We start from the raw sequence: 56,342 nt of genomic DNA, 5'->3' as shown, positions 1-56,342 counted from the left end.
TCGGTCTCCACCGCGCGTACGGGACCGTCCGCGCCGTCGACGACGTGTCCTTCGCCCTCCCCGAGGGCGGCTCCCTGGGCATCGTCGGCGAGTCGGGCTCGGGAAAGACCACCACCGCCCGGATCGTCGTCGGTCTGGAGCAGGCCGACTCGGGCGACGTGCTCGTACGGGGAAAGGCCCGTGACGCACGACAGCGCGGCCGGGCCCGGCGCCTGGCCCGCGCACGCGAGGTGCAGATGGTCTTCCAGGACCCGTACCTCTCCCTCGACCCCCGGACCAGCGTCGAACAGGTCCTGCGCGAGACCCTGACCCTGCACTTCCCCGGAACCGACCACGACCGGCGCGTCCGGGAACTCCTCGACCAGGTCGGTCTCGGCACCCGCGCCGCGGACGCGCGCCCGCGGCAGCTCTCCGGCGGCCAGCGCCAGCGCGTCGCCATCGCCCGCGCGCTCGCCGTCGAACCCGCCGTCCTCGTCCTCGACGAGGCGGTCGCCGCCCTGGACGTCTCCGTGCAGGCGCAGATCCTCAACCTGCTCGCCGATATCCGGGAGGAGACCCGGATCGGCTACCTGTTCATCACCCACGACCTCGGCGTGGTCCGGTGCGTCACCGACGACGTCATCGTCATGCGCCGGGGCCGCGTCGTCGAGGCGGGCCCCACGGCCGAGGTCCTCGCGGCACCCCGGCACCCCTACACACGGCTCCTGCTGGAGTCCGTGCCCCGCCCCGGCTGGGACCCCGAGGCGATCGCCGCGGCCCGCCGGGCGCTCTGACCGCACCCCCCCCCACCGCGCAAGCAAGCACGTCGACACAGGAGGTCACACCATGAACGAACGCTCCGTCGCCCGCCACGCGGGCCCCGGACTCAACCGGCGCCGGTTCCTCGCGGCGGCCGGTCTGACCGCCGCGGGCGCCGCCCTCGCCACCACGGCCCTCCCCGACAAGGCCACCGCGGCGCCGGGCACCTTCCGGGTGCCCGTCGAGGACGTCCGGCACACCCGGACCTGGATGGCGTTCCCGGACAGCAGCGCGATCTGGGGAGGCAAGCTGAGCGGCGTCCAGGCGGACATCGCGCTGATCGCCCGTACGATCGCCAAGTACGAGCCCGTCGTGGTGTGCGCCAACTCCGCGAGCGCCGCCAAGGCCCGCACGATGTGCGGCCCCACCGTCACCGTCGTCAGCTCCATCCCCGTCGACGACTGCTGGATGCGCGACACCGGCCCCGTCTTCCGCACCGACGGCTACGGCGGCCTCGACACCGTGGGCCTCAACTTCAACGGCTGGGGCAACAAGCAGACCCACAACCGGGACGCCCTGGTCGCCGAACGGATCGCCGCCCACGTCGGCGTGCCGTTCACCTACGCCGACCTGGTCGGCGAGGGCGGCGCCATCGAGCAGGACGGCGCCGGCACCCTGATGGCGACCCGCAGCAGCCTGGTGAACCGCAACCGGAACCCCGGGATGTCGGAGCGGCAGATCGAGACGGCGATGTGCGACGCGTACGGCGCGTCCAAGGTCATCTGGTTCGACGGCGTCAAGGGCCAGGACATCACCGACGACCACGTCGACGCGACCTCCCGCTTCCTCGCCCACGGCGAGGCCCTGGTCCAGATGCCCGTCGCCGCGGACAACGACGCCTACGCCCGGGACGCCCGCCTGCAGTACAGCACCCTGTCCGCGTCGACGACCGCCAAGGGCCGGGCCATGGACGTGATGCGCCTCCAGGGCCCCGACTACAACAAGATCCGCTCCACCAACCGCGACTTCCTCGCCTCGTACGCCAACTTCTACCTCTGCAACGACGCGGTCATCTCGGCCCAGTTCGGCGACACGCGGGCGGACGAGGCGGCGCGTGCGACGCTGCAGCGCCTGTACCCCGACCGGTACATCGAGCAGCTGAACATCGACCGTCTGGGCACGGGCGGCGGCGGCATCCACTGCGTCACCCAGCAGCAGCCGGTCGCCTAGCCCGAGCGGCTGAAATTTCCGTCAGAGAGTTGTGTCCCAGTCATTGACTGAAATTTAAGTCAATCCCTAGGGTGAGCGCACCGTACAGCGCCGCGGGTCGCGCGGCGCTGTACGGCTTCATCGACGCACCCCCTGAACAGGAGCCCACATGGGGCCAGTTGACTCGCCGACGCAGGAATCCGCACCGCACGCGGGCATCGAGCAGCACTCGATCGACTGGGTGCCCCTCTCGGAACGGCACGGCAAACCGTCGAGCGTCGGAGCCATCTGGTTCGTCGGCAGCCTCAACCTCACCGGACTCGCGACCGGCGTCGTGACGCTGTCGATGGGGGCCTCGCTCGTGTGGACCGTGGTCGCCACCGTGCTCGGCTCGCTCTTCGGGACGTTCTTCATGGCGTTCCACTCGGCCCAGGGGCCCCAGCTGGGCCTGCCCCAACTCGTCCAGTCCCGGCCCCAGTTCGGCTATCTGGGCGCGGCGCTCACGGTGTGGGTGTTCGCCCTGGTCAACTACGTCGCCTTCAACACCTCCGACGCCCTGCTGTCGGGGCAGGCGATGAACCTGCTCACCGGGATGCCCAACACCCTCGGGTATCTGCTGGCCGCCGGAGTGGCCACCGTGATCGCCCTCTTCGGGTACGAGTGGATCCACCGGCTCAACAAGTGGCTGACCTGGCCCTTCGTCGTGATCACCGCGGCCGTCACCGTGTCCGCGCTGTTCGGCGGGGGGCTGCCCGACGGCGCCTGGGACGCCGGCCCGTTCGAACTCGCGCCGTTCATGCTCGTGTTCGTGTTCGTCGCCGGCTTCCAGCTGGGCTGGGCACCGTACGTCTCGGACTACTCCCGCTACCTGAGACCCGACGTCCCCGTGCGCAGCACCTTCTGGTGGACGTACCTGCCGAGCGCGGTCTCCGGGATCTGGGTCTTCGTCCTCGGCGCCGTGGTCTCGGCCGGCGCCCCCGAGGGAACGGATCCGGTCACCGCCCTGAAGCTCTCGGCCGACCGGCTGTTCGGCGGGTTCGGCACGGTCGCGGTCGTCGTCCTGCTGGTGGGACTGCTCTCCATCATGGCGATCAACCAGTACGGCGGCAGCCTCACGATGATCTCGATCGTGGACTCCTTCCGGCCGGTCAAGCCGACGCGGACCATCCGGATCGCCACGATCGGGATCATGCTGGCCGCCGTCGGGACGGTGTCCACCCTCGTCGGCATCGACCAGTTCAACTGGTTCTTCGCCAACGTCGTGGTGGTCCTGACGTACCTCTTCATCCCGTGGACGGCCATCAACCTCGTCGACTTCTTCTTCGTCCGGCGGGGCCAGTACGTCGTCAAGGAGATCTTCAACCCGCGCGGCATCTACGGCCGATGGGGCTGGCGCGGAAACCTCGCCTACGTGATCGGGCTGGCCTGCATGGCCCCGTTCATGGTCATCACGGGCCTCTTCGTCGGGCCCGTCGCGGAGCGCCTCGGCGGTGTCGACTGCTCGATCCTCGTCGGCCTGCCGGTGGCCGGAGGCCTCTACTGGGCCTTCGCCCGAAGTCTCGATCTGGCCACCGAGCGCCGGATGGTCCGGGAGGAGGGGCTGCTGGACCCACTGCACTGAGCGACCCCGCGCCTGCACGTACAGAACCTTTGAGAGAAGGAGCACCACGTGAAGTCAGAGCACGACGGCGAGCGCCCCGGCATCAGCCGCAGAACCCTCCTGGCCCGCACCGGAGCGGCCGCGGCCGCCCTGGCGGCCGGGCCCGTCCTCGGCGGCATCCAGCCGGCGATGGCCGCGTCCTGGCGCGTCCCCGGCGAGGACGCCCCGCACAAGCGGACCTGGATGGCCTGGCCCTCCAGCTCCACGATCTGGGGCAACCTGCTGTCCAAGATCCAGGCCGACATCGCCAAGCTGGCCAAGGAAGTCGCCAAGTACGAGCCGGTCATCATGTGCGCGGACGGCTCGTCGGCCGCCTCGCAGGCGAGGACCGCGTGCGGGTCCACCGTCACGGTCATCAGCTCCATCCCGGTCTCGGACTGCTGGATGCGGGACACCGGTCCGCTGTTCCGCGTCGACGGGGCGGGCGGCATGGACGCCTTCGGCCTGAACTTCAACGCCTGGGGGGAGAACGCCACGACCTTCTACGGCCTTCCCGCCTCCGCGTACGCCAAGGACCGCACGGTCGCCCCGAAGGTCGCCGCCTACAACGGCGTCTCCTTCGCGAACGCGTCCGTGGTCGGTGAGGGCGGCGGCATCGAGTACGACGGCGACGGCACCCTGATGGCCACCGAGAGCTGCTGGGTGAACAACAACCGCAACCGCGGCAAGACGCGCGCCCAGATCGAGGCGGAGCTCCTGTCCCGCTTCGGCGCCTCGAAGATGATCTGGCTGCCCGGGGTCAGGGGGCAGGACGTCACCGACGGGCACATCGACGGGACCGCGCGCTACATCAGGCCGGGCGTGGCGATGGTGCAGCTGGCCGGCGCCGTGCGTCCGGACGTCTGGACCGCCAACGCGCAGGCCATCCGTGACGTCCTGGTCAACGCCACGGACGCCAGGGGCCGCCGGCTCCAGGTCCTGACGATCGAGGGACCCGACACCCTGCCCCGCATCCCGTCGGGCCAGCGGGCGGACTTCCTCAGCTCCTACATGAACTGGACGGTCACCAACCAGGCGATCATCACCACCCAGTTCGGCGACACCGCCAAGGACGCGGCGGCCAAGTCGGCGATCGCCGCCGCGTACGGCCGCCCCGTCGTGCAGCTCAACCTGGACAACCTCTACGGCAACGGTGGCGGCGGCGCCCACTGCGTGACGATGCAGGAGCCCACCCGCTGACCGCGCACTGAACGGACGACGGGCCCGGGTCTCCTCCGAGACCCGGGCCCGTCACCTGCGCCGCCGTTCGATCGAGGCCGCGCGACGCCCGTGGACGGGGTCGACCGCGTGCCGGACCCCTATCGCGCCGGGGCCGCGCCGGCCTCCGCGGAGCCCGCCCCGGCGAAGTGGGCCGTCGCCAGGAGCGTGCCGTCCGCCGCCAGCAGGCGGGCACCGCGCAGTGTCGCGGGATCCACGGTGGTGGGGGCGCCCCAGTAGCCGTACCCGGCCCTGACGGAGAACGAGCCGAGGGGTACGGCCGAGCCGTCGGCCCGTACCAGGAGGCACCGCACCGGGCCGTCGGCGGTCCGTCCGCCACCGAGGTCGACGGACATGTAGACCCAGCCGTTCCCGCCCGTGGCGTCCGCCGGGTGCGCGTAGATCCGGCCCACCTCACGCCCGCCCCCGCCCCCGCTCCCGTCCGGGGCGACCAGTGCCGCCTCCAGGACGCGCGGCCCGGGGGCCACGACCGCCGGAGCGCCCTCCACCACCGTGCCCACCGCCCAGCCGCCGAACCCGAAGGCCAGGGCCGCCGCCACGCCGGCCGCCGCGATCCGGAACCGGCGCACCCGGACACGGCGCCGGGCCGCCGCAGGGGCCGCCGCGTGGCGGGCGGGCGGGGCGGGGGACACCGCGCCGGGCGCCATCGCCCGTACCACCCGGCTCTCGAACCCCACCGGTGGCTCCGCTCCCGGAAGCAGCCCGAGCAGCCCGTCCCCGACCGCCGTCAAGCGCTCCACGTACGACCGGCACTCCGGGCAGCCGTCCAGGTGGGCCACCGCCTCGGCCCGCTCCCGCGCGGGAAGGATCCCGAGCGCCAGCTCGGCACCCTCTTCACGCAGCCGCTCGCAGTCCATGCCGCTCACCGCGTCTCCTCGCTCTCCAGGAGCGCCCGCACCTTGATCGTCCCCGTCCGGATCCGGGTCTTGGCCGTGCCCAGCGGCACGCCCTCGAAGACGGCGACCTCCCGCGCCGTCATCCCGTAGATCCCGGCCATCACCAGCGCCCGCGCCTGCTCCCGGGGCAGTGAGGCCACCGCCCGCCGGACCCTCTCGGCGTCGTCGTCGGCGAGCGCGCGGCGCTCCGGCGTCTCCGACACGATCCCCACCAGCGCCTCCAGGTCCTCCGGCGCCACCGGGGTCGCGCGCCGCGCCCGTACCGCGTCGATCGCCAGGTTGTGCGCGATCGCGGTCAGCCACGTCCGTACGGAGCCACGGCGGCCGTCGTACACCTGGGCGTGCTTCCAGGCCCGCTCGAAGGTCTGCTGGGCCACGTCCTCCGCGAGCCGGGGATCACCGGCCACGGCGACGGCCACGCCGTACACCGGACGCTGGAAACGGCGCACGAACGCCACCGCGATCTCCGGATCGCCCGTGGCGAGACCGGAGAGCAGTGCCTCGTCGGAAACCCGCTCCAGCGGAAGGCCCATGCGTCCCACACCCGTGGATACGTCCGACGACCCCGAAAGGATCGCCCGGCCCCATTGTCCGCCCGGGTCCGCAATCCCCGCGCGGTCTCCCGCCGTACCCCCTGTGGGGGACGATCAGGAGGACCGAACGATGACGGAACCACGGACCCGCGCGCTGCTCGCCCTGTCGGCCACCGCGCTGGCCGGCCTCCTCGCCGCCTGCGGAGGCGGCGGCGGAGGCGGTTCGAGCAGCCCCGCGACCACACCGCCGCCCGCCCAGAAGAGCACGGCCCCCGCGGGCGCGACCCGGGTGACCGCGGACCTCGCCGACTTCAGGATCACGCTGTCCCGGCAGACCTACACCCCGGGCACGTACACCTTCGTCGCGACGAACACGGGGCATCACGAGCACGCCCTGGAAGTCGAGGGACAGGGAAGCGAGAACCGCTCCAGCACCGTGTCCCCGGGCCAGTCCACCACCCTCACGGTGACCCTGAAGGACGGGAAGTACGAGATCTACTGTCCGGTCGACGGGCACAAGGACCTCGGCATGAAGACCCAGATCACGGTGGCCGGCGCCCCCGTGAACACGTCCGGCACCACCCCGACGGCGCCTGCCTCTCCCGCCCCTGCGACCTCTCCCGGCCATGGCTACTGACCTGACCCGCCGCACCGCCGCCCTGGGGCTGCGGGTGGCCGCGGCGGGCCTCACGGCGACGATGGGCGCGATCCACCTCTACCTGTGGGCCGACGGCTACCGCGACCTGGCCACCATCGGCGGCCTGTTCCTGCTGAACGGGATCGTCGGCTGCCTCCTCGCCCTGGCCCTGCTGGTCGCTCCGTACCGCTGGCTCGGACTCGTCGCGACCGTCACCGCGCTGTTCACGGCGGGCACCCTCGGCGCGCTCTTCCTCAGCCTCACCACGGGTCTGTTCGGCTTCGAGGAGTCGTCCGACGCGGAGCTGGTCCGTCCCACCCTCGCGGTCGAGACGGCGGGCATCGTCGTCCTGACCACGCTCGCGGTGGCCGCTCTCAGCCACCGCCACCACCCCCGCGGGCAGGGGTCCGGCCCGACCGCCGCCGATCGGGGCACGGCGCGCACGAGCTCCGACTCGTAGGCGACGGGAACCAGTCGCGCACCGGGACCCGGTGGCCCGATTGAGCCTGCCGTGTGGACGTCGTGCGTGGCGGGGGAGCGGTACGGAGGGCGGGACGCGCGGGAGCCGTACGCTCTGGCCCCCTGACCTGGAGTGGACGCCCCGCAGCACACCGACCCGAGGACCCGCAGACATGACCGCACAGGACACCGCCCCGCCCCTCCTCACGCTCGACCGGCTCGACGAGGTCGAGGGCTGGTTCTTCGCCGCCGACCGGTTCCTCTTCGACTGGCTCCTCACCCACCAGCGCGACCACGGCCCCCGCGGCGACCTGCTGGAACTCGGCGTCTACAAGGGCAAGAGCGCCATCGTCCTCGGCCACCACGCCTCCGAGGGCGAACGGTTCACCGTCTGCGACCTCTTCGACGCCGGCGAGGCCCCCGACGACTCCACGGCCACCGAGATGCGGGTGTACTACCCGACCCTGACCCGTCAGGTGTTCGAGGCCAACTACCTGCGCTTCCACCGCCGGCTGCCCACCGTGGTCCAGGGCTCCACCTCCGGGATCACCGGACACGTCCCGGCCGGCAGTTGCCGCTTCGTCCACGTCGACGCCTCCCACCTGTACCACCACGTCCGCGCCGACATCGCCGCCGCCCGCGAGCTGCTGACCGAAGACGGGATGGTCGCCCTCGACGACTTCCGCAGCCCGCACACCCCGGGGGTCGCGGCCGCCACCTGGGAGGCGGTCCTCACCACCGGGCTCAAGCCGGTGGTGCTCACCGAGAGCAAGCTGTACGGCACCTGGGGCGCGGCCGACGCCCTGCGCGACGCCCTCGCCGCCCACCTGACCACCCATCCCGCCTTCTGGGGCGTGACCGAGGAGGTCGCCGGTCACACCCTGCTGCGGGTCCACCCCCGCTGACGCGGGCGGGTGGCCCCGGCCGTCAGGACGGCGTCGCGTAGCGCGCCGCGATCGCGGCGGCGCGGGCGTGCAGGGAGTCGCGCAGCCACTGCGGCGTCAGCGCCTCCGCGTCCGCGCCGAGCTGCCACACCGCCCACTCGGCGTGCCTCGCGTCCTGGAAGGTCACCTCAAGGCGGGACCGGCCCTCCCCCTCGGACTCCTCGAAGAGCACGGCCAGCGCCGTGCCCACCAGCTCCTCCCGCCGGGCGGTCCGCATCCGCACGCACACGGTGACCTGGTCGCCGCCGTTCCGGAACCGTGCGCCGCGTTCCCGCCAGGCCCGGCCCAGGTCGACCCGGTCCGGTCGTTGCGCCGGTTCGGAGAGCTCCTCGGCGGCGAGCACGCGCGACAGCCGGTAGGTGCGGTCGGCACCGGACCGCGCCGCCAGCAGGTAGCCCTGGCCGCGGACGGTGACCAGCCCGACGGGGTCGACGGTGCGCCATCGCGCGGGCTCGCCCCGGGCCGCGTAGTGGAGGCGCAGCCTGTGTCCGGAGAGCACCGCGCGCCGGACCTCCGCCACGACCGCGTCGGGCACCTCCTCGGTCTCCTGCCGCCGCGAGAGCAGGTCGGTCTCCGGGTCGATGAGCAGGCGCCGCACCGCGCCGGCCGCGGCGGCCCGATGGCTCTCGGGCAGGGCGTCGACCACCTTGCGCATGGCCGACGCGAGCGGTGCCCCGAGGCCGAACGCCTGCGCACCGCGCCGGGAACCGGCGACCAGCAGGGCGAGCGCCTCGTCGTGGTTGAGCCCGGTGAGCTCGGTGTGGAATCCCGGCAGCAACGCGAAACCGCCCTGCCGGCCACGCTCGGCGTAGACCGGCACCCCGGCCGCGGAGAGCGCCTCGACGTCGCGCAGCACGGTGCGGGTGGACACCTCCAGCTCGCGGGCCAGCGCGGTGGCGGACAGCCGACCGTGCTGCCGCAGCAGGAGCACCAGCGAGACCAGCCGATCGGCACGCATGCGGGAACTCTAGCGGGATACATGACACAGGGTGTCGTGTATGGGTTGCGAGGCTTCAGGACGACAACAGCCGCACCACGCACATGAGGTGACTCGCATGGCACACGCCTTCGTCCATCCGGAAGGCCTGCACGACCCGGTCCCGTTCGGTTACAGCCACACCGCCGCCGTCCCCGCCGGTTCGGACCTGGTGCTCGTCGCCGGGCAGTACGGATCGGGCCCGGACGGCGCGGTCGTCTCGGCCGACTTCGCCGAGCAGGTGAGGCAGGCGTTCCACAACGTCGGCGTCGCGCTCTCCGCCCATGGGCTCGGCCTCGGTCACGTCGTCCAGCTCAGGACGTACGTGGTGAACCACGACCTCGGCAAGCTGGCCCCGATCGCCGCCGCCGTGCAGGAGGCCTGGGGCAAGGAGCCGCCCACGCAGACCCTCATCGGTGTGGCGAGCCTGGCGGCGCCCGACGTGCTGTTCGAGGTCGAGGCCCTCGCCGTCCGGCCCTGAGGCCGTGAGCGCCGGCCCGGGCGAGGAGTCGACCCGGGCCGTGCGACAGTTTTAGCTGTCGAAAATGAGGATCGACAGTTATGGTTGTCTCATGAGTGAGACGCCGGGGATTCCGACCCCCGAGAAGAACGACGAGGACTTCTGGAGCTCCGTCGCGCAGCTGGTGGAGCCCCCCTGGAACGAGCCCACCGCGGACGACGCCTGCACGATGGACGAGAGGGTGCTCGACGCCGTCCGCGCCCTGGCCCGGCGGATCTCGACCCGCGCGCTGGCCTACGGTGCCGCGGGCAAGCCCTTCGATCCCGTGCTCATGGCGGCCCCCGACGTGCAGCTGGCCCTCCTGCGGGCGCTGTACGAGGCGAAGCTGGCCGTCGACCGGCTCGCGGAGAGCGCCGCCACCGTCGCCGGCCGCAGCGGGGCGAACTACGCCCAGCTCGGTGCCGCCTGGGGCGGGATCAAGCGCCAGTCCGCGCGTCTCAAGTGGCCCCACGCCGTGGTCAGGACGTCCGCGAAGGAGTCCATCCCGCTGCACTACGCCGGCGGCACCGCCGTCGTGCACCACGACGCCGACGCCGACGCCTGGTGGTACACCGCCACGGCCGCCGACGGGCAGGGCGCGGAGTCCGAGCCGGTGCACGGCACCTATGCCGAGGCGATCGCCGGGGCGACCGAGTTCCTCCTCGCCCACGCCCGGCCCGACGGGCGGCCGCCCGCGTGACGTGACGGCGGCCCCGGAACGGCGCCGTCGGGGCCGTCGTGGGGCACGCCCTCTGTCCAGTCCGTGGACACGCGTTTGAGACACCTTCCGCCCGGTGCTAGCCTGCCGTCCATGCAGCGCACCGCCACCCTTGCCATGATGCGAATGATGCCCCGACCTTCGGAGGCGCTTCGTTAGCGAAGCCGTGCGCGCACAGGATGCGACGGACCCTCCGGAAACGGAGGGTCCTTTTTTGTTGTCCTGGCAGCCGTGATCACCACCGGCGCCCGTCCCTCACCCCCCACTCCCACCCCCACTCGACAGAAGGCGAAGTACCCGCCATGACCCGTCCACCGGTCGTCTCCCTCACCGACTGTGCCGACCCCAACGCCCTCGCCCGGCAGTCCACCCGGATCGCCGCCCTCTTCGGCGCCACCCCGACCGTCCTGCCCCTGGGCGGTCCGGACCCGGAGGGCGCCGCCGCCCTCACCCTGCTCGACCTGCTGCGCTCCACGGACCTGATCGGCGGGCCGACGCAGCCGGTGGTGGTCCTCGTCAACATCGCCCCGCGTGACGGGCACTGGCCCAACGGTGTGCCGTTCTGCTACTTCCGCCACGGCGACCACCTGGTCATCAGCACCCTGAGCCACCGGGTCCTCGCGCCGCTGGTCACGTACCTGGGCCTGACCGAGGTGCACGTCACCGACGTCCGCGAGGTCCTGGAGGCCGCCTCCGCCGGATGGGCGGAGCTCACGCCGGCCGAGATCGAGGAGATGGCGCGGACCCAGTTCCGGAGCCTCTGGTACGTGCCCCTGCTGGCCCGCTGGCTGGCGGACGGCCGTGAGGTTCCGGCGGTGCCGACGGCGGTGGACCAGATCGTCGCCGAGGACGTGCGGGTCGCCGTCGTGGACAACTTCGGCAACTGCAAACTGGACCGGCCGGCCACCGAACTGCCGGGCTACGACACCGCGAAGGCGCTGCTCGTCCACAACCGGCACGAGGGCCGCGACATTCAGGTGCGCTGTTACGACCGTCTTCCCGACGTCCCCTACGGCGAACCCGGAATCACCGTCGGAAGCTCGGGCATCGGTTTCGCCGAACTGGTGGTCCGAGGCGGTTCCGCGGCCGAGGTATTCGGTCTGAACCAGGGTGACCAGGTATTCCGTCTCACCAGCTGACATGTTATCAACGCGTTACCCCGGCGGTGACGTTCGAGATTGACGCGGCTATCCGCGAACCGGAATGCTGAAACGTATGTCCGGAACTCAACCGCTGGTACGCCGCCGCCACGTGGACCACGTGCGCTGCGCCGCCGACCTGTGTCGCTGATCCGCCTCGCCGACCTTCCCGCCGAGCGCACAGCACCAGCTCATTCTTGATTCCTTTTCCCGGACTCCCTTTCGAAGGACCCCTGATGTCCCGTACCCGAACAGCCCTTTCGACTGCCGCCGCCGCTGCCGTCGTGCTGGCTGCGGCGGCCTGCGCCCCCCAGCCGCAGAGCACCACCCCCGATGCGGCCGGCTCCGCCGGCGCCGACTGCACCACCGGCAGCCCCAGCCTCCACAAGCGCGGCCAGTTGACCGTCGCGACCGATTCCCCGGCCTACGAGCCGTGGTTCGACAGCAATACCCCGTCCAACGGAAAGGGCTTCGAGAGCGCGGTGGCCTACGCGGTGGCCGAAAAGCTCGGCTTCGGCCGCGACCAGGTGAAATGGGTCGTCGAACCCTTCTCCCATTCGTACGCCCCCGGTGCGAAGGCTTTCGACTTCGACATCAACCAGATCTCCGCCACCCCGCAGCGCGCGAAGGCCGTCGATTTCTCCACGAGTTACTACACGGCCAACCAGGCCGTTCTGACCCTGGGCGACTCGAAATTCGCGAAGGCCACCTCCCTGAGCGAACTGAAGGACGCGAAGATCGGCGTGCAGGTCGCCACGACCAGCTACCAGGCCGTGCTCGAGCGGCTGAAGCCCTCGGGCAAGCCGAGCGTCTTCAACACCACCAAGGACGAGGTCACCGCGCTGACGAACGGTCAGATCGACGCGATCGTCACCGATCTGCCCACCGTCTTCTACCTGGCCGGCGCGGAACTGGACAACGCCAAGATCATCGGCCAGTTCGGCTACGACGGCGGCACCCCGGAGGAGTTCGGGCTCCTCCTGCCGAAGAACAGCGGGTACACCTCCTGCGTGAACCGGGCCCTGAACTCCCTCAAGGCCGACGGGACCATCGCGAAGCTCACCCAGAAGTGGCTGTCCGCCTCGGCGAACGTCCCCGAGCTGAAGCAGTAGCGAGCCGACCGTGGACCTCACCAAAACAGCCGTGTCGCCGCCGCCGGACGACACCTACAGGCCCAGCGAGCACGAGCGGGAGCGCCAGCGGTTCCGTCGCTCCCGCAAACGGCGCCACACCTGGATCTCCACCCTGTGCACCGTCGTCGTCCTGGTGGCACTGGGAGCGGCGGCGGTCGCCTCGCCGGGCTGGGAGCGCGTCGACAGCCTGTTCCTCGACGGCGCCGAGTTCCGTGCAGCGTTCCCCGAACTCCTGCGCGGCTTCTGGCTCAACATCCAGATGTTCCTCATCGCCGAGGTACTGATCCTCGTCCTGGGGCTGCTCATCGCCCTCGTCCGCGTGACCAAGGCACCGGGACTGCAGCCGCTCCGGCTCGCCGCGACCGTCTACGTGGACGTCTTCCGCGGCGTCCCCACCCTGCTCCTCGTCTTCCTGGTCGGGTTCGGGCTGCCGGCCCTGCAGCTCCAGGGCACCCCCTCCTCGCCCTGGGTGCTCGGCGTGATCGCCCTCGTCCTCTCCTACGCCGCCTACGTCGGGGAGGTGCTCAGGGCCGGACTGAACTCCGTGCACCCCGCGCAACGGAACGCCGCGCGGGCCCTGGGCCTCAACGAGCGGCAGACCCTGCGCCACGTCGTCCTGCCCCAGGCCGTGCGCAACGTGCTCCCGCCCCTGCTCAACGACTTCATCGCCCTGCAGAAGGACACCGCGCTCGTCGCCGTCCTCGGCCCGCTGGAGGTGCTGCGCGCGGCCCAGATCAAGGCGGACTACGACTTCAACTACACCCCGTACCTGGGAGCGGCTCTCTTGTTCATCGCGGTCACCATCCCGCTGACCCGGTTCGCCGACCGGCTCCAGCGGCGGGCGGCGCAGCGCACCTGGGCGGAGACGGGCCGATGAGCACACCACTGCTGCGCATCCGCGGCCTTCGCAAGCAGTACGGATCCCGTCTGGTCCTCCGGTCCATCGACCTGGACGTCGCGGAACACCAGGTCGTCTGCCTCATCGGCGGCTCGGGTTCGGGCAAGTCGACCCTGCTCCGGTGCGTGGACCTGCTGGAGGTCGTCGACGACGGCACCGTCCACCTGGGCGAGAGCGAACTGACCGACCCCCGCCTCGATCCGGACGTCGCCCGCAGGCGGATCGGCATCGTCTTCCAGGCGTACAACCTGTTCCCGCACCTGAGCGTGCTGGACAACATCACGCTCGCGCCGCGCCAGGTCCACGGTGTCCCGCGCAGGCAGGCCGAGGCGCACGCCCGGGAACTGCTCGCCCGGCTCGGACTCGCGGACAAGGAGCGGGAGCACCCCGACCGGCTGTCCGGCGGTCAGCAGCAGCGCGCCGCGATCGCCCGGGCCCTGGCCACCGAGCCGGAACTGCTGCTCTTCGACGAGATCACGTCGGCCCTCGACCCCGAACTCGTGGGCGAGGTCCTGGACGTCGTCGCGGACCTCAAGCAGCGCGGCCTCACCATCCTCATGGCCACGCACGAGATGGACTTCGCCCGGCAGGTCGCGGACCAGGTCTGCTTCCTGGAGAACGGCGTCATCGTGGAGCAGGGCACCGCGGAGCAGGTCCTCACCGCTCCGCGGGAGCAGGCGACGCAGCGCTTCCTCGCCCGGGCGCTCGACCGGTCCTAGGCCCGTCTCCCGGTACCTTCCGGTTCACCTCGCCCACCGGCGAACCGGCCGGCGGCGAGGAGGGCCGGGGCGATGGCGCCCCCTTGCGCGCCGGACGAACACTCAGCCGACGGGGACGCCGAACCACGTGGTGAGCCGGCCGTTCAGGTCCTGCTGTTCGTCACCGACCCAGGCCACGTGCCCGTCCGGCCGCAGCAGTACGGCGGGGGCTTCGAGGTCCGGGCCGCCGTCGACGACGTGGTCGACCCGGTCGGCCCAGCCCTCCACCGAGAGCCGGCCGGCCGGGTCGAGGAGCAGCCCGCGGCCCGCATGCGTCAGTTCGTACAGGCGCCCCCGGTCCAGCGGCAGGTCCCGCAGGCGCCGGCCGAGCAGGGGATGGCCCTCGCCGAGGCCGTAGCGGACGCCGATGCCGGTGACCTGCTCGATCAGGTACCGGTTCACGTCCTCGAAGTCCATCAGTTCCGAGAGGAGCCGGCGTACCGCCCGGGGGCCGGGTCCGTCGGACTGGAGCTCGACCTGCGCGCGGGTGAGGTCCAGTACGGCGGCGCCCACGGGGTGCCGCTCGTCGTGATAGCTGTCCAGCAGCCCCTCGGGCGCCCAGCCGGCGACCGTGCCGGCCAGCTTCCATCCCAGGTTGAACGCGTCCTGGATGCCCAGGTTCAGGCCCTGCCCGCCGTGCGGCGGATGGACGTGCGCCGCGTCACCGGCCAGGAACACCCTGCCGGCCCGGTAGCGCTCGGCCTGCCGGGTGGCGTCCCCGAAGCGGGACAGCCAGTGCGGCGTGCGCATCCCGAAGTCGGTGCCCGCGACCGCCCGGACCCGCCGCCTGAATTCCTCGAAGGTCGGCGGGACGGCACGGTCCTCCGCCACCTCCTCGGTGCGCACGACGAAGCCGTACGCACCGTCCGTGTCGGGGGAGGGGCCGAAGCGCAGGTCCGGCGTGTCGAGCGCGGCCGCCGCGGCGGTCATGGCCTCCGGCGGGACGGCCACCTCCGCCTCGCCCAGGAGCCACTCGCGCCGGGCGGGCTCGCCGGGGAAGCCGACGCCGAGCAGCCTGCGCACCGTACTGCGGCCGCCGTCGCACCCGACGAGGTAGCGCGACCGCAGCCGCGTCCCGTCCGCCAGTTCGGCGGTCACGCCCTCCCCGTCCTGGTCCAGTCCGACCAGGGCGCGTCCGCGCAGGACCTCGGTGCCGAGCTCGACGGCGTGCTCGGTCAGCAGCCGGTCGGTGGCGGTCTGCGGGATGCCGAGGATGTAGGGGTGGGCGGTGTCCAGCCGGTCCGGCCGGGGCTTGCGGACGCCGGCGAACGAACCGCCGAGCGGGTACTGCCGGCCGAGCGCGAGGAACCGGTCCAGGAGACCGCGCTGGTCCATCACCTCGATGCTGCGCGCGTGCAGGCCGCGCGAACGGACCACTGCGGTCGGCTCCGTGTCCTTCTCCAGGACGACCGTGTCCACGCCGTGCAGCCGCAACTCGGCGGCCAGCATCATGCCGGTCGGTCCGCCGCCGACCACGATCACGTCCGTCATCAAGGCGCCCGTTCCGAGGGTTCGCAGGGGAGACCGGGCACGCGCACGGTCCGGCACCACGTATACCCGGGGGACCGGGGCACGTACCCGCGCGCCTTTCCGGTCCCGCACGAGGCCGGTCTCCTCCCTGTGCGAGGGAGGAGACCGGCCGGTGGCGTCAGTGGTGCAGGGCGGGGGCGGGGGCGGGTGCGCCTTCGGCGGGGGTGCCGGTGGCGGAGGATCTCTGGCCGAGGTGGTTGAAGGCCAGGTTGAGCAGGACGGCGACGACGCAGCCGGTGCTGATGCCGGAGTCCAGCACGATGCGGGCACCCTCGGGGAAGGCGTGGTAGAAGTCGGGCGCGGCGATGGGAATGAGGCCGGCGCCGAGCGAGATGGCGACGATGAGGACGTTGTCGCCGCGTTCGAGGGCCGCGCCGGCGAGCGTCTGGATGCCGCTGGCCGCGACGGTGCCGAAGAGCGCGATGCCGACTCCGCCCAGGACGGGCTGGGGGATGAGGGCCACGACGGAGGCCAGCACCGGGCACAGGCCGAGCAGGATGAGGATGCCGCCGGCCGCGGCGACGACGTAGCGGCTGCGCACCTTGGTGATGGCGACCAGGCCGACGTTCTGGGCGAAGGCGCTGGCGGCGAATCCGTTGAAGAGGGGGCTGACGGCCGTGCCCAGGCCGTCGGCGCGCAGGGCGGCGGCGAGGGTCTTCTCGTCGGCGGGCCGCTCGACGATCTCACCGAGGGCCAGGACGTCGGCGGTCGACTCGGTCATCGACACGAGCATCACGATGCACATGGAGATGATCGCGGCGGCCGCGAACTGCGGAGCGCCGAAGTGGAACGGGGTGGGGATGCCCACGATGTCGGCCTCGGAGACGGCGCCGAAGTCCGCGACGCCGAGCGGAAGGGCGAGCAGGGTGCCGGCGACCAGGCCGAGCAGGATGGAGATCTGCTTGAGGAAGCCGCGCAGCAGCCGCCGCAGGGCCACGGTGATCAGGAGGGTGGCCGTGGCCAGGCCGATGTACCTGAGGCTGCCGTAGTCGGGGGCCTGACGGTTGCCGCCCTGGGACCAGTTGAAGGCGACGGGCAGCAGGGACACGCCGATCAGGGTGATGACGGTGCCGGTGACCACCGGCGGGAAGAAGCGGATGAGCTTGCAGAAGAAGGGGGCGAGCAGGAAGCCGAAGACTCCGGCGACGATCACGGCGCCGTAGATGACCGGGAGCGCGTCCTCGGGGGCCTCTGCCTTCGCGATCGCGAGCATCGGGGCGACACCCGCGAACGAGACACCGTTGACGAACGGCAGGCGTGCGCCGACCTTCCAGAAGCCGAGGGTCTGGAGGAGGGTGGCGATGCCGGAGGTGAACAGGCTCGCGCTCATCAGGAACGCGATCTCGGCGGTGGACAGGCCCACGCCGATCCCCACGACGAGCGGAGGTGCGACGACGCCGGCGTACATGGCGGCGACGTGCTGCAGACCGGCGCTGAGGAGTTTCAGCGGCGGGAGCATCTGGTCGACGGGGTGCGGGACGGCTGGCTGGGCGGTTTCGGTCATGGTGGCGTGCCTCCTGGCAGCAGCGGCGCCGGCAGCGGGTGGGTGACAAGGGCAGGGGCGGCCGGCGGGTCGCGGGCAGAAGGAGCGGGCGTGAAGGGCCCGCTCCGGAGTGGGACGGCTGAGGGGCGACACGGAGGAGCTGTGTCGGGAGGCGGCCGGTGGCAGTGTGTGCGGCTGCTGAGGGCCGGGCGTGGGGGTCCGCGGCCGCGGGCCGGGAGGGTGTCCGGAGGGTTACCGCGGCTGAGGACGGATACTTCATCTGGATCCACGATGCGGAAGTCACTGTCCGTATCGTGGAGTTGGCCTAGTTGCTCACGGCCTGACTCCGGGTGTCAAGAGGTGGGAGGGCCCGGGTCCTGGGCCGGGTGGTGGCTCGCGACGCGCAGCTGGTGCCACAGGTGCAGGTCGATGCGCTCGAGGAAGTCGGCCGCCTGTGCCTCGGCCGCGGCGGCGACCCGGGGCGAGGCGCCGAGGGCCCCCTCGAACTGCTGGTAGACGAGGTGGAGTTGCTCCAGGGCGCGGCTGACCGTCTCGTGCGGGAGGGGCACGATCCGGGTGACGGGGGAGACGTAGTTCGGCCACCAGCTGCTCACGGCCTCGCGCAGCAGGACCCGCAGTTGGGCGGTCCTTCCGCACGCGGCCACGAAGCAGGCCGGTGGTGGACGCAGGGTGTGGAGCAGGGCGCGGGTCTGTTCGGCCGTGCCGCGCCAGCGGTTGCGGCGTTCGGCCTCCTCCCACCGGGTGTGCGTCATGCCGAGTGCGGTCGCGGTCTGCGCGACCGAGAGTCCGGCGACCGTGCGGCACTGGGCCAGGGTCGTCGCCTCTCCGACCAGGTCGACGGGTGAACACCACAGCGCGGCGGCTAGCGCGTGGACGTGGGCGGCGTCCGGTGTGGTGGTACCGGCCTCCCAGGCCGTGAGGGTGGAGGGGTGCAGCGGTTCGCCGCGGTAGGCGGCGATGGCCCAGGCGACCTGGCCGAGCGTCAGTCCCAGCTGTCGCCGGACCGCGGCGGCGCGGGCGGGGTGGAACGGGGGGAGGGGTGAGGAGGTGTCCGGGGGCGGGCCGGACGGGGGTGGGCCGTCTGTCGAGGAGGTGTCCGAGGGAGGCATAGCGGCACACCGTAAGGAGCGCCCGGAGTTTCGCCAAGAGTTCACGACGGTCTACTGGAGCGTAGCCATGATCTTGTCGGATGAACGCATGGATCACCCCTTCCCTCGTTGTGTGATTCAACGAGTGGGAATTACCCCTTCCATGTGCGCGTTTGTCCTCCCGCGGCGTGCCGGTGGCGGTTCCCGGCGGAGCCGCTTCTGGTGGAATCTCCAAAGTTGATCGCGAACGGACGCGACCGCAGGGGCGGTTGACGGCAGCCCGGGCGGCTCCCTAGAGTCCCGTTCCGCCGCACTTCGGAAAATGTATTCCACGGTGCGAAAGTGCATGCAGTCGGCTGTCGCCCGTCCTCTTCAGCCCGCCGCCACCTGCTCCGTCCGGGATGAGCCGTTCCTCGTCCAGTCCGCCCCTGACCTCACGCACCCCCGGAAACCGCCTTCCGGCGGGTGGTGCCCAAGGACCCACTTTGTCGCCCCGCGCCTCTGCCCGGAGACCGGCCACGGCCCCGCACCCGGTCGATGAGATCCTTCCCGCCCGCCGTCTGGTACCCGCGGCGCTCCAACACGTGGCCAGCATGTACGCCGGCCTCACCGCACCGCCCCTGATCGTCGGCGGCGCCCTCGGCCTGACCGCCGCTCAGCTCTCCGCCCTGCTCGCGGCGGCCCTCGTGGTCGCCGGTCTGGGCACCATCGCCCAGACGCTCGACCTCTTCGGCATCGGCGCCCGACTGCCCATGACCAACGGCGTCTCCTTCGCCGTGGTCTCTCCGGCCCTGGCCACCACCGCGTCCCGGGGCGCCGACGGACTGGCCGAGATCTTCGGCGCCACCGTGATCGCGGGCCTCCTGTGCCTGCTGCTCGCCCCCGCCTTCCGCCGGCTCCTCCGGTTCTTCCCGCCCGTGGTCAGCGGCTGCGTGATCACCCTCGTGGGCATCTCCCTGCTGCCCGTGGCCAGCGTCTGGGCCCGCGGGGGCGACACCCGGGCCCCCGACTTCGGCTCCCCGTCCAACCTCGCCCTGGCCGGTACGACCCTCGTCATCACCCTGGTCATCCACCGGGCCCTGTCCGGACGCTTCCTCGGCCGCGTCGCGATCCTGCTGGGCATGCTCGCGGGCACGCTGATCGCCGTCCCCTTCGGCAAGGTCGACGTCGCCCCCCTCGCCCACGCGTCCCTGTTCGCGCTGCCCGAACCCTTCGCCTTCGGCACCCCACGGCTGGTGCCCACGGTGATCGCCACCACGGTGGTCGTCATGCTCGTGTCGATGATGGAGTCGACCGCCTCCCTCCTCGCCCTCGGCGCGGTGACCGGCCGCCCCACCCAGGACCGCACCATCACCGGAAGCCTCCGCGCGCTGGGCCTGACGACCGCTGTCGGCGGTGTGCTCGGGTCGTTCATCAGCACGTCGTACGCGCAGAACGTGGGCCTGGTGGCCCTCAGCCGGATCCGCAGCCGCTACGTGGTCACGCTCTGCGGAGCCCTCCTGGTCCTGATGGGCCTCGTCCCGATCCTCGGCTCCCTGGTCGCCCTCGTGCCGCTGCCCGTCCTCGGCGGCGCCGGTGTCGTCTTCTTCGGTTCGGTGGCCGTGGCGGGCATCCGCACCCTGGCCAAGGCGGCGCTCGGCACCGGTCACAACAGCCTGATCGTCTCCGTCACGCTCGCCTTCGGGCTCTTCCCCGTCGCCCACCCCGACTTCTACGACCGCCTGCCGGCCCCCGCCGCCACCGTGCTGGGCTCGGGCATCACCGCGGGCTGCCTGGTCGCGATCCTGCTCAACTACCTGCTGAACCACCTGGGCCGGGGCACCGAGGCCGACCCCGACGCCATCCCGACGGAGCAGGTCACCGCGCTGGACGGCGCCGCCGCCCCCGGTCCCGCCTGGTCGGCCTTCCACAGCACGACGACGCCGTACCCTCCGGCCGGCACACACGCCCCGCCGGCCGGAGCGTGGCCGGCCTACGACACCGACCTGATCACGGCCGGGTCCGAGGACGCGCCGGAGCCGGGCCCGCCCGCCCCGGGCGAGGGGGTCGGTTTCCCGGGCCCGCTCCACCCGTCGCGCCACCGCCCGCGGCGCACCGATCCCGAGGGATGGCGGTGACACCGCGACCCCTCGGGGCGGCGCGGCGGTGACACCCGGCCGGGGCGGCACCGCCCCGCCCCCGGCGACGATGCCTCCGGGGGCGGGCCGTTCCCCTCCTGCGCGGAGGTGTCAGAGCGCGGAGACCCAGTACCGGTCGAAGGTGAACCGGCCGTTGCCGCCGGCCCCGTCGCGGGTGCCGGTGGTCTCCCGGGCGAGGGTGTACCAGGCGTCCACGAAGTCGGCGTCGTCGGTCCAGAAGGAGGACGGGATCGCGTCGACGACCGGGTCGACCAGCGGGATGTACGCGCCCAGGTCGGCGATGGTCAGGAGGGCGGTGGCGATGGCCTTGGCCAGCGCCGCGTAGTTGGTGTCTCCGTCGTCCTCCATCATCACGACGTCGGCCAGGTCGTACTTGTACTGCGACCAGTTCACCAGGATCTGGTTCGGGTAGTACGTGGTCCCGTCGTCGTCGAGGTACGGGTGGGTCACCGTGTCGACGCGGACCTTGCCGTCGAGTCCGAAGCCGCTGACGATGCTGAAGATCTCGGCATCGCCCTTGATCCAGGGCTCCTTGTCGTCGTTGAGGCGCACCGAGGTGATGCGGGAGGTCCAGAAGCCGGTGCTCGCGGTCGCGGTCCGCGCCGCGGCCGGGGTCGCCGCGGTGGTGACGCCGGCGGCCGCGAGCTCGCGGTCCAGCACCCTCAGCCCGGCCTCGACCGCCCTGTCCCCGTCGATGCCGATCACGAACACCGGCACGCCAGGGGTTCGCGAAGGGTCGAGGGCGTGAGCCCGGCCGTGTGTGTCGTACGCGGTGACGGCGGTGGCCCCGTCGTCGGACGGGGCGACGGCGACCAGCGGCGCGCGCCGGGAGTCCACGGCTCCGGTCAGGGTCACCGTGAGCAGCCCGCCTGTGCCGTAGGGCAGCCCCTTGGCCGCGAGCACGGCACGGTCCGCCGCGGCGACCTCGGCGACGAGCGATGCCGCGGCCCTGGTCCGGGACGTGGCGGCCAGGGCCTTCAGTCCGTGCTCCTGGCCGCCCGCGACGGCCCGGCCGGCCTCGGCCCGCCAGGCGGAGTCGGCGAGCGAACGCGCCATCGAGCGGGCGACCGCGTCCTCGGCCGTGGCCACCGCCGACACCTCCGCCGCACCGTCGGCCACGGGCGCCGCAGCCGCCGGGCCCTGCGCGGTGGTGACCACGACAGCGGTGAGCGCGAGGCCGCACAGAGCCGCGCGGAACTGCTTTCTGACGGACAAGACATCCTCCAGCGGAAATCGGACGACAGCCCCGGTGTACCGAGGCATGCCGGAGACACCGGCCACGGGTGTGCGGTCGGCGTGATGGTGCCGGGGTGGAGCGCGACCATGATGGGGCATGGGGTGTCTACGCGTATAGACCACCTCAACCCCCCTTCCTCGTAGGGTTGTTGAATGACTCCACGGACGGATGTGGCTGCCTCGCGTCGGGCCGGCGTCTTCGCGCCGGTCCGGATGCGAGACCCGTGACGGCTGCCGCCGCGCGGGCCCGGCCGAGTCAGTCGGCCGGCTTCGCCGTCACGGTGCAGGTCGGGTCGTGGGCGGGGAGCCGCCCCGTCTTCAGATAGGCGGTGACGCGCGTGTCGACGCAGACGTTTCCGTACTCGCCGTACAGACCGTGCTGACGGGCGCCCTTCACCGTGAGCAGCCGGGAGCTCGGCCACTGTTCGCGCAGGGACTTGGCTCCGGCGTACAGCGTGCGGGGGTCGTCGGTGGCGTTGACGAGCAGGGCCGGGACGTCGTTGTCGAGCACGGTCGGCGCCTCGACGGGCCGGTCCCAGAACTCGCACGGAGTGATGTTGTTGGCGAGGGGGCCGACGAGGGGGGACCGCTCGCGGGACTCCTCGACCGCACGCCAGTAACTGTCCGTGCCGCGGCGCTCGGCCACGTCGCCGCAGATGATCGCGGTCATCTGACTGGAGGGTGCCGCACCGGCCCTGCCCAGCAGGAACTCCAGCTGCCCGGCCAGCGCCCCGGAGGGCTCGACCGGCTTCCGGTCCGCGGCGCGCGCCAGGAGCCGTACGGTCTCGGCCAGGCCGGCCCGCCGCTCGTCGAGGTCGCTGCCGAGGCCTCCTATGAACAGGGACGGGCGGACGTGCTCGTCCAGCTCGTACCTCTTCCCGATGCGCAGCGGCTGTTCCCCGGCGGCGTCGAGGATGTGTCGCACCGTCTCCAGGACCTGGGCACGCGTGGCGCCGAGCCCGTAGGTGCGGTGCCGGGCGGCGGCCCACGACGCCCACGCCCGCAGCGCGGCCTCGTTGGCCGACTCGGCGCCGCGCAGCAGGGTCTGGCTGTAGTGCTCGGGAGAGTTGACGCCGTCGAGCACCATGCGGTCGGTGCGGCCGGGGAAGAGCTGGGTGTAGGTCTCGCCGAGGTAGCTGCCGTAGGAGTAGCCGAGGTAGGAGAGGGTGGTCTCCCCGAGGGCGGCGCGGATGACGTCCATGTCCCGGGCGGTGTTGCGGGTGGTGACGTACGGCAGCACGTCGCCGTGGGTCCGCTCGCACTGCTCCGCCAGCCGGCGCGCCAGCGCGACCTCCCCGCGGTACGCCGCGCGGTCGGCGCCCGCGGAGCGGACGAGGGCGGAGCCGATGTGCCAGCCGCAGTCGAGCGGCGTGCTCCGGCCGACGAAGCGCGGGTCCATGCCGATGAGGTCGTAGCGGCCCGCGACCTCGCCCAGCACCTTCTTCTTGGTCATCGGCATGTGGAGGCTTTCCCCGGCCGGCCCGCCGTCGTTGAGCAGGAGCGCGCCGACGCGGTGGGAGGTGTCGGTGGCCTTGAGCCGGGACACGGCGACGGTGAGGGTGCGACCGCCGGGGTCGGCGTAGTCGAGGGGCACGGTGACGTCGGCGCAGTCGACGCCGGCGGCGTCCAGCGACCGGCCGAGCTCGTCGTCGGGGCCGGTCGCGCAGCCGTGCCAGTCGAGCGCCTGGCCGTGGAAGCGGGCCAACGGGTCCGCGGCGGTGGACGTGGCGATGGCGGGGGCGGCGGCGGTGCTCGTCGCCGTGGCGGCCAGCACCACCGCGCAGGCGGCTAAAGCCCTGATGAGTCGCGAAGTTGACATGCCTTCACGCTAGGACGGCGCGCGAAGCGGAGGCCTCGGGGAAAGCCCTGAAACCACCCGGGGTCGTCCCGGAGAGAACCCCGGCCCCACCCGCCGCCCTGTCTCCGGGGGACACGTCGCCCCGTTCCGGACGCGTCGCCGCGTGCGCGAACCCTGGCGACAGGAGTCCGCGTCCTGAGCCATACGCTGCTTCCCTCGGCCGAATCGGCTGCTGACCAGGGGACTCGGGGGACGGGTACGGATGGATGACGTGACCGAGGTGTTCCAGACGTTGGAGGCGGACGATCCGCTTCTCGTGGCGGGCTACCGTCTCGCCGCCCGGATCGGATCCGGCGGTATGGGCCGCGTCTATCTGTCGCACACACCCGGCGGCCGGCCGGTCGCGATCAAGGTCGTCCGGCCCGAGCTGGCCGACGCACCGGCCTTCATGCACCGGTTCCGCCGGGAGATCAAGGCGGCGCGGCGGGTCCGGGGCGCGTACACCGCGGAGCTGATCGACGCCGACGCCGACGGGGCGCCGCCCTGGCTGGCGACGCTCTACGTCCCCGGACCGTCCCTGGCCGAGGCGGTCGAGCGGAGCGGGCCGCTGCCGGTGCCGGCCGTGCTGTGGCTCGTGGCGGGCGTCGCGGAGGCGCTCCAGGCCATCCACGAAGCGGGAATCGTGCACCGGGACCTGAAGCCGTCCAACGTACTGCTGGCCTCCGACGGGCCGCGGGTGATCGACTTCGGGATCTCGCTCGCCTCCGGCGTCACCTCGCACACGGAGACCGGGGCCACGATCGGCACGCCCGCGTACATGGCTCCCGAGCAGGCGTCCGCGGGCGAACTCACGGCGGCGACCGACGTCTTCGCGCTCGGGCAGACGGCCGCCTTCGCGGCGCTCGGAGAGCCGCTGTACGGCGGGGGCCCGTCGGTCAGCGTGCTCTACCGCATCGTGCACTGCGCACCCGACCTGTCCCGCCTCCCGGCAGCGCTCCGCCCGCTGATCGCCCGCTGTCTGGCCGCCGACCCGCAGGACCGGGCCACCCCGGCGGAGGTCGTCGCGTGGTGCAGGCAGCGGCTCGGCCGGGACGCCGACGCGGGCGCGGGCCCGGCCGTCTGGCGTGAGGTCACGGGCCCGGAGCGCACCGTCCCGGGTCCGGTCCCCGACCCCACCCCGGTGCGCACGCTGCCGCTGGTCCGGCGCCGGCGGCCGACGGCGCCCGCCGAGCGGCGCCGGTCCGGGAGGCGGCGCACCGCGCTCGTCACGGCCGCCGCCGTCACGGCGGGGGCGCTCCTCCTGACGGGCCTGACCTGGACGGTCATGGATGCCGCCGACCGGATCCGCGACCGCGAGGCGGCCTCCTCCAGGACGCCCGGTCCGCAGGCGTCGTCGCCCTCCGCCTCCGCGGGCGGCGGCCGGACCGCGGGGAAGGTGCGCCGCTCCGCGACCCCGACCCCCTCGGCCACCCCGAGCAGGACACCTCAAGCCGTCGCGTACCCCTGGCAGATGCTGAGCGAGAAGAACTCACTGAGCATCAAGGAGCCGGTGGAGCGGAAGAACCGCACGGGGGACATCCGCTTCGTGTGCGGGCGGACCTGCAGCCTGGAGAGCACGACGAGCGTGATGAGCATGCACGTGGGCAAGCCCGGGGCCACCCTCGAAGCCTGCCGCACCGACCTCGACATCGCGCCGAGCCGCCGGCTGACGCTGACCTTGGTCGCGGCCGGCAGCGAGATCTGCGTCAAGCACCCCACCGGAGACATCGCCCTGTTCGTCGTCCAGGTGAAGTCGACGGCCCTGCCGGACAGCGGGGTCAGCTTCCTGGCCGGGGACCTGACGGTGTGGCGGGCGCCCTGAGGGCGCCGGTGTGCCCTGTGCCGACAGGGGATCCACACCCCTCCGAGGCCCACGGAATCGAACAACCCTCACGCGCCACGGTGCGACCGATGCGCTCGTGAAGACCGTCCCCGAAATGTGGAGGAGATCTGGAAACCCCGTGAGTCTTCCGTCGGTGAATCGCCTGCGGGCTCGGGCCGAAGAGGTCGACGGGACAGGGTGACTGCCGAGTAACACGGCTTTGACCTGCGGAAATTCGAGTTCCTTGGGCTTGTGGCGGTCCGGGCTGTGTGTTCGTTCAAGCGGGGTATGGTCGGCCCCGTTCACCTGACCGGGTGAATGAGGAGGGGGCGATTCAGCTCTTTCGGGTCCCGCGTGGCGGTCGGCCCGGGACGGAAGACCGACCGCACACGTTCGAGGCGAGGCAGACCGATGGAAGCTCCGGCCACCCCGTCGGGCGACAGCGACCGAACCGCCGGGGGAGCAGCCGGCGGAGGCTGGTTCGCGCGCCCCCCGGGCGGGACCGCCCCGGTACCCCCGCCCCGTAACGGACAGGGGTCCACGCCCCCTTCCGCCCCGCCCCGTAACGGACAGAGGTCCACGCCCCCTTCCGCCCCGCCCCAGCCCCGGCGTCAGGCGCCGCCCGCCCGGCACGAGGACACCTCGGACACGGCGCTGCTCCGCCGTACGATGGCCGAGATCGAGCCGATCGCGGACACCGTCACCTCGCACTTCTACGCGCTGCTCTTCCTCCGCCACCCCGCCCTGCGGGCCCTCTTCCCCGCGGCGATGGACACCCAGCGCGACCGGCTGTTCACGGCGCTGCTCACCGCCGCCACCCACGCGGACGACCCCGTCACCCTGACCGCGTACCTGACCAACCTCGGCCGCGGCCACCGCAAGTACGGCACCCGGCCCGAGCACTACCCCGCCGTCGGCGAGGCCCTCATCGGCGCCCTCAGCCGCTACGCCCCGTCGACCTGGGGGCCCAGGACCGAGGCCGCGTGGGTCGGCGCCTACACGACCATCTCCCAGATCATGATCGACGCGGCGACCGCGGACGAGATGCACGCGCCCGCGTGGTGGCAGGCGGAGGTGGTCGCCCACGACATGCGCACGAAGGACGTCGCGGTCGTCACCGTCCGCCCCGACCAGCCGTACCCCTTCCTCGCCGGGCAGTACACCGCCCTGGAGACCCCGTGGTGGCCGCGGGTGTGGCGGCACTACTCCTTCGCGTCGGCGCCGCGCTCCGACGGCCTGCTCTCCTTCCACGTCAAGGCGGTGCCGGCGGGGTGGGTCTCCAACGCCCTGGTCCACCGCGCGCGTCCCGGCGACGTCCTCCGGCTCGGTGCGCCCACCGGCTCCATGACCGTCGACCACACCACCGACAGCGGACTGCTCTGCCTCGGCGGCGGCACCGGGATCGCGCCCATCAAGGCCCTGGTGGAGGACGTGGTGCGGCACGGCCGGCGCCGCTCCGTCGACGTCTTCTACGGAGCCCGCCGCAACGACGACCTGTACGACTTCGACACCATGCTGCGGCTCCAGCAGACGCACTCCTGGCTCTCGGTCCGGCCGGTCGTCGACGACGGTCCGGCGGGTCTGTCCGGGGGACTTCCCGAGGCGGTGCGCGAGTACGGCTCGTGGCACACCCACGACGTCTACCTCTCCGGCCCGCCCGGCATGATCCGGCGCGGCGTCGACACCATGCTGGGCATGGGCGTCCCGTCCCATCGCATACGGCACGACTCCATCGAGGGACTGGTCGGGGCCACGACGTGAGCACTTTCGAACAGACGGAGCAGCGTGACGCCCTGACGGCACCGCTGCGCACCACCCGCCCCGGCAGCGGTGGCGAGCACCTGGTCCAGCAGCGCATGGGCACCGCGGAGCGCGCCGACCGCTTCTACGCCGAACAGGTCCTCGACCGGCTCAACCCGCGCATGCGGGAGTTCGTGGCCCGTCAGGAGATGTTCTTCCTCGCCACCGCAGACGGGCACGGCGAGTGCGACAACACCTTCCGTGCCGGGCCGCCGGGCTTCCTCCACGTCCTGGACGACACGACGCTCGCCTACCCCGAGTACCGGGGCAACGGCGTCCACGCCAGCCTGGGCAACATCGAGGAGAACCCGCACGTCGGGGTCCTCATGGTGGACTTCCTCCGCGACCGCATCGGACTCCACGTCAACGGCCGCGCCGGGATCGTGGCCGACGAGGACATGCGGCGTGGCCACCCCACGCTCGCCGTCGACCCCGTGCCCGGCCGGCGGGCCCTCGTCTGGGTGGTGATCACCGTCGAGGAGGCCTACATCCACTGCGCCAAGCACATCCCGCACCTGCAGAAGGTCCCACCGCGCGGCTCCGGCCGATCCTGGGGAACGGACGACGTGAAGCGCAAGGGCGGCGACTTCTTCGGAGCGGGCGCCGACGCGCCGGAACGGGGGCCGTTCCTGCCGCCGCCCCGTGCGAGCGCGGCGACCTGGCGGGCCGAGGCGGAGCGCGTCCTGGCGAGGGCGGCCCGGCGCGACTCCGGCACGGACACGGACGGGGGAGCCGGTACGGACAAGGGCGCGGGTGCCGGCACGGGCGCCGACGCACACGGAACCGGCGCGGGCGCCGCGGCCGGACACGGGGACGGGACGTCCGCCTTCACGGGCTGGTTCAGCCGGGGTGGTCCCGCCTGACCGCAGCGCCTCCCGGTGCGCCCGTCGCAGGCCGCGCCCCCGCCCGGCCGGGCCCGCCGGGCGCTCCCGCTCAGGCCGGGACGCCCGGGCCCCAGTAGGGGCCGTCGTGCTCGCGGACCTCGCCGTCCTCGTCGAGGACGACGTACCGGTCGAAGGTGCGGGCGAACCAGCGGTCGTGGGTGACCGCCAGGACCGTGCCCTCGAAGCGTTCGAGCGCGGCCTCCAGCGCCTCGGCGCTGTGCAGGTCCAGGTTGTCCGTGGGCTCGTCCAGCAACAGCAGCGTCGAGCCCTGGAGTTCGAGCAGCAGGATCTGGAAGCGGGCCTGCTGCCCGCCGGACAGCGAGTCGAAGGTCTGGTCGGCCTGCGTCTGCAGTTCGTAGCGCCGCAGCGCCGACACGGCGGCCCCGCGCTCCCTGCCGTCCCGGTCCCCGTCGCCCCGGCCCAGGATCTCCACGAGGGTGCGTCCGATCAGGTCGGGCCGCTGCTGGGTCTGCGCGAACCAGCCGGGCCGGACCCGCCCGCCGAGGCGGGCGCCGCCCTCGTGGGCGACCGGCTCGCCGTGCCGGTCCGGGTCGTGGAGCTCCTGGTCGCTGCCGCCCGCCGCGAGCAGCCGCAGCAGGTGGGACTTGCCCGTGCCGTTCGCGCCGAGCACGGCGACCCGTTCGCCGAAGTACACCTCCAGGTCGAACGGGCGTGTCAGGCCCCGCAGTTCGAGGTTCTCGCAGCGGACCGCGCGCATCGCCGTGCGGTCGCCGCGCAGCCGCATGCGGACGTTCTGCTCGACCGGACGCTCAGGCGGCGGGCCGGCCTCCTCGAAGCGGGCCAGCCGGGTCTGGGTCGCCCGGTACTTGCCCGCCATCGACGCGGAGATCTTCGCCTGCTGCTGGAGGGTCCGGACCAGGTCCTTGAGCCGCTGGTGCTCCTCGGACCAGCGGCGGTGCAGTTCGTCCAGGCGTTCCAGACGCGCCGCGCGGGCCTCGTGGTAGTCGCGGAAGCCACCGCCGTGCACCCAGACGCCCCCGGCCTCCAGGGTGAGCACCCGGGTCGCGGTCGCGGCCAGCAGCTCGCGGTCGTGGCTGACGTAGAGCACGGTCTTCTGGGAGGCCGCCATGGTCTCCTCCAGCTCCCGCTTGCCCGGTACGTCGAGGTAGTTGTCCGGCTCGTCCAGGAGGAGCACCTCGGCGCTGCCCCGGAACAGGGCCTCCAGGGCCAGGCGCTTCTGCTCGCCGCCGGACAGGGTGCGCAGCTCGCGGAAGCGTGCCCGGTCGAAGGGCAGGCGGAGCGCTGCCTCGGTGACCAGATCCCATTCGACCTCGGCGTCGTAACCGCCGGCGTCGCCCCACACGGAGAGCGCCTCGGCATAACGGAGCTGGACGGCCTCACTGTCCGATTCCATCATGGCGAGTTCTGCTCGCTCCATGTCCGAAAATGCGCGTCGCAATTCCGGACGTGCGAGGGAGACAAGGAATTCGTGCACCGTGGTCGAATCCCGCACCGAACCGATGAACTGGGGCATCACTCCCAGTCCGCCAACCACCCTGACCGTTCCGGATTCGGGCTTCAACTCGCCGGTGACCAGGCGCAACAGGGTCGTCTTGCCCATTCCGTTGGCGCCGATCAGGGCGACTTTGTCGCCGTCTCCGACCCGGAAGGACGCATCGTGAAAAAGCATCCGTCCATCGGCCAACCAGTATTCAAGCCCGGAAACCTCCAGAAATCCCATCGATCTCCCACCCCTTGCCCGCCGGTGTGCCGCACCTGGATCCGATCAATCTCTCACGGCGGTCTTGAGCGAGAGAAATCGGCGTGACACCGTCGCCACCGACCGCCCGTTCGGGGAACCTCCCGTCCGGGTCGGCGGCCATTGGGTGGCCGGACACGGGCAACCCCCGCGCCCCGGCCAGCCGTCCACTCGCATGAGAGGGGAACCACCATGGAGTCCAACGCACAGCGTCCGGAGACCGAGGAGACCGCCGAGCTGCGCCAGCAGGACACGGCCGGCACGCCCGAGCTCGAGACCGACGGCCTCGTGTTCAAGCGCGAACTGCTCAACGAGTTCCTCGGCAACCGCGTCCGCAGCTGATCACCGCCGCCGGACCCCGGGACCGAGCGCGGCCCCGGGGCCCGGCGGTCCAGCCGACCCGTCCGGCGCACCGCCGCCGACAGCCGACCGACCGGGGGGAGTTGCAGCCGAAGTGGGTACCCAGCAGGCCCGTGCCGACGGGCGCGACACCGCCCTCGTCGTCGACCTCGACGCCTGGCCCCTCAGCCTGGACCCCTTCCACGTCGTGGACTTCAACCAGGCCCTCGTCCTGGACGCCCTGGTCGACCCGCTCACCCGCGACCTCTCCGGCGCGCCCGGCACGGCACCGTCCGCGCTCGCCGCCCTCACCCCGCTCGACGACAACCGCGTGTGGCTGCTGAGGCCCGCCCCCGGACAGCACTGGGACGACGGCGGCCCGGTGCGGCCGGAGGAGATCGCCGCGGGGGTCCACCGGGCCTGGGGGCCCACCTGCCTGCCGCTGCCCGCCGCGTACGACCCCGAGGGGACGGGCTCCCCGGTCACCACCCGGGTCGTCCCCGACCCGGCCGACGGCGCTCCCGTCGTCGAGCTCCGTTCCCCGCTGCCGCTGCCCTACCTGCCGCAGCTCCTCGCCTTCCCCGGTGCCGCGCCCGTCCGGGAGACCGCCGACGGCGGCTGGACCGGGAGCGGCCCCTTCCGGCCGGTCCGGGCCGACCGCGCCCGGGGCCGGATCGAACTGCGCCGCAAACCGTCCCGCCGCACCGGGCCCGGCACCCCCGAACGGCTCGCCTTCCAAGTGCACGCCGACCGCGCCGAAGCCTTCGCCGCCCTGGCCGACGGCCGGCTCGACCTCTCGCTCAACACCGGTCTCACACCGGACGAGTTCACCGCGGCCGCCGCGCGCCCCGGCGCGACCGTCCGCGGACTCTCGATGGCCTGCCAGCTGTGGGTGCGCCCGGGCATCGACAGCCCCCTCGCCGCCCCGGCCGGACGCCGCGCCTTCTCCGCCGGCTTCGACCGCCGCACGGCGAGCACCCGCCTGCGGCAGGCGGCCCTGCCGCTCCCCCGCTACTCGGACCTGTGGGAGCCGGGAGCGACGGGACCGGGCGACGCCGTACGACCGCACTCCGGCCACCTCCCACCACCGGGACGGCGGGCGGAACTCACCCTGACCTACGCCGACTTCCCGCCGAACGACGCCGCGGCCGCCCTCGTCGCGGCGGACATCCGTGAGCGCTTCGGCCACCCCGTACGGCTGCGCCCCCTGCCGTACGCGCGCTTCGCGCGGGCCGCCGCCACCCTCGACTACGAGCTGCTCTACGGGATCAACCCGGCCCCGCTGGCCCATGTGGCGGGCTTCCTCACCGGCTTCCACAGCACCGCCGGCCAGGCCCGCGCCTTCGGGTTCGCCGAGCCGGCCGTGGACGCCGCACTCGACCGGGCGCTGCGCGCGGCCGGTGGACCCGCGGCGGCGCGGGCCTGGCGGGAAGCCGAGGCCGTGGTGCTCGACCACGCGCCGGTGGTGCCGCTCTTCCAGGTCAACAGCGTCACCCTGACCGGGCCCGGGCGCCCGGCGCCCGTCGTGGCGGCCACCGGCACCACGCACCTGGACCACCTGACCCGTACCGCCGTGCCCGACCGCGACCACTGAAGGGCCGAACCGCATGACGCACAGCCCGGCCACCACCGCACCCGGTGCCGACGACCCCTGCGCCGGGGCCGACGGCCCCTTCCGTCCGTCCGGCCGCTCGCGTGCCGAGCTCGACGCGCTCGCCGCACTGCTGACCACTGTCCCCGCCCGCCCCGTCCACCTCGACGGCTTCCTGCCCGCGGAACAGGCACGGGCCCTCGGCGAGACGGTACGGGCCATGCCCACGTGGGAGACCTCGGCCGTCCTGTGGAACCCCGACCGGCTCGCCACCCGGCCGGCGACCCCCGAGGAGTGGCGCGCCGCGTCCCCCGGGGAACGGGCCGCCGTCCGCGACGTCGCCCGGGACATCCCGGCCCTGTTCGACGACGGTTCGCCCTACCCGGCCGAGCACCGCGCCCGGCTCTCCGCGTTCTTCGTCTTCGCCGCCATGGGCCCGGTGCTGCGCGACCTCCTCGACCGCTGGACGGCCCCCGGGGGAGCGCTGACCACCAACGTCGAGTTCGCGCGCTACCGGCGCGGCGACACCCTCGGGGAGCACTCCGACGCCGAGTCGGACACCCTGTTCGTCCTCAACCTGTACCTGGACCCCGGCTACGGGGCGGACGACGGCGGCATCCTCGGCTTCCGCGACGAGGAGGGCCGCGAGCACCTCATGCCGCCCCGGTTCAACAGCCTGTCCGTCATGCCGATCCGCCCCGGCTGCGTGCACTGGGTCACCCCCTGGCGGGCCGACCGCGTGGGGCGCCACACGGTCAGCATCGCCGCCGTTCCCACGACTCCCGGTGAGGTGAAGTGACATGACACCCGAGACACCCGGCGCACCTGGCACGGAGGCGGTGCCCGCCCCCCACGCGGGACGGCAGCCCGACACGGCGGCCCGGCACACCGGCTCCGTCGTCCTCGCCTTCCCCCCGCTGGTCGAGTCCAGCTTCGGCCGCTACTTCCCGTCGACCGCCGTCCTCGCCGGCTTCCTCCAGAGCCGCAAGGTCCGCACCCACCAGTGGGACCTCAACGAGGAGTTCGCCCTCCACCTGCTCGACCCCGGCCACCTGGCGGAGGCGGGCGCGGGCCGGCTCGTCGGCCTGGAAGGCTGCTACCCCGAGGAGATGAGCGCCGTCGCGGGCCGCTGGCTCGCCCGCCACCACGACGCCCTCTTCGACGCGCACGGCCGGCACACCTTCGCCGCCGAGTCCGGCCCGGCCTTCCTGCTGTCCGCGCTGGCCCAGCCGTACCTGATCGACCCGGAGGCCGAGTGGCTGACCGACCCGGCGCTGCTGGAATCGGACCGGACCCAGGTCTACCGCGCGTACTACGCCTCGCTCGGCCTCGCCGCCCGGCTGCCCGCCGACGCCCGGCTCCTGGGCGTCTCCGTCCCCATGGGCCCGCAGCTGGTGCCCGCGCTGCTGCTCGCCGAGGCGGTCAAGAGGATCCGGCCCGACCTGCGGATCGTGCTCGGCGGGCCGACGCTGTCCCTCATGAACGAGGACGACCTCGCCCGACTGCTCGACGTCCACCGGCAGGTCGACGCGGTCGTCCGCTTCGACGGCGAGGCCCCCCTCCTCGCCCTCTACCGGCAGGCCGACACCGGCGACTGGCGGCCCCACGAGGTCGCGGGCGTCTCCGCCGTCGCCGCGGACGGCCCCGTCCACACCCCGCCCACGGCGGGCCTGCACCCCAACGCGCTGCCGCCCGCCGCGTACGACCCCGACCTGATGGCCCGGCTCGTCGGCCCCGAGATGGGCATCGTGCAGGCGCGCGGCTGCTACTGGGGCAAGTGCGACTACTGCGACTTCGTCGAGCTGTACGACGGCTCCCCGCCCTACCGGGGCCGCTCCGTGCAGAGCTTCATGGCCGAGCTGGAGCACCAGGTCAGCACGCACGGGGTGCGCCGCTTCGAGCTGATCACCGAGTCCATCCCGCCCGCGTTCGCCCGGCGCTTCGCCCAGGCCGTCATCGACCGGGGCCTGGACATCACCTGGAACTCCTTCGCCATGGTGGACCGGCGCTTCGACGCCGAACTGCTCCAGCTCATGGTCCGGGCCGGCTGCGCGTACCTCGTCATCGGCATGGAGACCACCAACACCCGCGTCCTGAAACTGGTCCACAAGTCCGCCGACCGCGAGGAGAACCTCCGCTTCATCCGCGAGGCCCACCAGGCCGGCATGAAGCTGAGGATCAACCTCATCCCCGACCTGCCCTCCACCACCCTGGAGGAGGCCATGGAGTCGCTGCGCGACGTGGCCGAACTCGCCGACTGCATCGAGTCCTTCACCGTCTTCCCCTTCGAGGCGACCCGCTCCTCCGAGGTCGGCCGCCACCCCGAGCGCTTCGGTCTCGTCGTCGGGGACGACGGCCCCGGCCTCGCCAACCAGGCGCAGTACGCGCTCAACCACCTCGGCAACATCGACCCGGCCATGACCCGCGAGGAGCGCACCGGCGTCCACCGCGCCTACCAGGACTTCGCGATCGGCCACGGCTCCGCCCACATGCGCCGCACCGGCGACGAGTTCCTCGACCGGCTGCCCGGCGAGGACGAGCCGTTCCGGCTGGGCGTCGCGTCCCTGGACGTCCTCCCGCGCGGTGACGAGCTGGTCGTCACCCACGTCCTGCGGCGTGAGCGCACGGTCCTGCCCGCCGCCGTGGCCAGGGGACTCGCCCCCTGGCTGGACGGGACACCCCTGACCCGCCGCGACCTGACGGACGTGTACGGGACGGCCGGCGGCGCCACGGTCCTGCGGCAGCTCGTCGAGGCCCGGCTGCTGACCGCCGTCGCCGCCACCGGACGCCCGCAGCCGGCCCTGGCCTGACCCCCGTGCCCTCCACCCGCCCCGTCCACCCCCGTCCGTGAGGAGAACCATGTCCAGCACCACGACACGGCCGTCGTCGCCGGTTCCGCCGGCCCTCTCCGGCGCCGCCCCCTACGTCGCGCCGCAGTACCTGACCGAGTCCACGGTCGAGCTGCTGCGCGACTGGTACCACGGGGAGCAGGTCCACCCCCTGCAGCTGCGGGACTTCCTCCGCCCCGCGTTCGCCACCGACCTCGCCGCCGCGATGCGCGCCATCCCGACCTGGTCGCGGCACGCCGCCACGTACGAAGGACGCCTGGGCAAGACCGAGTTCTGGGACGACGAGGTCGACGAGCAGGACGAGGTCACCATCTCCCAGTTCGTCGTCAAGGACATCCACGCCCTGCTCGACGAGGGCGCCATGGACCCCGCGCACCAGCGCTCCCTCCAGGAGTTCTTCGTCTTCTCCGTGCTCTCCGAAGCCCTCCGCGACTGGATCTCCTCCGGCACCGGACTCGTCCTGCGCAAGCACACCACCATGGAACTCGCCGCCTACCGCCGCTCCGACGCCCTCGGCGCCCACCAGGACCTGGTGCCCGGCCGGGTCCTCGCGGTCAACTTCTACCTCGACGAGGAGTACACCCCCGAGTCCGGCGGGCGCCTCGCCTTCCGCAACGGCCGGGACGAGGAGTTCTTCGTCGAACCCCTCTTCAACAGCGTCTCCCTGATGCCCATCCGGGAGGACTGCTGGCACTGGGTCGAGCCCTTCACCCGGGACGCCGTCGGCCGCTACACCATCGCCATGGGGCAGCACCTGGAGGGCAGCTGAACACCGTGCGCCTGCTGCCCGCCGTCGCCGTCCACGAGACCCCGGACGAGACGCTGCTGACCCTCGGCCCCCGCCTGCTCCGCATCGGCGGGGCCCGGCCGGGCCTGGGCGAGGCGCTGCTGCGACTGCGAGAAGGCACCACGCGGGAGGAGCTCGGGGCGGCCTGGCGTCCCGGCGCGGCCACCGCGCTCCTGGCCCAGCTGCGGGAGCTCGGCTGGGTCACGGCCGAACCGGCCGTCAGTACCGCGGACTTCACCGGCGAGGCGTACGAACGCCAGGTCGACTACCTCGGCCTGTTCACCCCGGACACCGGCGCTGCCCAGCACCGGCTGCTCACCGCCCGGATCGGGGTGATCGGCCTCGGCGGCCTCGGCGGCATCGTCGCCCAGCACCTCGCGGCGGCCGGCGTGGGACGGTTCTGGCTCGTCGACGACGACCGGGTGGCGCTGCACAACCTCAACCGGCAGTTCACGTACACCCGTTCCGATCTGGGGCGGCCCAAGACCGAAGCCCTCGCCGACTACCTGGGCGCGATCCGGACCGGCGTCGAGACCGTCGGCGTCCGCAAGCGGATCGGCACGACCGGTGACCTCGCCGCGTCGCTGCCCCGGGACCTGGACCTGGTCGTCGTCGCCGCCGACACCCCGCCCGAACTGCCCGCCGTGGTCGCGCGATGGGCGGCCTCCACCGGCACACCGACCGCGATCGGCGCGGTCGGTGTCGGCGTCGGCCTGTGGGGCCCGGTCGTCGACCCGGCCCGGGGCGGCTGCTGGACCTGCTTCGAACGGGCCCGGCGCACCGGCCTCACCGACGACGAACGGGACGTCGAGGACCGGTCCACCGACCCCGCCCCCTTCTCCTTCGGCCCCGCCAACACCGTGGTCGCCGCCATGCTCGCGCATGACATCGTCGAGTTCCTGTGCAGCGGCACGTGCCCCACCCTGGGCCGGCGCGCGGCCCTGGACTTCACGCGTCAGAAGATCACCCACAGCGAAGAGAGCACATGCACGTGTCCGACGACCTCATGACCGACCAGCAGCAGGTACCGGAACAGCGGGCGGGCGACACCCCGGACCCGCGGCCCGGGAAGAAGGGCCCACGGGACAAGCCGAAGAAGCCGCCGTTCCGGGGCACCGGCTTCCTCCGCCTGTGGACCGGCGAGACCCTGTCCCTCGCCGGCACCGAGATCACCTTCATGGCGATCGGCATCACCGCCGTCACCACCCTCGCGGCCACCCCGTGGCAGATGGGCGTCCTGGAGGCCGCCGAGTCCGCCGCCGTGCTGCTGCTCGGTCTGTCGGCCGGTGTCTGGGCGGACCGGTACGAGCGGCGCGCCCTCATGATCGTGTCCAACGTGGCCCGGGGACTGCTGCTCTTCGCGATCCCGCTGCTCTTCTGGCTCGACGCCCTCACCATGCCGGTCCTGTACGGCGTCGTCTTCCTCGTCGGCGCCTTCACCCTCCTCTTCGACAGCGCCATGTCGGCCTACCTGCCCCGGCTGCTGCCGCGCCGGCAACTGGAGCGCGCCAACTCGTGGATGGAGGCCAGCACGTCCGTCGGCACCGTCGCGGGACCGGGCCTCGCCGGTCTGCTCATCCAGGTCATGAGCGCGCCCGTCGCCCTCGTCGTGGACACCTTCTCGTACCTGATCAGCTGCTTCACCCTGGCGGGCCTGCCCAAGGCCCCGCCCTCCGCCGACCCGGCGGACGGCGACGAGCGGCCCACGGGCGCGAAGGACACGGCCGACACGGCCGACGGGACCGGGACGCAGGAGAAGGAGACGCACCGCAAGGCCGTGCTGAAGGGGCTGCGGGTCCTGCGGGACGACCGCATCCAGCGCCCGATGATCCTCGCGGCCACCCACTTCAACATCTTCCACGCGATGTTCTTCGCGGTGCACACCCTCTTCGTGCTCCGCGTCCTCGACTTCAGCCCCGGCCTGCTCGGCGCCACCAGCATGGCGGGCGGCGTCGCCGGCCTGCTCGGCGCGTCCAGCACCCCCTTCCTCACCCGGCTGCTCGGCCAGGGCCGCGCCCTCGTCGTGGCCTACGCCGCCCCCGGCGCCTCGGCCGTCCTCGTCCCGCTCGCCGCACAGTGGGACAACCGTCCGCTCGCCATCCTCCTGGTGTCGGCCTCCACCTTCACCTGGACCTTCGCGGTCGTGGTCAACCTGGTCATCAGCGAGACCGTGAAGCAGAGCCTGGTCCCCGACCACCTCCTCGGCCGGGTCACCGCCACCACCCGCTTCGTCAGCTGGGGCTGCCAGCCGATCGGCGCGCTGCTCGGAGGCTGGCTCGGCGGCCGCTTCGGCCTCGCCGAGGTCATGTACGTGTCGGCCGCCGGTCTTCTCACCTCGGCGCTGTGGCCCCTGCTCAGCCCGGTCCGCGCACTGCGCGGCACCGACGACGAGGAGGACGGGGACGGCGAGGAGGGCGGCACGCCGACCGGGACGCCCCCCGCCGGGGACGAGCCGCACGCCACGACCGCGCCGCCCACCGAGCCGTAGGAGCACCGTGCCCGTCCTCAGCCCCGTCCGCCACACCCTCTCCAACGGTCTGCGGGTGGTCGTCTCCCAGGACCCGACCCTCCCGGTGGCGGCGATCTGCCTCTGGTACGAGGTGGGTTCCTGCGACGAGCCGCGCGGCCGGACCGGCCTGGCGCACCTCTTCGAACACCTGATGTTCCAGGGCTCGACCCACGTGCCCGCCGGCGGACACACCGCCGCCGTCGAGGACGCGGGCGGACACACCAACGCCGCCACGGGCTTCGAGCGCACCGCCTTCCACAGCGTCGTCCCGGTCGGCCAGCTGGAGCTCGTGCTCTGGCTGGAGGCCGACCGCATGGGCGGCCTGCCCGACGCGCTGACCGCCGACAGCCTGGCCACCCAGCGGGACGTCGTGCTGAACGAGCGCCGCGAGCGGTACGACAACGTCCCCTACGGGACCGGCTGGGAGCAGCTCGTCGCCATGTCCTTCCCGGCGGGGCACCCCTTCCGCGCCCTGCCGGCCGGCAGCCCCGAGGACCTGCGGGCGGTCACCCTCGACGACTGCCGTGCCTTCTTCCGCCGCCACTACACCCCGGACCGGGCGATCCTCTCCGTCGTCGGCGACGTCTCTCCCGATGCGGTCACGGACCTGGCGGAGCGCCACTTCGGGCACATCCCGCCCTCCGGCACGCGAACCGCCCCGCGCCCGGCGGGCGCGCCCACGGGCCCGGCCGAGGCGCGGCGCCACCTCGTGGAACAGGTGCCCGGCCCCGCCTTCATGGCGGCCTACCAGCTTCCCGCCTACGGCACACCCGGCTGCGCCGCCGCCGACCTGGCCCTGACCCTCCTCGGCGGCATGAGCAGCCGGGGCCTGCACGACCGGCTCGTGCGGCGCGACCAGCTCGCCCACACGGCGCGCGCCTCGCTGATGCCCCTGGCGCAGGCACCGTCCCTCGGCCAGCTCAACGTGCGGGCCCCGGCCGGGGCCGATCCCGCCGCGCTGGAGCGCGCGGTGGACGAGGAGATCGGCCGGCTCGCCGACGGCGGGGTCACCGAGGACGCTCTGGAGGGGGCACGGGCCCAGATCCGCCGGGACTGGCACGACCGGCTCGCCCACCCCGCCGGCCGGGCCGACGAACTCTGCGCCCAGGAGGCGTACTTCGGCGACGCGTCCCGCTGCGACCGGCACCTGGCCGGTGTGCTCGACGTCGGCGCGGCCGAGGTCGGCGCGGCGGCGGCCGACCTGCTCGGCCCGGCCCACCGAGCGGTCCTCACCTACGAACCCGCGCGAGCCCCGGCCTGAGGGGCCCGCCCCGCCCTGCCCCGTTCCGCGCGGGCCCCGGACGGCCTCCCGGCCGCCCGCTCGGCCCCTACCGCGCGGGCCCCGGACGGCAACCCCACCGGACGCCAACTCCGCCGGACGGCCGCCCCCGCACCCACGTCGACACCGCCCCCGCCCCGCAGGTCCTGCCCGAAGGGTCCCCGCATGACCGCCCCCGTCTCCGCCTCCCCGCCCCACCGGTTCGCCGGCCCGCGCCCGCGGCGGCCCGTGCCGGTACCGGTCGAGCCCTGGCTCTTCCCCGCACTGCACGAGGACCGGCTCGCCAACGGCGTGACCCTGCTGACCTGCGACCGGCCCGGCCAGGAGGTGCTGAGCGTCGAGATCGTCGTCGCGGCGCCCCTCGCCCTCGAACCCCGCGAGCTGGAGGGCGTCCTCGGCATCACGACCAGCGCCCTCGTCGAAGGCGTACCGGGCCTCGGCTCGCTCGACTTCATCCGCGAACTGGAGAACTGCGGCGCGACCCTCGGGGTCGGCGCCGAACACGCGGGCCTGCGCATCACCCTGGACGTACCCGTCACCCACCTCGAACGCGCCCTGTCCCTCCTGATCCGCGCGATGCGCGAACCACTGCTCCCAGCCACCGCGGTGGACCGGCTGGTCCGCTCCCGCGTCCACGCCCTGGTCCGGCACAGGGCGGACCCCGAGCGCCGGGCCGCCCTCGAACTGCACGGTGCCGTCTTCGACCCCGCGGACCGGCGCAGCCGTCCCGCACGCGGCGCGGAGGAGACCGTCCGCCGGATCGACCGGGACGCCGTCGTCGCCTGCCACCGCCGCTTCCTGCGGCCCGCCGTCACCACCGTCGTGGGGGGCGGGGGGGGGTGCGGGGCCGCGCCCCCGGCCCCCCCCGGGCCCGGGCGGCGGGGCCGGGGGGGGGCGGGCGGGGCGCGCCCCGCCCCCCCCCCCCCCCCCGCCGCGGGGGGGGGGGGGGGGGCCCCCCCCCCCCCCCCGGCACCGGGACGACGCTGCGCCGGGTCCTGTCCGCGTGGGAGGGCGAGCCGGGGACCCTGCCGGCCCCGCCCGCCCCGCCCGTGCGCGACGTCCCGGCGGTGATCGTGGTCGACCGGCCCGGGGCCGTCCAGACCCGGCTGGTCCTCGGCCGGGCCGCGACCGCGCGCACGGCTCCGGGCTGGGACGCGCTCCTCATCGGCAACCACAGCCTCGGCGGCTCGGTCAACGCCCGCCTCGACCGGGAACTGCGGGAGGCCAAGGGGTACACGTACGGCTTCCACAGCCGGCTCCTCGCGGTGGTGCGGCATTCGCTCGCGGTGGTGACCGGCGCGGTGGAGACATCGGTGACGGGCAAGGCGCTGGGCGACGTCCGGCGCATCCTGCGCGAGGTGGCCGAGCACGGGATCAGCGCGGCCGAGCGGTCGGCGGCGGTGGCGCAGATCGTCGACGCCGCGCCGCTGCGCTACCTCACGGCCTCCGCCGTCGCGGACGAGATCGCCGTGCTGGTGCTCGACGGGCGCGCCCCGGGCACCCTGCCGGGCGCGTTCCGGAGGGCCGCGGCCGTCACCGTGGAGGAGGCCTCGGCGGCCCTCCGGGAGGCGTTCGCGCCGGACCGGCTGGTGACCGTGGCGGTCGGCGACGCCGCACGGATCGAGGACGAGGTCCGGGCGGCGGCGGGAGCGTCCGCCGAGACGGGCTGAGGACACCCCGCGGCGGGCGAGGGCAGGCGCGGAGAGCGCCGGCGACCCCGGGAACGCCGGAAGCATACGTACGAACAGGTGAACCGGAGGGCTCCCGGCGCATCCCCGGGGCGGGTCAGCGGCGAAGCATGGACAGAGGTACACCCCGCCCACGCCCGACGGAACGGAACTCTCCACCATGGCCACGCCCTCGACACCGCCGACGGTCCTCCGCTGCCTGGTCACGGGCGCCGGCGGATACATCGGCGGCCGACTCGTCCCCGAACTCCTCGACCAGGGACACCGTGTCCGCTGCCTCGCCCGGCATCCGTCCAAACTCGCCGACTTCCCCTGGGCCGGGCAGACGGACGTCGTCCAGGGGGACGTCACCGACGCAGAGAGCCTCAGACCCGCGATGCGCGACATCGACGTCGCCTACTACCTCGTCCACTCCATGACCTCCGCGGCCGACTTCGAGCGGGCCGACCGCGACGCCGCGCGCAACTTCGCCGCCGAGGCCCGCGCGGCCGGGGTGAAGCGGATCGTGTACCTCGGCGGGCTCATCCCGCCCGACATGCCTCCGCACCAGCTCTCCCCGCACCTCCGCTCACGGACCGAGGTCGGCCGGATCCTCCTCGACTCCGGCGTCCCCACCACCGTCCTGCGCGCCGCGGTCGTCATCGGCTCCGGCTCGGCCTCCTTCGAGATGCTCCGCTACCTGACGGAACGCCTGCCGGTGATGGTCACCCCCAGCTGGGTCGGCACCCGGGTGCAGCCCATCGCCGTACGGGACGTGCTCCGCTACCTGGTCGGCAGCGCGCGGATGCCCGACGACGTCAGCCGGACCTTCGACATCGGCGGACCCGACCGCCTGACGTACCGCGACATGATGATGCGCTACGCCTCCGTCGCCGGACTGCCCCGACGGCTCATCTTCTCCGTCCCCATGCTCACCCCTCGCCTCTCCAGCCACTGGATCGGACTCGTCACGCCCGTGCCCGCCGCCCTGGCCCGGCCCCTCGCGGAGTCCCTGCGCTACGAGGTCGTGTGCTCCGAGGACGACATCAAGCAGTACGTTCCCGACGAGCAGGGCTCCCCGCTGACCTTCGACCAGGCCCTGGAGCTCGCGCTCCAGCGCGTGCGCGACGCCCAGGTCGTCACGCGCTGGTCCTCGGCGTCCCTGCCCGGCGCGCCCAGTGACCCGCTGCCCACCGACCCGGACTGGGCGGGCGGCAGCCTCTACACCGACAGCCGCTCCCGCACCGTCAACGCCGACCAGGCCGCCCTGTGGCGCGTCGTCGAAGGCGTCGGCGGCGAGAACGGCTGGTACTCCTTCCCGCTGGCCTGGGCGATCCGCGGATGGTTCGACCGCCTCGTCGGGGGAGTGGGCCTGCGCCGCGGCAGACGGGACGCGGAGCGGCTGCGGGTCGGCGACGCGCTGGACTTCTGGCGGGTCGAGGAGATCGAGCGGGGACGGCTGCTGCGCCTGCGGGCCGAGATGCGGCTCCCCGGCCTCGCCTGGCTGGAGATGGTCGCGGACCGCGACGACGAGGGACGCACGTGCTATCGGCAGCGCGCGCTGTTCCACCCCCGGGGCCTGGCCGGACACGTGTACTGGTGGAGCGTCGCGCCGTTCCACGCCGTGGTCTTCGGCGGCATGGCGAGGAACATCGCCCGGACCGCCGAGAAGACCGTCAGGACGGACGAGAAGGAGCTCTCCCGTGACCGTGTCGGGTAAGGAAAGCGTGGACGTCGTGGTCGTCGGAGCGGGCGTGTCCGGTCTGGCCTGCGCCGCCGACCTCGGGGCGGCGGGGCTCGCCGTCCGGATCTTGGAGGCGGACGCGGCCCCCGGCGGCCGGATGCGCACCGACCGGGTCGCGGGCTTCACCGTCGACCGCGGATTCCAGGTGTTCAACACGTCCTACCCGCAGGTCAAGCGACGGCTCGACCTGCGCCGGCTGCGGCTTCGTCCCTTCACCCCCGCCGTCCTCGTGTCGACGCCGGACGGGATGCGGCGGTACACCGACCCCACCCGGGACCTGCGGCGCAGCGGTGACCTGTTCTCCGGCCGGGCGGGCTCGCCCAGGGACCTGCTCGCCGCGGGCGTGCTCTCGGCGCGCGACATGCTGGAGCCCGCGGCGCTGCTGCGCTCCCGGACCGACACCACCACCCGCACCGCACTGGCGCGCGCCGGGGTCTCCGGGGCCATGGTCGAGACCTTCTTCCGGCCCTTCCTGTCCGGCGTGTTCCTGGAGGAGGAACTCGCCACCTCGTCGCGCGTCTTCCACCTGGTCTGGCGCACCCTCCTGCGCGGAACGCTCTGCCTGCCGGCGGACGGTGCCGGAGCCGTGCCCGCGCAGCTCGCCGCCGGCCTCCCGGCCGGAGTGCTGTCGACCGGGTCGCCGGCCGACGGCCTCACCGCCGGGGGAGTACGCCTCGCCGACGGCACCGAACTGGCGGCCCGGGCCGTGGTCGTCGCCACCGGGGCACGCGCTGCGGCTCGTCTGCTCCCCGGCCTGGACGTGCCCGCCGGCCGCACCGTGAGCACGGTCTACCACGCCGCCGGAGAGTCCCCGCTGAGCGAACCCACCCTGGTCGTGGACGCCCGGCGCCGCTTCCTGAACACCTGCGTCCTCACGGAGGTGCAGCCCGGCTACGCGGAGGACGGCCGGTCGCTCGTCGCGACCTCGGTGCTCGGCGAGCTGCCGCCCGAGCGGGACGTCCGGCTGCGGGCCGCTCTCGCCGAGGTGTACGGGACGGACACGCGCTCCTGGGAGACGGTCCACCGGATCACGGTTCCCGACGCCCTGCCGGCCATGCCGCCGCCGTATCCCCTGACGCGGACCACCCGTCTGGGCGGCGGTCGCTACGTCTGCGGCGACCACCGGGCCACGGGCTCGCTGCAGGGCGCCCTCGCCTCCGGGGCCCGGGCCGCCCGGGAGGTCCTGGCCGACCTCGGCCGGGGCGGCACGGCCGGGTGAGTCCGGTGCTCCGCCGGACGGCTCCCTGCGCTGCGCCGGACGGCGCGGGGGCCGCGGGTTCAGCCGGTCGTCTCCATCACGCGCCGCAGCGTCAGGATGCCGCGGCGGATGTGGCTCTTCACGGTGCCGAGGGGCAGCCCCGTCTCGCGGGCGATCTGCGCCTGCGTCATGTCGGCGTAGATCGTCATGCCGACCAGGCGCCGCTGGACGGGGGACAGGAACGTCAGCTTCTGCAGCACCATGACCCGGTCGAGGGCCTGCTCGCTCTCGTCGCCGCTGAAGTGCCGGATCGCGTCCTCCTGCCGCCGGGCCACGGCCCGCTCGGTGTCCGTCCGGCGGGTGCGCCCGGCGAGGGCGTCGACGATGACGTGACGGGTGATCCCCACGATCCAGCCGGTGAGGGTGCCGCGCTCGCTCCGGTACCCCGCGCGTCCTCGCCACGCGGCGAGGAAGACCTGCTGCGTGACGTCCTCCGCGTCCTGGACGTTCCCGAGGGAACGCCAGGCGAGCGTGTGCACCAGGGGACCCAGCTGCTGGTACGCCGCGGCGAGCGCGTCCTCGTCCCCTGCGGCGAAACGGGCGGCGATGTCGGCGTTCATGGCTTGCTCCTCAGTCGGAAGGGCACCCATCAGCACGAAGCTCCCCCGAAACGAGGCAGGAAGACAAGACGCATCGAAACCGCATCGATACGAAAGCCCCCGGAGGGCGACCGCGGTGACCGGGGCCGGATCCGTGCCGGCGGGGCGCATCCGGCCGGGCCACGGCCGGGGAAGAACGCTCCAGCCCAGCGGTCGGCCGGCTGGGCTCGCTCGCACGTTCGACGGCCGGTCACCGGGAGTGCGTCATGACTGTTTCCGTGGTCCTCTTCACGTCGGACCTCCGGGTCCACGACCATCCGCCGTTGCGGGCCGCCGCGGAGGGTGCGCACGAGGTCGTTCCGCTGTTCGTGCGGGATCCCGCGGTCGACCGGGCGGGCTTCGCGGCGCCCAACCGGCTGGCCTTCCTCGCGGACTGCCTCGCCGACCTGGACCAGGGACTCGCGGACCGGGGCGGCCGGCTCGTGGTGCGTGACGGCGACCCGGTCGCCGAGGTCCGCGCCGTGGTCCGGCAGGTCCAGGCCGACGAGGTCCACGTCGCGGCCGGCCACTCCGCCTTCGCCCAGGCCCGCCAGGAGCGCCTCCGGCACGCGCTGGAGGCCGACGGCTGCCGCGTGTACGTGCACGACGCCGTGACCACGGTGGTGCCGCCCGGCGACGTCACCCCCCAGGGGTCGGACCACTACGCCGTCTTCACCCCCTACTACCGGCGCTGGTGCGACGAACCCGTGCGCAGGCCGTTCCCGGCCCCGCGCGTGGTCAGGGTGCCGACCGAGGTCCGGTCGGAGAAGCTTCCCGTCCGCACCGCGGTCCCGGGGGTGTCGCCCGGCCTCGCCGTCGGCGGCGAGAGCGAAGGCCGCAAGCGGCTCGCGTCCTGGCTGAGCCGGCATGTCGACACCTACGAGGACCTGCACGACGACCTCGCCGGCGACGCGACGTCCCGGCTGTCGCCGTATCTGCACTTCGGGGCCCTCTCACCCGTCGAGGCCGTGCACCGCGCGCGGACGCGCGGCGGCGCGGGCGCCGAGGCCTTCATCCGGCAGCTCTGCTGGCGCGACTTCTACCAGCAGGTGCTGGCCGCCCGGCCCGGGACCGCGGCGGACGACTACCGTCCCCGCCACGACGGCTGGCGCCGGGACGCGGACGCGCGGGCCGACCTCCAGGCGTGGCGCGAGGGAAGGACCGGGTACCCGATCGTCGACGCGTCGATGCGGCAGCTCGCCCACGAGGGGTGGATGCACAACCGGGGCCGTCTCATCACCGCCTCCTTCCTGACCAAGACCCTCTACATCGACTGGCGGGAGGGCGCGCGCCACTTCCTCGACCTCCTCGTGGACGGTGACGTGGCGAACAACCAGCTGAACTGGCAGTGGGTCGCCGGCACGGGCACCGACACACGGCCCAACCGCGTCCTCAACCCGGTACGGCAGGCGCTGCGCTACGACCCGGACGGCGACTTCGTGCACCGATGGGTCCCGGAGCTCGCCGACCTCCCGGCGCCCGCCGTGCACCAGCCCTGGAACCTCACCGGCCTCGACCGCGCCCGGTACGACTACCCCGACCCGCTCGTCGGGCTCGCGGACGGTCTGGCGCGCTTCCGACAGGCGCGCGAGGCGGGCTGACCGGCCCGGTCGGTGAGGCGGACCCCTCTGACTGGGCCGGTCGGTGAGGCCCACCCCCCTGACCGGCCGGTCAGGGGCGGCGCACCCGCGACGGTCCCGCACCCCTCCTCGTGGCGAATCCCTCCTCGCATCGAATTCGACGCGCAACCGACGCGAGTTGGCGAGAGGCCTCGGCCGGGCGGAGCCTGGACGAAGCCTGGACGGGTGACGGCGGCTCGACACCGCCGCACCCGGAACCCGCGTCCGCGAGACCAGGGTGGAGAGAGGAGGGGCGAAGACCATGAACCGCCGCAGCATCGCCGTGGTGGGGGCGGGAGTGGCCGGCCTGACGGCCGCCCACCTCCTGTCCCGCGTCCACGACGTCACCCTGTACGAGGCCGACGAACGCCTCGGAGGGCACGCCCACACCCACGAACTGCCCCTGCGCGAGGGCGGGACCGTCCGGGTCGACACGGGCTTCATCGTCCACAACGAGCGGACCTACCCGCATCTCCTGCGCCTCTTCCGCGAACTCGGCGTGGCGACCCAGGACGCGGAGATGAGCATGTCCGTCCGGTGCGACGGCTGCGGCCTGGAGTACGCCGGCGCCCGCGGCCCCCGGGGCCTGCTCGGCGGCGGGAACGTCCGGCGCCCCTCCCACCTGCGCATGCTCGCGGCCGTACCCCGCTTCCACCGGGCCGCACGCCGTCTCATGGACTCCGGCGACGGGACGACGACCTACGGCGACTTCCTGCGGGTCCACCGCTTCACGCCCTACTTCGTCGGCCACTTCGCGATCCCCCTCGTCTCGGCCGTGTGGTCCTGCGCACCGGACACCGCCCTCCGGTACCCCGCGGCGTACCTCTTCCGCTTCCTCGACCACCACGGCCTGCTGTCGGTGACCGGATCCCCGCAGTGGAAGACGGTCACCGGGGGTTCCGCCGCCTACGTCGAACGCGTCGCGAAGCAGGTCACCGCCGTCCGCACCGCCACACCCGTCCGCACCGTCGTCCGCGGCGCCGATCACGCCCGCGTCGTCACCGAGGACGGCGACGGGACCACCCACTCCGCGGTCGTCCTGGCCCTCCACCCCGACCAGGCGCTGCGGCTGCTCGCCGACCCGACCGAAGCGGAACGACGCGTCCTCGGAGCGTTCACCTACTCACGGAACCCGACGGTGCTGCACCGGGACGCCACGCTCCTGCCGAGGAGCCCGCACGCCAGGGCCTCGTGGAACTACTGGCTCCCCTCCTGCACCGCCCGCCCCGGAGCCGTCCAGGTCAGCTACGACATGAACCGCCTCCAGCGCCTGCACTGCGACGAGCCCCACATCGTCACGCTCAACCCCGGGACACGGGTCGACGCGTCCACCGTGCTCGCGCGGATGACCTACGAGCACCCCGTGTACACCCCCGAGTCCGTCGCCGCGCAGGCCCTGCTCCCGGACCTGAACACCGGCGTCACGGCCTACGCCGGCGCCTACCACGGCTGGGGGTTCCACGAGGACGGCTGCCGGTCGGGAGCCGAGGCGGCCCGGGCGCTCGGAGTGGACTGGTGAACGGGGAACGGGCCGCGCCCGCGGCCGTACCGGCGCTCGTCGCACAGCCTTCCCGGCCGGGAACGGGCGACGCGTCCCCGCACGTCCCCGCCCTCTACCCGAGCGAGGTCGCGCACACGCGGGTGACCCCGCTGCGGTACCGGTTCCGCCACCGCACCTACTACTGGCTGGTCGACATCGACGACCTGCCGGAACTTCCCCGAACCCTCCGCCCGCTCGCCCGCTTCGACCCCCGCGACCACTTCGGCGGTGCCGCACCCACCCTGCGCACCGGCGTCGTCACCTTCCTCGCCGCCAACGGCGTGACCGAACCCGTCGGCAGGGTCCTGATGCTCTGCCACGCGAGGGTCCTGGGACACGTCTTCAACCCCCTCACCCTGTACTGGTGCCACAACGAGGCGGGACACCTCGTCTGCGTGATAGCGGAGGTGCACAACACGTACGGGGAACGCCACTGCTACCTCCTGCGCCCCGACCCGGAGGGCGTCGACGAGGTCCCCAAGGACTTCTTCGTCTCGCCGTTCTTCGACGTCGAGGGCTCCTACCGCATGCGCCTGCCGCTTCCCGGCGAGCGCCTGGACCTCACCGTCCAGCTGCGCCACGGCGACGGCACCCGCCCCCTGACCGCCACCGTCCGCGGCACCCGCCGCCCCGCGGGGCCACAGACGCTCCTCGCCGTCGCCCTGCGCCATCCGTGGTCGACCGCCGCCGTCTCGCTCGGGATTCGGCTCCACGGAATCCGCCTCTACCTCAAGGGACTGCCCGTCCGGTCCCGGCCCGCCCCTCCCACCCAAGAAGGAATGCTGTGACTCGCCTGCCGCGCGCGGTCGTCATACCCGACGGTGCCACCAGCCTCTACCCGGTCGATGCCGAACGATGGCCGGACGTCGCCCGACACCCCCACGCCTCCGCCCTGCGCACGGCCGTCGCGCGCACGGTCGTGGACCGCGCCCTCGCCCGCCTGACGGTGCGGACGGTCACGCCGTCCAACGCCCTCGCCCAAGGCCCCGCGGACGCACCGACATTGACGCTCCATGACCCCCAGGCCTTCTACCGCAGGCTCGGCGTGGACGGACTCATCGGCTTCGGTGAGTCCTACATGGCCGACGAATGGGACAGCGACGACCTCGTCGGACTGCTCACGGTCCTCGCCCGACACGTCGACGACCTCGTCCCGGCGCCGCTCCGTCGGCTGCGCGGCGCCTGGGCGCACCGGAGGCCTCCGCACGACCGCAACTCGCTCGACGGAGCCCGCCGGAACATCCACCGCCACTACGACCTCTCCAACGACCTCTTCTCCCTCTTCCTCGACCCCAGCCTGACCTACTCGTCCGCGCTCTTCGCCGACCTGCCGGCGCACGCCGCGGACCTCACCGCCGCCCAGCACCGGAAGATCGACCGGCTCCTCGACCTGGCCCGCGTCGGCCCCGGCACCCGGCTCCTGGAGATCGGGACGGGCTGGGGCGAACTCGCGCTGCGTGCCGCCGCCCGCGGAGCCCGCGTCCGGACCCTCACGCTCTCCGCCGAGCAGCAGGCCCTGGCGCGGGAGCGGATCCGGGCGGCGGGACACGCCGACCGGGTCGAGGTCGAACTCCGCGACTACCGCGAGGCGAGCGGCAGTTACGACGCCGTGGTGAGCGTGGAGATGATCGAGGCCGTCGGCCCCGAGTACTGGCCCGCCTACTTCGAGGCCCTGCGCGGGTTCCTGGCTCCCGGCGGCCGTGCCGTGCTCCAGGCCATCACAATGCCGCACGAGAGGATGCTCGCCACCGCCCGCACCCACACCTGGATCAGCAAGTACGTCTTCCCCGGCGGTCTCGTCCCCTCCCGAGAGGCCATCGCCCGGCACAGCTCCGCGGCCGGACTGGACATCGTCCACGACACCGGACACGGCGAGCACTACGCGGAGACGCTCCGGCTGTGGAGGGAGCAGTTCCTCGCGGCGAGGGAGGACGTCGAGGCGCTGGGCTTCGACCGCGTCTTCCGGCGCATGTGGGAGCTCTACCTCGCCTACGCGGAGGCCGGCTTCCGGGCCCGGTACCTCGACGTCCGCCAGCTCGTGCTCACCGGGGCCGGACGGTCCGGGGACGACGGGTCCGGCGCCGCGGGAAGGGACTCCGAGTGACAGCCATCGACACCGACGCCCTCGTCCTCCTCCTGGCGGCCTCGGCCGGTACGGCGATGACCGTCATGCTGATCACGTTCGCCATCGGCAGCGCCAGGAACCTCCACCGCGTCGTCGACATCGCGTGGGGTGCCGCCTTCGCCGCCGTGGCCGTGGTCTCCTGGTTCCTCTCCGACGGACACGGTGACGCCACCCGCAGGGCCGTCGTCGCCCTCGCCACCGTCGTGTGGGGCCTTCGGCTCTCCTTCCACATCGCCCGGCGCGGTCGCGGACACGGTGAGGACCCGAGGTACGCGCGCATGCTGGACCGGGCCCGGGGGAGCCGGCAGCTCTACGCGCTCCGCACCGTCTACCTCCTCCAGGGCGCCCTGGTCTGGCTCGTGTCCCTCCCCGTCCAGGTCGCCTCGCTCGTTCCCGGGCCGCTCGACGTCACGGCCTACGCCGGACTCGCGCTGTGGGCGGCCGGGGTGGCCTTCGAGGCGACGGGGGACCATCAGCTCGCCCGGTTCAAGGCCGACCCCGCGAACAAGGGCCGCATCATGGACCGGGGACTGTGGAGCTGGACCCGCCACCCCAACTACTTCGGCGACTTCCTCGTGTGGTGGGGCCTCTACCTGATGGCGTGCGCGTCCTGGCAGACCGCCGCGCTCACCGTGGTCTCCCCCCTCGTGATGAGTGGCCTCCTCATCTTCGGGAGCGGCAAGCGGCTCCTCGAGAACCACATGGCACAACGCCCCGGATACGCCGACTACCGCGCCCGGACGAGCGGCTTCTTCCCGCGTCCTCCGCGCCGCACGGCCGGCCCGGGTGCTCACACCCCGGTTCCGTGACCCTGGTCCCGGTAGACGCTGGAGATCACCGTGAGCGCCTCGCGCAGTCCACCGGGCCGCAGCAGACCGTCGCCGGGCGGCGGGCCCGCCCAGCCGGGACCCGCCAGGAGGACGAGCGGCGCCGTCCTGGCACCGCGCAGCCCGAACGACAGGCCCGCGACGTGCCGGGCCAGTGCGTGGCTCGCCGTCGAGCGCGCCTGCGACCACAGGACGACGACCGCGGGACCGGACCTGCGTACGGCCGCGTCCAGGGCCTCGGCGGGAACGGCGCCGCCGAACATCCTGAAGGGCAGCCCCTGTTCGGCCAATCCCGCGGCCAAGGCCTCCAGCGGCAGGGTGTGGGACTCCGCCGGTACGCACGCCAGGACGACCGGCGGACCCTTCGCCGTCGGGGTCCGGGCCACCGCCGCCCTCCGCAGAGCGGTGGAGACCTGCCACGACAGCAGGTGCTCGACCTCGACGTACCGGTCGTTCGACGATTCCCACTTGCGCCCCACGGCGTGCAGCGTCGGCACCATCACCTCCTCCCAGGCGGTGACGAGACCGTGGTCGTCGACGACCTGCCGGAGCAGCGCCTCCATCGACGGGGAGTCGAGCCGGACCGCCGCACGGGCCAGACCGCGGCACTCCTGCCGGACATCACCGAGGGGCAGCCCGTTGCCCGAGCCGGGCTGCCGTCCGTCCTGGTACGGCGGCTCCGCCTCGGGGACCGGGACGGGGACGATCGCGTCGGGCAGCGCCTCGGGGACCGGCAGGGGCCCGGTCGCGTCGGGCAGCGCCTCGGGCCGCTGCCCGAGCACCACCCGCGCCGCCTCGCCCGGAGGCACTCCCGTCGCCGTCAGACGGCACATCTCCTCCAGCAGCGCGATGTCGTCAGGCATCCACCGCCGGTGCCTGCCGCTCGACCGGACGGCGGGTCCGATCCCGTAGCGCTGCTCCCAGGAACGGACGGTGGTCGGAGACACGCCCAGACGCCGCGCTACGGCTCCGGTGGTCACTCCGTGGGTCGCTTCGGGCATGCGCCCTACTCTACGCCCGGAACGCTGCGCGAACGATGCGAGCGTAACCGGACCGGGACAGGAGCGCGTACGGCGTATGGCGATCCGTCTCCTCCGCTCACCCGCTTCCCCGGGCCGACCGGGTCGTCCAGCCGGGCAGGGACGAGCCGTCCGGGAGCCGTCCGCTGAGCCGGAACGGCGCGGACGTGGCGGCGCGCACGGCGAGGACCGGCCCCCGCGCACCGGCCTCGACCGCTCCGTCCGCGCTGACGCCCACGATGCGCCTGCTGCCCGCGGCCAGCAGATACCGCGTCCCGTGGGGCGCCGACCAGAACGCGCCGGCGAGGACGTCCTGACCGAAGCGGCCGCAGGCGGCGGTGTCGCGCACCGTCGTGACGGGGACGGCGCGTCCGGGCAGCTCCAGGGTGACGTCCACCCGCCCGCGTCCCTCCCAGGTGTCGGCACGCGTGCAGATCCACAGGGCCCGTCCCGCCCGCTCGGGAAGCGTCTGCGCGGCGAACTCCCAGCGGTTGACGGCACGGACACCGCTGTCCCGCAGGAGCGGGAGGGAACACGCCGAGTGCGACCAGGCGGCCAGGCCGAGCGGGCCCGCCGCCTCGCGCGGGCGGCGCGCCGGGTCCCCCGGCACGGGGAGGGACGTCCAGGTCAGATGGACGGGGCTGAGTCCGCCCAGATCGACCAGGAGGAAGGCGTGGTCCTCCACGATGCGGGTCGACGAGCGCAGCTGGAGGGCCGGCACACCGGCACAGCCTCCCGGTCCGGTCGGCGGCGCGGCGTCGCTCACGCGATCGGTGACCCCGTCGGCCGCCACCGGAAGGGGCCGGGCGGCGCTGCGGGGATCGCGCAGGTCCCGCACTCCCGCCTCCGCGATCCACGGGGCGAGCAGGTACCGCGTCCGTCCTCCGGCCCGCGCGAGGACCACGGCCGCCGCCGTCGTCACGTCGCTGTCGTCGGCCCGCGTCTCCACGAGGGCGGGGCGGGTGTCACCCCCGGCCGGTTCGGTGTAGCGGACGAGCGCGCGGCCCGTGTACAGCACGACGACCTTCGCTCCGTCGACGTCCCCCGCGTACAGCAGCGAGGGCGGCTCGGATCGGGCCGTACGAGGCGAGTCGCCCGTCCACGCGGCGACGGCTCTGCGGATCAGGTCCCGGTCGGCGGCCCGGTCGCCGCGGGCCGGCCAGGCCGTGAAGTCGACCCGGGAGGTGTCGGCCCATCGCTCGGCCGGGACGCGGACCGGGGCCACTCCGGCGGGTGCGGTGGACACCACGGGACCCGGGGTGGGCGCGGGTGAGCCGTCGAGGGCGACGACGGCGGACCCGCCGAGCAGGACCAGGGTGCCCGCGAGGGCGGCGAACCGGACGCGTCTGCGGCGCCCCAGCAGGTCGGTGGGGCGCAGATGGACCGTGCAGGGGTCGAACTCCGGCCCCCGCAGCAGTCCGGCCGTGCCGGGACCGCAGCTCGCGGCGAGCCGCTCGGCGCCGCTCGACGCCCGCTCGGGGTCGGCCACGCCGACCGCGCGCAGCAGGGCGACGACGGACGGCGGGGCGAGGCCGTCGAACGTCGTCAGGGCGAGGGCCGCTCGCGTCGCGGGATCCGCGGCGGCGAGCGCGCGGTCGAGGGCGAGCTCGTCCGTGCCGCCGGCCCGGGGGAACACCCGCAGGCCGAGCGCCCTGGGCAGGGCCACCCCGATCGACACGGCCAGCGGCGGCCGCAGGGCTCCGCGGACGACCCGCTCGCGGATCCAGTCGTGGGCGGAGTCCTCCCCGCCGGCTGCGCCGCCTCCGGCGTGCGGGCCGCCTCTCCCGGCGAGGCTGCGCTGCACCAGGGCGTGGGCCGCCAGCACTCTGCGGTGGCGGCCCAGGGCCGGAGGCAGGATGAGGTGGGCCAGCCGGACGAGTGCGGGGTAGTGCTCGACCAGCGCCGCCTCGGCCGCGTCACGGGAGGGCGATCGCTGGGCGGGTATGCGGGCGGTGCGGTCGGACGTGCCGTTCGTCTGAAAGACATGCATACAGAGGAAACGACCCCGCGCGGGCGACGTCACCTCGGTTCGGTCCGGCGCTTGCTCGCCCTATCGAAATTCGATAGATTTCCATCGTTATTCGATGGAAGGAGGGGCCGTGGGAAAGCTGACCGTGCGCGCGCTGCGCGCCGTGCTCGCGGTGGTGTTCACCGGCACCGTGCTGGTGCAGGTCATGATGGTGTGGGTGCTCGTGAGCGGTGACGACCAGGAGGGCGGGTCGCTCCCCCTGACTCCGCTGCGTCTGATCGTGATCCTGGGCATGCTGGCGGCCCAGGTGGCCCTGGTCTGCGTCTGGCGACTGGTGGCGATGGTGCGCAAGGGGACCGTGTTCTCCCACGCCGCCTTCCGGTACGTGGACGGCGTCATCGGCGCGATCGTCGCCGTCGCGCTGCTGTGGTTCGCCGTCACCGTCATCAACGCGCCGGGCCAGCGGGACGATCCGGGCGTCAGCGTCATCATGGGCGGGATCGCCCTCGCCATCCTCGGCGTCGCGCTCATCGTGCTCGTGCTGCGGATGCTGCTGGCCCAGGCCGTCGCCCGCGACGTCGAAGCCACGCGCATGCGGGCCGAGCTGGACGAGGTCATCTGATGCCCATCGCCGTCGACATCGACGTGATGCTGGCCCGGCGGAAGATGTCCGTGGGCGAGCTCGCGGACCGGGTGGGGATCACCCCCGCCAATCTGGCGGTGCTCAAGAACGGCCGCGCCAAGGCGGTGCGCTTCGCGACGCTCGCCGCGCTCTGCGACGTGCTGGAGTGCCAGCCGGGCGACCTGCTCCGCTGGGAGCCCGAGGAGGCGTGAGCGCCCTCCGGCGCGGCGGCTCGGGCCCGCCCCCTGTCCGGTCCCCGGGCAAAGGGCGGGCCTTCTCCCGTACGAGAGCGTCAACTCCTCAGGTAGGAAGCCCCGTTGAGGTCGAGAATCGTCCCGGAGGACCATGCCGCGGCGGGGGAGGAGAGCCAGAGCACCGCGGCGGCGATCTCCTCGGTGGAGCCCACCCGGCCGAACGGGCTCTGCGCACGGATCGACGCACCCTCGGGGCCCTCCAGGCGCGGCGCGACGCGCTCGGTGGCGAAGAAGCCGGGGGCGACGGAGGCGACGGCGATCCCGTGAGGGGCGAGCGAGACGGCGAGCGACTGACCCAGCGCGTGCACGGCGGCCTTGGTCGCCCCGTACGCCGGATGGTCGGGCTCACCCCGGAAGGCCCCCCGGGAACCGATGTTCACGATCCGGCCGCCCGTCCCCTGCTCGATCATCAGCCGGGCGGCGAGATGGCTCAGGTTCGCGGTGGCGAGCAGGTTCACCGCGACGTGTTCCTGCCACACCGCCACCCATTCCTCGTACGGCGTCTCGGCCAGCGGGTGGCGGACGTTCACCGCCGCGTTGTTGACGAGCACGTCGATGCCGCCGAGCCCCTCCGCGGCCATCTCCATCACGGCGGCCGCCCCCGCCGGCTTCGCCAGATCGCCGCCGACCAGCACGTGCCCCGTGTCGGCGAGGGACTCCAAGGTCGCGCGCGCGTCGTCGGCACGGGAGCCGAAGTGGACGGCGACCCGGTCGCCGTTGGCCGCGAACGCCTGAGCCACCGCACGCCCGAGGCCCCGCGACGCACCACTGACCAGGACGCGCCTGCCAGAGGGGGGCAGATTCATGACGGTTCCTTTCGAAGGCGGCGAAAGGGGGACCGTAACGCGTCCACCGACCCACTGATCACTCACCCAGACGCTCCGCACGGCGGTCAAGACGCAGCTCGGCCGTTCCCGCGCGCAGGCGCGGCATCGCGGTGTCGCGCGGCCGCCTACGGCTCCTGCCGCAAGGACCGGAGGCGGTCCGCCGTGTCGTAGCTCGTGAGCCGCAGGCTCTGGATGTCGCGGATGAGATCGCGCCAGGGTTCGTACGAGGTGTCGACCCGGTGGCCGGAGGCCTCCAGGTACGCGATGGCGACTCCGTAACCGTAGAGCTCGTTGCGGGTCGGCAGCGGGCGGAGCAGGACGCACTCCTGTAGGAAGACGGCGGCGCGCCAGAACGCGTCCGGGTCGGCCTGGTCGAGGTGCGGCGTGTTCACCCGGTGCCGGGCGGCCATGCCGGCCAGGACCGAGTAGTCGCTGACCGTGAGGTCCCTGCGGAGGATCTCCTCCTGGCGGTCGAGCAGCCAGCGGGCGTCGACGAGCAGCCGCACGGGTCAGGCCGCCCGTTCGGTCTCGTGCTTGACCGGCGGCAGCCCGCCGAAGTCGGCGTCGAAGCGGCTCATGACGCCGGGAGCACCGATGGCGCGCCGGAAGGCGGCGGTGGCGGTGTCGAGGAGCTGCTCGCGCTCCTTCTCGTCGGCGACGCGCTCCAGGTAGTCCTTCACGGACAGCCCGGCGGCGTCGGCGAGGGCCTTGAACCGGTCCCGCGTGGTCTCGTCGATCCTGACGCTCGTGTCTGGCATACCGAAAGTATGCCGCAGAGCATGCAGGCGCCACCAGGGGTCGGACGTGCCACGGTGCCGTCCCCCGGCGTCGCCCCGCGCACGGGTGAACGCCGAGCGACGGCCGCCCCGCAGGGCGGGTTCCCCCTGTCTCTTTTAAACAAAACAGAGCCCCCCAGACACCCAGCAAAAGCTGGTTGGTGGGGGTGTGTGTGTTTGTGTTGTGGG

Annotated in this window: 51 protein-coding genes and 1 pseudogene (1 of these 52 running past the window's edge); 36 read left to right on the top strand and 16 right to left on the bottom strand. The window is 73.3% G+C overall.

Annotated elements, in window-relative coordinates; genetic code table 11:
• The 4 genes from ACFV2S_RS00630 to ACFV2S_RS00615 all read left to right on the top strand — a co-directional run.
• Window positions 1–773, top strand: the 3' portion of a protein-coding gene (locus ACFV2S_RS00630) for an ABC transporter ATP-binding protein (RefSeq protein ID WP_385552715.1). It extends 25 nt beyond the left edge of the window; the window shows 773 of its 798 coding nt (coding positions 26–798); the start codon falls outside the window, past its left edge; it ends in the stop codon at window positions 771–773.
• A gap of 52 nt (window positions 774–825) precedes the next feature.
• Window positions 826–1,968 (top strand): agmatine/peptidylarginine deiminase, encoded by a 1,143-nt coding sequence (locus tag ACFV2S_RS00625; protein WP_385552712.1) that lies wholly within the window; start codon window positions 826–828, stop codon window positions 1,966–1,968.
• 148 nt (window positions 1,969–2,116) lie between these two features.
• A complete protein-coding gene (locus tag ACFV2S_RS00620; protein WP_383796210.1) occupies window positions 2,117–3,568 on the top strand; it encodes a purine-cytosine permease family protein in 1,452 nt (483 codons plus the stop codon).
• 48 nt (window positions 3,569–3,616) lie between these two features.
• Window positions 3,617–4,786 (top strand): agmatine/peptidylarginine deiminase, encoded by a 1,170-nt coding sequence (locus ACFV2S_RS00615; RefSeq protein ID WP_383796207.1) that lies wholly within the window; start codon window positions 3,617–3,619, stop codon window positions 4,784–4,786.
• 119 nt (window positions 4,787–4,905) lie between these two features.
• On the opposite strand, the gene ACFV2S_RS00610 is transcribed toward ACFV2S_RS00615, so the two are convergent.
• The gene (locus ACFV2S_RS00610; RefSeq protein WP_385553554.1) at window positions 4,906–5,682 is read right to left on the bottom strand and encodes an anti-sigma factor family protein; all 777 of its coding nucleotides are present in this window, start codon (window positions 5,680–5,682) and stop codon (window positions 4,906–4,908) included.
• Window positions 5,683–5,687: 5 nt separating this feature from the next.
• Window positions 5,688–6,254, bottom strand: coding sequence for an RNA polymerase sigma factor (locus ACFV2S_RS00605; RefSeq protein WP_385552708.1), 567 nt, complete (start codon window positions 6,252–6,254; stop codon window positions 5,688–5,690).
• 130 nt (window positions 6,255–6,384) lie between these two features.
• Here ACFV2S_RS00605 and ACFV2S_RS00600 point away from each other — a divergent pair, with 130 nt between their 5' ends.
• The 3 genes from ACFV2S_RS00600 to ACFV2S_RS00590 all read left to right on the top strand — a co-directional run bounded on the left by ACFV2S_RS00600 (window position 6,385) and on the right by ACFV2S_RS00590 (window position 8,255).
• A complete protein-coding gene (locus ACFV2S_RS00600) occupies window positions 6,385–6,891 on the top strand; it encodes a plastocyanin/azurin family copper-binding protein (protein WP_385552705.1) in 507 nt (168 codons plus the stop codon).
• Window positions 6,881–7,351 (top strand): hypothetical protein, encoded by a 471-nt coding sequence (locus ACFV2S_RS00595; protein ID WP_385552702.1) that lies wholly within the window; start codon window positions 6,881–6,883, stop codon window positions 7,349–7,351. Before ACFV2S_RS00600 ends, ACFV2S_RS00595 begins: the two co-directional genes overlap by 11 nt.
• Before the next feature lie 172 nt (window positions 7,352–7,523).
• Window positions 7,524–8,255, top strand: coding sequence for a class I SAM-dependent methyltransferase (locus tag ACFV2S_RS00590; RefSeq protein ID WP_385552699.1), 732 nt, complete (start codon window positions 7,524–7,526; stop codon window positions 8,253–8,255).
• Between the two features lie 22 nt (window positions 8,256–8,277).
• Here ACFV2S_RS00590 and ACFV2S_RS00585 read toward each other — a convergent pair whose 3' ends face one another.
• Complete coding sequence (locus ACFV2S_RS00585; protein WP_385552696.1) at window positions 8,278–9,252, bottom strand: helix-turn-helix transcriptional regulator; 975 nt, start codon at window positions 9,250–9,252, stop codon at window positions 8,278–8,280.
• A 97-nt stretch (window positions 9,253–9,349) separates the two neighbouring features.
• Here ACFV2S_RS00585 and ACFV2S_RS00580 point away from each other — a divergent pair, with 97 nt between their 5' ends.
• The 6 genes from ACFV2S_RS00580 to ACFV2S_RS00555 all read left to right on the top strand — a co-directional run bounded on the left by ACFV2S_RS00580 (window position 9,350) and on the right by ACFV2S_RS00555 (window position 14,376).
• Window positions 9,350–9,751 carry a RidA family protein gene (locus ACFV2S_RS00580; RefSeq protein WP_385552693.1) on the top strand — a complete coding sequence of 134 codons (402 nt, stop codon included), beginning with the start codon at window positions 9,350–9,352 and terminating at the stop codon, window positions 9,749–9,751.
• Window positions 9,752–9,842: 91 nt separating this feature from the next.
• Window positions 9,843–10,469 (top strand): hypothetical protein, encoded by a 627-nt coding sequence (locus ACFV2S_RS00575; RefSeq protein ID WP_385552690.1) that lies wholly within the window; start codon window positions 9,843–9,845, stop codon window positions 10,467–10,469.
• 320 nt (window positions 10,470–10,789) lie between these two features.
• Window positions 10,790–11,626, top strand: a complete 837-nt coding sequence (locus tag ACFV2S_RS00570) for an SAM hydroxide adenosyltransferase (protein WP_383797472.1) — start codon at window positions 10,790–10,792, stop codon at window positions 11,624–11,626.
• A 236-nt stretch (window positions 11,627–11,862) separates the two neighbouring features.
• Window positions 11,863–12,738, top strand: a complete 876-nt coding sequence (locus ACFV2S_RS00565; protein ID WP_385552687.1) for an ABC transporter substrate-binding protein — start codon at window positions 11,863–11,865, stop codon at window positions 12,736–12,738.
• 10 nt (window positions 12,739–12,748) lie between these two features.
• On the top strand, window positions 12,749–13,636 hold the full coding sequence (locus ACFV2S_RS00560) for an amino acid ABC transporter permease (RefSeq protein ID WP_385552684.1): 888 nt from the start codon (window positions 12,749–12,751) through the stop codon (window positions 13,634–13,636).
• The gene (locus ACFV2S_RS00555; RefSeq protein ID WP_385552682.1) at window positions 13,633–14,376 is read left to right on the top strand and encodes an amino acid ABC transporter ATP-binding protein; all 744 of its coding nucleotides are present in this window, start codon (window positions 13,633–13,635) and stop codon (window positions 14,374–14,376) included. Before ACFV2S_RS00560 ends, ACFV2S_RS00555 begins: the two co-directional genes overlap by 4 nt.
• 102 nt (window positions 14,377–14,478) lie before the next feature.
• Here the strand turns inward: ACFV2S_RS00555 and rox are convergent, their stop codons facing one another.
• The 3 genes from rox to ACFV2S_RS00540 form a co-directional block, all read right to left on the bottom strand.
• Window positions 14,479–15,906 (bottom strand): rifampin monooxygenase, encoded by a 1,428-nt coding sequence (gene rox / locus ACFV2S_RS00550; RefSeq protein ID WP_385552679.1) that lies wholly within the window; start codon window positions 15,904–15,906, stop codon window positions 14,479–14,481.
• 157 nt (window positions 15,907–16,063) lie between these two features.
• Window positions 16,064–17,449: a nucleobase:cation symporter-2 family protein gene (locus ACFV2S_RS00545; protein WP_385552676.1), complete on the bottom strand. Its 1,386-nt coding sequence runs from the start codon at window positions 17,447–17,449 to the stop codon at window positions 16,064–16,066.
• A gap of 332 nt (window positions 17,450–17,781) precedes the next feature.
• Window positions 17,782–18,558: an XRE family transcriptional regulator gene (locus ACFV2S_RS00540; RefSeq protein WP_385552673.1), complete on the bottom strand. Its 777-nt coding sequence runs from the start codon at window positions 18,556–18,558 to the stop codon at window positions 17,782–17,784.
• A 464-nt stretch (window positions 18,559–19,022) separates the two neighbouring features.
• Here ACFV2S_RS00540 and ACFV2S_RS00535 point away from each other — a divergent pair, with 464 nt between their 5' ends.
• Window positions 19,023–20,654, top strand: coding sequence for a nucleobase:cation symporter-2 family protein (locus tag ACFV2S_RS00535; RefSeq protein ID WP_385552670.1), 1,632 nt, complete (start codon window positions 19,023–19,025; stop codon window positions 20,652–20,654).
• 111 nt (window positions 20,655–20,765) lie between these two features.
• Here the strand turns inward: ACFV2S_RS00535 and ACFV2S_RS00530 are convergent, their stop codons facing one another.
• Together ACFV2S_RS00530 and ACFV2S_RS00525 are read right to left on the bottom strand one after the other, a co-directional pair.
• The gene (locus ACFV2S_RS00530) at window positions 20,766–21,890 is read right to left on the bottom strand and encodes a DUF3103 family protein (RefSeq protein WP_385552667.1); all 1,125 of its coding nucleotides are present in this window, start codon (window positions 21,888–21,890) and stop codon (window positions 20,766–20,768) included.
• 277 nt (window positions 21,891–22,167) lie between these two features.
• Window positions 22,168–23,730, bottom strand: coding sequence for an alpha/beta hydrolase (locus ACFV2S_RS00525; RefSeq protein ID WP_385552665.1), 1,563 nt, complete (start codon window positions 23,728–23,730; stop codon window positions 22,168–22,170).
• Between the two features lie 241 nt (window positions 23,731–23,971).
• Here ACFV2S_RS00525 and ACFV2S_RS00520 point away from each other — a divergent pair, with 241 nt between their 5' ends.
• From ACFV2S_RS00520 to ACFV2S_RS00510, 3 genes are all read left to right on the top strand, one after another.
• Window positions 23,972–25,570 carry a protein kinase gene (locus tag ACFV2S_RS00520; protein ID WP_385552662.1) on the top strand — a complete coding sequence of 533 codons (1,599 nt, stop codon included), beginning with the start codon at window positions 23,972–23,974 and terminating at the stop codon, window positions 25,568–25,570.
• A 411-nt stretch (window positions 25,571–25,981) separates the two neighbouring features.
• Complete coding sequence (locus ACFV2S_RS00515; RefSeq protein ID WP_385552659.1) at window positions 25,982–27,331, top strand: globin domain-containing protein; 1,350 nt, start codon at window positions 25,982–25,984, stop codon at window positions 27,329–27,331.
• Window positions 27,328–28,233, top strand: a complete 906-nt coding sequence (locus tag ACFV2S_RS00510; RefSeq protein ID WP_385552656.1) for a pyridoxamine 5'-phosphate oxidase family protein — start codon at window positions 27,328–27,330, stop codon at window positions 28,231–28,233. The genes ACFV2S_RS00515 and ACFV2S_RS00510 overlap by 4 nt, the downstream gene beginning before the upstream one ends.
• Window positions 28,234–28,303: 70 nt before the next feature.
• Here ACFV2S_RS00510 and ACFV2S_RS00505 read toward each other — a convergent pair whose 3' ends face one another.
• Both ACFV2S_RS00505 and ACFV2S_RS00500 read right to left on the bottom strand, forming a co-directional pair.
• Window positions 28,304–29,410, bottom strand: coding sequence for an ATP-binding cassette domain-containing protein (locus ACFV2S_RS00505; protein ID WP_385553552.1), 1,107 nt, complete (start codon window positions 29,408–29,410; stop codon window positions 28,304–28,306).
• 36 nt (window positions 29,411–29,446) lie between these two features.
• Window positions 29,447–29,902: pseudogene (locus ACFV2S_RS00500) on the bottom strand (ATP-binding cassette domain-containing protein); the annotation flags it as partial.
• A 264-nt stretch (window positions 29,903–30,166) separates the two neighbouring features.
• Between ACFV2S_RS00500 and ACFV2S_RS00495 the strand changes: the two are divergent.
• From ACFV2S_RS00495 to ACFV2S_RS00440, 12 genes are all read left to right on the top strand, one after another.
• Window positions 30,167–30,316: a hypothetical protein gene (locus ACFV2S_RS00495; RefSeq protein WP_352023053.1), complete on the top strand. Its 150-nt coding sequence runs from the start codon at window positions 30,167–30,169 to the stop codon at window positions 30,314–30,316.
• Window positions 30,317–30,428: 112 nt separating this feature from the next.
• Window positions 30,429–31,907 carry an ABC transporter substrate-binding protein gene (locus tag ACFV2S_RS00490; RefSeq protein WP_385552653.1) on the top strand — a complete coding sequence of 493 codons (1,479 nt, stop codon included), beginning with the start codon at window positions 30,429–30,431 and terminating at the stop codon, window positions 31,905–31,907.
• 13 nt (window positions 31,908–31,920) lie between these two features.
• The gene (locus tag ACFV2S_RS00485; RefSeq protein ID WP_385552650.1) at window positions 31,921–32,703 is read left to right on the top strand and encodes a hypothetical protein; all 783 of its coding nucleotides are present in this window, start codon (window positions 31,921–31,923) and stop codon (window positions 32,701–32,703) included.
• Window position 32,704: 1 nt separating this feature from the next.
• Complete coding sequence (locus tag ACFV2S_RS00480) at window positions 32,705–34,714, top strand: B12-binding domain-containing radical SAM protein (protein ID WP_385552647.1); 2,010 nt, start codon at window positions 32,705–32,707, stop codon at window positions 34,712–34,714.
• A gap of 49 nt (window positions 34,715–34,763) precedes the next feature.
• Entirely contained in the window at window positions 34,764–35,522 is a 759-nt protein-coding gene (locus ACFV2S_RS00475; RefSeq protein WP_385552644.1) for a 2OG-Fe(II) oxygenase, read from the top strand.
• A gap of 5 nt (window positions 35,523–35,527) precedes the next feature.
• On the top strand, window positions 35,528–36,550 hold the full coding sequence (locus ACFV2S_RS00470; RefSeq protein ID WP_385552641.1) for a ThiF family adenylyltransferase: 1,023 nt from the start codon (window positions 35,528–35,530) through the stop codon (window positions 36,548–36,550).
• Entirely contained in the window at window positions 36,526–38,028 is a 1,503-nt protein-coding gene (locus ACFV2S_RS00465; RefSeq protein ID WP_385552638.1) for an MFS transporter, read from the top strand. Before ACFV2S_RS00470 ends, ACFV2S_RS00465 begins: the two co-directional genes overlap by 25 nt.
• Before the next feature lie 7 nt (window positions 38,029–38,035).
• Window positions 38,036–39,310, top strand: coding sequence for a M16 family metallopeptidase (locus ACFV2S_RS00460; RefSeq protein WP_385552635.1), 1,275 nt, complete (start codon window positions 38,036–38,038; stop codon window positions 39,308–39,310).
• Between the two features lie 183 nt (window positions 39,311–39,493).
• The gene (locus tag ACFV2S_RS00455; protein ID WP_385553589.1) at window positions 39,494–40,399 is read left to right on the top strand and encodes a M16 family metallopeptidase; all 906 of its coding nucleotides are present in this window, start codon (window positions 39,494–39,496) and stop codon (window positions 40,397–40,399) included.
• Window positions 40,312–40,998: a M16 family metallopeptidase gene (locus tag ACFV2S_RS00450; RefSeq protein WP_385553550.1), complete on the top strand. Its 687-nt coding sequence runs from the start codon at window positions 40,312–40,314 to the stop codon at window positions 40,996–40,998. The genes ACFV2S_RS00455 and ACFV2S_RS00450 overlap by 88 nt, the downstream gene beginning before the upstream one ends.
• Window positions 40,999–41,176: 178 nt before the next feature.
• The gene (locus tag ACFV2S_RS00445) at window positions 41,177–42,715 is read left to right on the top strand and encodes an SDR family oxidoreductase (RefSeq protein WP_385552632.1); all 1,539 of its coding nucleotides are present in this window, start codon (window positions 41,177–41,179) and stop codon (window positions 42,713–42,715) included.
• Window positions 42,699–43,958, top strand: coding sequence for an FAD-dependent oxidoreductase (locus ACFV2S_RS00440; protein WP_385552629.1), 1,260 nt, complete (start codon window positions 42,699–42,701; stop codon window positions 43,956–43,958). Before ACFV2S_RS00445 ends, ACFV2S_RS00440 begins: the two co-directional genes overlap by 17 nt.
• 59 nt (window positions 43,959–44,017) lie before the next feature.
• Here the strand turns inward: ACFV2S_RS00440 and ACFV2S_RS00435 are convergent, their stop codons facing one another.
• On the bottom strand, window positions 44,018–44,557 hold the full coding sequence (locus ACFV2S_RS00435) for an RNA polymerase sigma factor (protein WP_383788851.1): 540 nt from the start codon (window positions 44,555–44,557) through the stop codon (window positions 44,018–44,020).
• A gap of 245 nt (window positions 44,558–44,802) precedes the next feature.
• On the opposite strand from ACFV2S_RS00435, the gene ACFV2S_RS00430 reads away from it, so the two are divergent.
• The 5 genes from ACFV2S_RS00430 to ACFV2S_RS00410 all read left to right on the top strand — a co-directional run bounded on the left by ACFV2S_RS00430 (window position 44,803) and on the right by ACFV2S_RS00410 (window position 50,668).
• Complete coding sequence (locus tag ACFV2S_RS00430) at window positions 44,803–46,176, top strand: cryptochrome/photolyase family protein (protein WP_385552625.1); 1,374 nt, start codon at window positions 44,803–44,805, stop codon at window positions 46,174–46,176.
• 280 nt (window positions 46,177–46,456) lie between these two features.
• Window positions 46,457–47,713 (top strand): NAD(P)/FAD-dependent oxidoreductase, encoded by a 1,257-nt coding sequence (locus ACFV2S_RS00425; RefSeq protein WP_385552622.1) that lies wholly within the window; start codon window positions 46,457–46,459, stop codon window positions 47,711–47,713.
• A 122-nt stretch (window positions 47,714–47,835) separates the two neighbouring features.
• Window positions 47,836–48,522 (top strand): DUF1365 domain-containing protein, encoded by a 687-nt coding sequence (locus ACFV2S_RS00420; protein ID WP_385553548.1) that lies wholly within the window; start codon window positions 47,836–47,838, stop codon window positions 48,520–48,522.
• A complete protein-coding gene (locus ACFV2S_RS00415; RefSeq protein WP_385552619.1) occupies window positions 48,519–49,838 on the top strand; it encodes a class I SAM-dependent methyltransferase in 1,320 nt (439 codons plus the stop codon). Before ACFV2S_RS00420 ends, ACFV2S_RS00415 begins: the two co-directional genes overlap by 4 nt.
• A 56-nt stretch (window positions 49,839–49,894) precedes the next feature.
• Window positions 49,895–50,668, top strand: a complete 774-nt coding sequence (locus ACFV2S_RS00410) for a DUF1295 domain-containing protein (protein WP_385553546.1) — start codon at window positions 49,895–49,897, stop codon at window positions 50,666–50,668.
• Here ACFV2S_RS00410 and ACFV2S_RS00405 read toward each other — a convergent pair.
• Together ACFV2S_RS00405 and ACFV2S_RS00400 are read right to left on the bottom strand one after the other, a co-directional pair.
• Window positions 50,650–51,687, bottom strand: a complete 1,038-nt coding sequence (locus ACFV2S_RS00405) for a MerR family transcriptional regulator (protein ID WP_385552616.1) — start codon at window positions 51,685–51,687, stop codon at window positions 50,650–50,652. The two genes, ACFV2S_RS00410 and ACFV2S_RS00405, sit on opposite strands and share 19 nt — an antisense overlap.
• Before the next feature lie 97 nt (window positions 51,688–51,784).
• The gene (locus ACFV2S_RS00400; protein WP_385552613.1) at window positions 51,785–53,695 is read right to left on the bottom strand and encodes a hypothetical protein; all 1,911 of its coding nucleotides are present in this window, start codon (window positions 53,693–53,695) and stop codon (window positions 51,785–51,787) included.
• A 109-nt stretch (window positions 53,696–53,804) separates the two neighbouring features.
• Between ACFV2S_RS00400 and ACFV2S_RS00395 the strand changes: the two genes are divergently transcribed.
• A complete protein-coding gene (locus tag ACFV2S_RS00395; protein ID WP_385552610.1) occupies window positions 53,805–54,296 on the top strand; it encodes a DUF2975 domain-containing protein in 492 nt (163 codons plus the stop codon).
• Window positions 54,296–54,508, top strand: coding sequence for a helix-turn-helix domain-containing protein (locus ACFV2S_RS00390; RefSeq protein ID WP_383788828.1), 213 nt, complete (start codon window positions 54,296–54,298; stop codon window positions 54,506–54,508). Before ACFV2S_RS00395 ends, ACFV2S_RS00390 begins: the two co-directional genes overlap by 1 nt.
• Before the next feature lie 80 nt (window positions 54,509–54,588).
• Here ACFV2S_RS00390 and ACFV2S_RS00385 read toward each other — a convergent pair whose 3' ends face one another.
• The 3 genes from ACFV2S_RS00385 to ACFV2S_RS00375 all read right to left on the bottom strand — a co-directional run bounded on the left by ACFV2S_RS00385 (window position 54,589) and on the right by ACFV2S_RS00375 (window position 56,135).
• Window positions 54,589–55,356 (bottom strand): SDR family NAD(P)-dependent oxidoreductase, encoded by a 768-nt coding sequence (locus ACFV2S_RS00385; RefSeq protein ID WP_385552607.1) that lies wholly within the window; start codon window positions 55,354–55,356, stop codon window positions 54,589–54,591.
• Window positions 55,357–55,502: 146 nt separating this feature from the next.
• The gene (locus tag ACFV2S_RS00380) at window positions 55,503–55,883 is read right to left on the bottom strand and encodes a toxin Doc (RefSeq protein ID WP_385552604.1); all 381 of its coding nucleotides are present in this window, start codon (window positions 55,881–55,883) and stop codon (window positions 55,503–55,505) included.
• A gap of 3 nt (window positions 55,884–55,886) precedes the next feature.
• A complete protein-coding gene (locus tag ACFV2S_RS00375) occupies window positions 55,887–56,135 on the bottom strand; it encodes an antitoxin MazE7 (protein ID WP_383788820.1) in 249 nt (82 codons plus the stop codon).
• Window positions 56,136–56,342: the final 207 nt, after the last annotated feature.

It is taken from the genome of Streptomyces sp. NPDC059695, assembly GCF_042733785.1.
Taxonomy (GTDB): Bacteria; Actinomycetota; Actinomycetes; order Streptomycetales; family Streptomycetaceae; genus Streptomyces.
The sequence above is the reverse complement of the archived record's forward strand: the minus strand, read 5'-3'. Positions and strand labels throughout refer to the sequence as shown.

What these genes read in the sequence shown, in the direction of transcription:
- ACFV2S_RS00575 (WP_385552690.1), top strand. Translation starts at nt 9,843, where the DNA reads ATGAGTGAGACGCCGGGGATTCCGACCCCCGAGAAGAACGACGAGGAC.
- ACFV2S_RS00375 (WP_383788820.1), bottom strand. Translation starts at nt 56,135, where the DNA reads ATGCCAGACACGAGCGTCAGGATCGACGAGACCACGCGGGACCGGTTC.
- ACFV2S_RS00595 (WP_385552702.1), top strand. Translation starts at nt 6,881, where the DNA reads ATGGCTACTGACCTGACCCGCCGCACCGCCGCCCTGGGGCTGCGGGTG.
- ACFV2S_RS00465 (WP_385552638.1), top strand. Translation starts at nt 36,526, where the DNA reads ATGCACGTGTCCGACGACCTCATGACCGACCAGCAGCAGGTACCGGAA.
- ACFV2S_RS00515 (WP_385552659.1), top strand. Translation starts at nt 25,982, where the DNA reads ATGGAAGCTCCGGCCACCCCGTCGGGCGACAGCGACCGAACCGCCGGG.
- ACFV2S_RS00605 (WP_385552708.1), bottom strand. Translation starts at nt 6,254, where the DNA reads ATGGGCCTTCCGCTGGAGCGGGTTTCCGACGAGGCACTGCTCTCCGGT.
- ACFV2S_RS00620 (WP_383796210.1), top strand. Translation starts at nt 2,117, where the DNA reads ATGGGGCCAGTTGACTCGCCGACGCAGGAATCCGCACCGCACGCGGGC.
- ACFV2S_RS00410 (WP_385553546.1), top strand. Translation starts at nt 49,895, where the DNA reads ATGACCGTCATGCTGATCACGTTCGCCATCGGCAGCGCCAGGAACCTC.
- ACFV2S_RS00400 (WP_385552613.1), bottom strand. Translation starts at nt 53,695, where the DNA reads ATGCATGTCTTTCAGACGAACGGCACGTCCGACCGCACCGCCCGCATA.
- ACFV2S_RS00610 (WP_385553554.1), bottom strand. Translation starts at nt 5,682, where the DNA reads ATGGACTGCGAGCGGCTGCGTGAAGAGGGTGCCGAGCTGGCGCTCGGG.
- ACFV2S_RS00565 (WP_385552687.1), top strand. Translation starts at nt 11,863, where the DNA reads ATGTCCCGTACCCGAACAGCCCTTTCGACTGCCGCCGCCGCTGCCGTC.
- ACFV2S_RS00390 (WP_383788828.1), top strand. Translation starts at nt 54,296, where the DNA reads ATGCCCATCGCCGTCGACATCGACGTGATGCTGGCCCGGCGGAAGATG.
- ACFV2S_RS00540 (WP_385552673.1), bottom strand. Translation starts at nt 18,558, where the DNA reads ATGCCTCCCTCGGACACCTCCTCGACAGACGGCCCACCCCCGTCCGGC.
- ACFV2S_RS00455 (WP_385553589.1), top strand. Translation starts at nt 39,494, where the DNA reads ATGACCGCCCCCGTCTCCGCCTCCCCGCCCCACCGGTTCGCCGGCCCG.
- ACFV2S_RS00430 (WP_385552625.1), top strand. Translation starts at nt 44,803, where the DNA reads ATGACTGTTTCCGTGGTCCTCTTCACGTCGGACCTCCGGGTCCACGAC.
- ACFV2S_RS00405 (WP_385552616.1), bottom strand. Translation starts at nt 51,687, where the DNA reads ATGCCCGAAGCGACCCACGGAGTGACCACCGGAGCCGTAGCGCGGCGT.
- ACFV2S_RS00495 (WP_352023053.1), top strand. Translation starts at nt 30,167, where the DNA reads ATGGAGTCCAACGCACAGCGTCCGGAGACCGAGGAGACCGCCGAGCTG.
- ACFV2S_RS00475 (WP_385552644.1), top strand. Translation starts at nt 34,764, where the DNA reads ATGTCCAGCACCACGACACGGCCGTCGTCGCCGGTTCCGCCGGCCCTC.
- ACFV2S_RS00580 (WP_385552693.1), top strand. Translation starts at nt 9,350, where the DNA reads ATGGCACACGCCTTCGTCCATCCGGAAGGCCTGCACGACCCGGTCCCG.
- ACFV2S_RS00525 (WP_385552665.1), bottom strand. Translation starts at nt 23,730, where the DNA reads ATGTCAACTTCGCGACTCATCAGGGCTTTAGCCGCCTGCGCGGTGGTG.
- ACFV2S_RS00445 (WP_385552632.1), top strand. Translation starts at nt 41,177, where the DNA reads ATGGCCACGCCCTCGACACCGCCGACGGTCCTCCGCTGCCTGGTCACG.
- ACFV2S_RS00570 (WP_383797472.1), top strand. Translation starts at nt 10,790, where the DNA reads ATGACCCGTCCACCGGTCGTCTCCCTCACCGACTGTGCCGACCCCAAC.
- ACFV2S_RS00425 (WP_385552622.1), top strand. Translation starts at nt 46,457, where the DNA reads ATGAACCGCCGCAGCATCGCCGTGGTGGGGGCGGGAGTGGCCGGCCTG.
- ACFV2S_RS00585 (WP_385552696.1), bottom strand. Translation starts at nt 9,252, where the DNA reads ATGCGTGCCGATCGGCTGGTCTCGCTGGTGCTCCTGCTGCGGCAGCAC.
- rox (WP_385552679.1), bottom strand. Translation starts at nt 15,906, where the DNA reads ATGACGGACGTGATCGTGGTCGGCGGCGGACCGACCGGCATGATGCTG.
- ACFV2S_RS00545 (WP_385552676.1), bottom strand. Translation starts at nt 17,449, where the DNA reads ATGACCGAAACCGCCCAGCCAGCCGTCCCGCACCCCGTCGACCAGATG.
- ACFV2S_RS00625 (WP_385552712.1), top strand. Translation starts at nt 826, where the DNA reads ATGAACGAACGCTCCGTCGCCCGCCACGCGGGCCCCGGACTCAACCGG.
- ACFV2S_RS00385 (WP_385552607.1), bottom strand. Translation starts at nt 55,356, where the DNA reads ATGAATCTGCCCCCCTCTGGCAGGCGCGTCCTGGTCAGTGGTGCGTCG.
- ACFV2S_RS00555 (WP_385552682.1), top strand. Translation starts at nt 13,633, where the DNA reads ATGAGCACACCACTGCTGCGCATCCGCGGCCTTCGCAAGCAGTACGGA.
- ACFV2S_RS00600 (WP_385552705.1), top strand. Translation starts at nt 6,385, where the DNA reads ATGACGGAACCACGGACCCGCGCGCTGCTCGCCCTGTCGGCCACCGCG.
- ACFV2S_RS00520 (WP_385552662.1), top strand. Translation starts at nt 23,972, where the DNA reads ATGGATGACGTGACCGAGGTGTTCCAGACGTTGGAGGCGGACGATCCG.
- ACFV2S_RS00480 (WP_385552647.1), top strand. Translation starts at nt 32,705, where the DNA reads ATGACACCCGAGACACCCGGCGCACCTGGCACGGAGGCGGTGCCCGCC.
- ACFV2S_RS00485 (WP_385552650.1), top strand. Translation starts at nt 31,921, where the DNA reads ATGACGCACAGCCCGGCCACCACCGCACCCGGTGCCGACGACCCCTGC.
- ACFV2S_RS00590 (WP_385552699.1), top strand. Translation starts at nt 7,524, where the DNA reads ATGACCGCACAGGACACCGCCCCGCCCCTCCTCACGCTCGACCGGCTC.
- ACFV2S_RS00435 (WP_383788851.1), bottom strand. Translation starts at nt 44,557, where the DNA reads ATGAACGCCGACATCGCCGCCCGTTTCGCCGCAGGGGACGAGGACGCG.